Raw genomic sequence first — 57,671 nt, 5'->3', positions numbered from 1 at the left:
TCCTCATCCAGCGCTTCCCTTTCGAAAGAGACTGGTGTATAAATTTCCTGAATCGTTGCTTCATCGATACCAGCCTGCGAAGCCGCCTGTGCCACCTTCACTTGCTGCAGCTGGGACTCGATATCATCACTCACTTCGTTGGTCAGCTGCATACTATAAAAAGCAGCTTCTGGCAGATTTTGCTCCGATTGACGCAGCACGAGCAAGCCTTCATAATCTTCCTCCTCAACTGCTTGCTTTGCCGCTTCTTCTGTTCCTTCAAACAATTCAGGCTGATAACCGTCGGCAGAAGCATGCAAAGCTTCGTAAAGCTGCTCGTTCTCTGTTTCATCTATAACGGCAACAACTGGATCTTCATCGTTACCTGAAAAACGCTCTATAATGTCTGGTAAATAAAAAAGTCCGCAGATTAATAATAGAAAGATTGCACTTGTAATAATAAAGCCTTTTGCTTTTACTCTGGATAGATAGGTATGGGAAAATACAATCCAAAACTTACGCATAGGACTCCCCCGCCTTTTCAATAAAGATATCATTCAATGTAGGTTCTTCTACTTCAAACTTGCTGACAAATCCTTTATCGGTCAGCTGTTTCCATACAGTCGGCGCATCTTCTGCTGATGCAATTTGCAGCCGGCAGCCTTGCTGTGTTTCCTGGTATTTGATTACGCCTGCAGTTTCTTTTAAAAAACGCAAATCATAGTCTGCTGCAATGGTTATATTTTTCTTACGGAAAGAACGCTTGATTTCTACCAAATCACCCTCTACAACCGGTTTTCCTTGTTTCATAATACAAAGAAAACGGCATAATTCCTCTACATGCTCCATTCGATGGGAGGAAAATATAATAGAAGTTCCAGCATTCTTTAAGTCAATGACTGCTTGTTTGAGCATTTCCACATTCACAGGGTCCAGGCCAGAGAATGGCTCATCCAGTATAAGCAGCCGCGGGTTATGTAATACAGCGGATATAAATTGGATCTTCTGCTGATTTCCTTTGGACAGCTCTTCTACTTTTTTGTTTTCATACTCGGTTATGTTAAACCGTTCCAGCCATGTTTTGAGTGCTTTGACACTATCTGCTTTTGCCATGCCTCTCAGCTTAGCTAAGTAAACGAGCTGCTCTTTTACACTCAGTTTGGGATACAATCCTCTCTCTTCGGGAAGATAGCCAATCTCATCACTGTCAGCATATGTAATCTTCTTGCCACGCCAAGTTATTTCCCCATCTGTACTTTCCAATAAGTTCAGAATCATTCGGAAGGTAGTTGTTTTACCAGCTCCGTTTGATCCTAGGAAACCAAACATCTCTCCTTCTGGTATCGACAGCGTCAGCTGATCAACTGCAGTAAAACTACCAAATCTTTTTGTTACTTCTTTTAGTTGAAGCACTAACTTCACCCTTTCCTGCTTCTATCAGTAGATATACGGATAAGCCCTGGAAATGTTTCACTTTCGCACTAAAAATGACCTATGTTTTTTCCAAAATAAATTGCCATGCATTCATTCCCCACAAATTTTATAAGGATATTGTCATAAAGTTATCCAATTGTGCTAAAATTCATGTAATTGGTATATCGTGCCACAAACTTGGATAAATCTAATCCCCCAGATTTATCCTCCATACGAAAGGAGTAAACGCCTAGTGAACAGTCCAATTTAAAATTTCCCAATTCAACAAAACAACATTCCATTCAATAATTGGGGGATGAAGATGATATTGAATAAAAATTTCTCTTTCTTACTATGGGGTCAATCCATTGCTAATATTGGTGATGTATTATATATGGTTAGCGTGATAAGTTCGATTTATATGTTAACAGGTTCTGCAGCTGCATCAGCATTTGTACCATTTACCATTACTACTACTATGTTTATATCCAGTCTGTTAACACCTCTTATGGTGGGAAAGGTGAATCTTAAATGGCTGCTGACCGGATCACAGATTGGAAAAACTATTTTGCTTTTTATACTAGGTTTTCTTTTAATGGTAACCACCGCATCTAATTACTACGTCATCTTCTTACTAATAGGGCTGATTGCATTTTTGGATGGTTGCGCCAATCCGATAAGACAGACATTGATTCCGCACTATGTAAAACCAGACCAGTTAATGCAGGCAAATGGAACTGCCGAAACTGTAACACAGGCTATACAGGCAGCCATGTGGTTTGCAGGAAGTTTGTTTCTAATTGTGGTGAGTGCTCAACAGCTGGTTTGGTTCGTCGGGGCTTTGTTCATCATTTCCAGTTTCTTGCTTTGTCAGTTAGAAAGCGTTAAACACACAACAACAGCGTCTAAAGGGAAATTTGAACAAATAAAAGCAGGCTGGGTAACCTTATCTTCTACTCCAGTATTAAAAAGAATTGCTTGGATTGATTTTTTAGAAACGATTGCCGGAACCGTTTGGATAGCCGCCATTCTATATGCATTTGTCAGTGATGCACTGCATGTTGATGAAAAGTGGTGGGGATTTATCAATGGCGCATTCTTTTTAGGGTTAATCGCAGGAAGTGTATATTGCATGAAGTACGCTGCAGTGATGGAAAGAAGATTAGGAAGCTTAATTTTTACCGGTTCCTTATTAAGTGCCATCGTTACCTTACTGTTTAGCCTAAACAGTTTTCCAATCGTTTCCTTGCTGTTATCGCTTTGTGTCGGACTGTTTGGGCAAATTAAAAACATTCCGCAGCAATCTGTTATCCAAACTAGCGTTCCAAAAGAGCAGCTGTCTACGGTCTATACATCGTTAGGAGCTATTGGGACAGGAATTTTTGGAGTTGGTTCACTAGTTATGGGGTTAATGGCAGACTTGCTTGGAATTCGGGTTGTCTTCGCGATTTCCGGGATACTGCTGGCTGCAGTTAGTATAGTTGTTTTCAGAAGTAAGCATTTATTTGTGAAAAGCAAGTAAAAAAGAGTGCAGAGGAATCTATGATTCTTCTGCACTCTCTATTTTGTCAGTACTTCCTCGACGCAATTAAATCAGCCACTTGCTGTTTGTCCCCTCGATAGAGCGCATCCACAATCCTACTTCCTACTACGACACCATCACAATACTGACTAAGCTCTTTCACGTGTTCGGGTGTAGAGACTCCAAATCCGGCAAGTACCGGTGCTTTACTGATTGCCTTCAATGCTTGCAAGTGCGTGCCAATTTGATCAACAAAGCTAGCTCGCTCTCCCGTCGTGCCTGCGACTGTTACCGCGTAAAGGAAGCCTTCTGAGCGTTCGGCAAGTGCACGGATTCTTTCTGGTGTGCTCGTCAAAGCGACCAAACGAATGAGCGCGATATCATGCTTCTTCAGTGACTTCACAACAAGCCCTTCTTCTTCAAGCGGCAAATCCGGCAAAATGAGGCCGGAAATTCCTGCTGTTTCACAGGCTGATGCAAAAGCTTCTACGCCATAAGCAAAGATTGGATTCAGATACGTCATGATCACCAGAGGTACTGAGCGGTTATCTTTCTCTTTTGCGACTTCATCCAAAACAGCTTGTACAGTCGTCCCGGCTTCCAAGGCTCGGATGCCTGCAGCTTGAATGGTCGGACCGTCTGCGACAGGATCTGAAAACGGTATTCCAAGTTCAATCGCTGTTGCTCCGCTTTCTGCAAGAAAACGGATGCGTCCGTTCAGATTTTCCAAACCGCCATCACCAGCCATGATATACGGCACAAACGCTTTTTCTCCGGCTTCCTCTACCGTTTGAAATACAGTATCCAGCTTTGCTTTACTCATGCAGCTCACCTCCTGTTTCATGCGCCTCTCTAATTGTGTTCACATCTTTATCGCCGCGCCCAGACAGGCATACAACCAAAACATCATCTTTGTTCATCTTCGGCGCCAGTTTTTTGCAGTAAGCGACGGCATGCGCACTTTCCAAAGCAGGGATAATTCCTTCTGTTCTGGAAAGCAGCCGAACAGCCTCCAACGCTTCTTCATCTGTGATAGCATCATACGTAACACGTCCGGCATCTTTTAAATAACTATGTTCTGGGCCGACACCTGGGTAATCTAAACCAGCCGAGATCGAATGTGGCTCTTGTACCTGGCCGTCTTCATTTTGCAGCAGATAAGATAACGATCCATGTAAAATACCAGCTTTTCCTTCTGTAAGCGAGGCTGCGTGCATCCCGGATAATAATCCTTTACCTCCGGCTTCTATACCGTACATTTTCACATCTCGGTCCTCTACAAACGGATAAAACATACCGATGGCATTGCTTCCGCCGCCAACACAGGCAATCACTGCTTCTGGCAGCTTGCCTTCTGCTTCGATAATTTGTTTTCGTGTCTCGTCTCCAATAATACGCTGGAAGTCTCGCACAAGTTGCGGAAACGGATGCGGACCAGCCGCAGTACCAAAGATATAATGCGTATCCTCAACGTTCGCAGTCCAGTAGCGCATCGCTTCATTTACTGCATCTTTCAATGTTCCGTTGCCTTGGTCGACGGATACAACTTGGGCGCCAAGCAGCTCCATGCGGTAAACATTCAAAGCTTGGCGTCTGACATCTTCTTTTCCCATGAAAATGATGCATTCTAGTCCAAGCAAAGCACTAACGGTTGCTGTCGCCACTCCATGCTGACCAGCTCCTGTTTCCGCTACAACCTTTTTCTTCCCCATTCGCTGCGTCAGCAAAGCTTGGCCGATTGTATTGTTGATCTTATGCGCACCTGTATGGTTTAAATCTTCTCGCTTTAGATAAATTCTCGGGCCACCCAGATGCTTGGTAAGACGTTCTGCATAATAAAGTGGTGTTTCCCGTCCGACATATTGTTTTAAATAATAGCGCATTTCTTCCTGAAAACCTTCGTCCTCTTTCGCTTCTTTAAACGCTTTTTCTAGTTCCAGAATAGCTGGCATCAATGTTTCTGGTACAAAACGGCCGCCAAAGTCTCCATAGTGCCCAGTTTCTGTCGGGTATGCTTCCATGTTTTTCACTGTCCTTTCCTTGCCGCTGCAATAAATTGCTTTATTTTAAGAGAATCTTTTTGTTTGTTTGTCTCCACACCGCTGCTTACATCAACTCCAGCAGGGCTTACTTCGCTGATTGCTTGCTGTACATTGTCAGCGTGCAGCCCGCCAGCCAGGAATAGCTTCTCCCTCGGCAGCGTCTTTGAACTTGCTAGCGACCAGTCAAATGGTGTGCCATTACCGCCGCGGTAAGCTTCAGCCGGACTATCCAGCAAATAGTAATCGCAAGCATAAGCAGTGAGCCGCTTTAGGTCAGACTCTGACGAAACAGAGAAAGCTTTCATAACTGGCTTATTCAATTCTTTTACATATGCAGGTGTTTCATCCCCGTGCAGCTGAATGTAATCTAATGCAGCAGTGTCTGCAATGTTTAAGAGACTGTCGATTGGCTCGTTCACGAACACACCAACTTTTTTGACATGCGACGGCAGCTTTTTGCCAATCTGGGCTGCTTGGTCAGCCGTTACTTGTCTGGTGCTCTCGGCGAAAACAAAACCAATCATGTCAGCACCTGCTTCTGCAGCTGCCAGGCCGGCGTCAACGGACTGGATACCGCATATCTTTACAATCATCACCGCTCTGCTCCTACAGACACTTGAAGTGACTGCAATGCAGTGGCGATATCAGAAGCGCGCATAAGTGTTTCACCAACTAAAATTCCTTTTGCTCCGACTCTCGCTACACGCTCTGCATTTGCTGGTACAGCCATGCCGCTCTCACTAATCACCAGTGTGTTTGTTGTATTTATTTTCTTTATCAGCCGTTCTGTTACACCAAGATCCACCTCAAAAGTCTTAAGATTCCGATTATTGATGCCGATAATATTCGCACCAAGCGCTTGGGCTTGCTCCAGTTCTTCTTCGTTATGCACTTCTACCAGTACATCCAATTCTTTAGATTTTGCATATTGATATAAATTTTGCAAGCGGTCATTCTCAAGTGCCGCGACGATTAGCAGAATCACATCAGCACCGTAATCAGCTGCCCTGTCAATTTGTATTTCGTCTAAGATAAAGTCTTTATTTAAAACAGGCAGATCTACCGCTTCCCTCACAGCCGCTAAGTCATCCATTGTACCTTTAAAGAATGGCGTATCCGTCAATACAGACACAGCTCCTGCTCCTGCAGTTTCATAGATTCTGGCTTGGTCTGCTGGCACAACATCTGGGTTAATTACCCCTTTTGATGGAGAAGCACGCTTGATTTCAGCGATAATTTGCAGCTGTTCTTTCTGCTGAAAACGTTCGTATAAAGAGATAGGTTTACGCTGTGCCGCTGTATGTCGGTACGTTTGCTTTAGTGTTGCAACTTCCGTTCGCTTTTCCTTTAGTATTCTTTCCAAAAATGTCATGACGTCACTTCCTTTTGCTTGTAATCAATCAAGTATTGCAGCTTCGCTTTGGCTGCTCCGCTATCAATACTTTCTTGTGCCATTTTAATGCCTTTGTGAATGGAGTTTGTCTTTCCATTTGCATAGATACCGAGACCGGCGTTCAGTACAACCGTATCGCGATGGACACCTGCTTCTCCGTTCAATACGCGCAGCAAAATTTGTGCATTGTCCGCTGCATCGCCGCCCTTAATTGCCTCCAGCGGATAAACTGATAATCCAACTTCTTCAGGATGAAGTGTGAAGGCTGTCTGTTTGCCTTCTTCCAGCAGCACTAGATGATTGTCGCCTGCTAAGGAAGCTTCATCCATGTGACCTGCACCGTTTACAACGATTGCTCGCTTTCGCCCCAGCTTATGCAGCGCTTCGGCCATCATACCAAGCATATCGCGGCGGTAAATTCCGAGCAGCTGTGAATCAAGCGGCACTGGATTTGTTAGTGGGCCGATTAGATTGAAAATCGTTGGGATCCGCAGTATTTTCCGGAGCTGCATCACCTGTTTTAATCCAGGATGAACATGCGGCGCGAACAGAAATGCAATTTTATTATCTTTTAGCAAGTGTGTTGTCTCTGCTGCTGGCAAGGATAATGGCACACCGAGCTTTTCGAGAACATCGGCACTGCCGGTTCTGCTGGAGACGCTGCGGTTGCCATGCTTAGCGATGGTTATGCCGGCTCCTGCGATGACAAAAGCTGCAGTGGTGCTGATATTAAAGCTTTGCGATCCGTCTCCCCCCGTACCGCAGTTATCCATCACATCGACTGCTTGAAACGGAATGGTTTGCGCTTTCTCCCGGATGGCGGCTACCATTCCTGCTACTTCATCAGCTGTTTCTCCGCGGGTTTGCAGCATCGATAGGAATGCTCCTGCGACGGCATCTGGCATATTGCCATTCAACAATTCTCTTGATGCGTGCAATGCTTCTGCATAATTCAAGGATGCTGTATTCGTAAGCTTAGCCAATAACGGTTCCATACCTTTTCCCTTCCTTCATAAGTTCAATGTAATATTTCACAATCTCCTTACCAGCTTCGGTTCCAATTGATTCCGGATGGAACTGCAGGCCATAGACTGGATATTGGCGATGCTGGACAGCCATAATTTCCTCGTCATCTTCTGCATATGCCGTCACTTCTAATTCTTCCGGAACAGTCTGCTTATTAATGACGAGCGAATGATAACGCATGATTGGCAAGTCCTTGATAATCAGGGCTATATCATGTTCGCCTTCATAGCGCAGCGTAGATGTTTTACCATGTTTGATTTGACCTGCTCGACTGACTTCAGCTCCAAAAGCTGTTCCGATTGCCTGGTGACCAAGACAAATACCGAGAATAGGCGTCTTGCCAGCAAAGTGCTGTATTGCCTTCACGCAAATGCCTGCGTCCTCCGGTCTACCTGGTCCTGGTGACACGATGATTGCTTCTGGCTGCATGCTTTCGATGTCCTGAATGGTTAATTCATCATTGCGGACTACTGTTACCTCTTCTCCAAGCTCCGCTGTGTACTGAAATAAGTTATACGTAAAAGAATCGTAATTATCGATTAACAGAATCATGTCAAACCTACCTCCGTTAGTGATTTCGCCTTATGAAGTGTCTCGTGGTACTCTGTCTCAGGATCCGAATCATATACAAGTCCAGCACCAGCCTGCACATAAGCTTTTTTGTCTTTGACAACCATGGTCCGGATTGCCAACGCCAGATCAAGATCGCCATTCATGTTGATGTAGCCGATCGCTCCTGCATAGAGACCTCGTTTTTTCTTCTCAAATTGATTGATTAGCTGCATTGCCCGTATCTTCGGCGCTCCAGATACGGTGCCTGCCGGCAGTGCTGCTATGAGCGCATCCAATCCAGTCATTCCTTCCGCCAAGTCTCCTTGCACCTCAGATACGATGTGCATCACATGCTGATATTTTTCCACCGTCATATACTTTGTCAGTTCAATCGTACCCACTTTACATACACGTCCCAGGTCATTCCGACTCAAGTCAACGAGCATCCGATGCTCCGCCAACTCTTTTTCGTCTGCTAATAGCTCTGTTGTTAATTGCTCATCTTGTTCCGTTGTTTTGCCCCGCGGCCGTGATCCGGCAATAGGATTTGCTGTTACTATGCCCTCACTTGCTTTAATCAAGCTCTCCGGTGAAGCTCCCAGTACCGTATAGTCTTCAAAATCAAGATAAAACATATACGGAGAAGGGTTGCTCGCTCGCAGCTTTCGGTAAAAACTAAATGCATCTCCATCAAAATCTGCTGTCAGCCGCTGCGAAAGCACGATTTGAAAGACATCCCCTGCTTTGATATAAGCTTTGGCATCCTCCACCATTTTCATAAAGGCTGCCTGATCGATTTCTGGATGGAAATGGACAGCAGGTAAGCTTGCATCTGGTATATCCTGATGCGTGGTAATCTCTTTCTCCATCTCCTCCAGACGCTCTTGCAAGGCTTCTGCTGACCTATTACCAGACCCATCAACCGCCAGCAGCGTAACTTGCTCATGCTTGTGGTCGTAAACGATGATGTCTTGATAAAACATGAAATGAACTTCCGGCATGCCGATTGGGTCTGCTGGCACCTCTCCAAGTGCTTCATATTGCCGAATCGTATCATAAGCCATGTAGCCGACCGCTCCGCCATAGAAAGGAAAATCAAGCGGCAGCTGCACGCCGCTTATATGCTGCTTCAAAACTTCCAGCGGCTTTTCCTCTAACCTTTCTTCCTGCCCTTTTTCGAAAACTATTGTTTGCTGCCCAGTTCCTGTCAATTCCTTATATGGATTAGCACCAATGATGGAGTAGCGTCCTTTCCCTGTATGATGTACCGAGCTTTCCAGCAAGAACTTTTTTTGCCCATGTAATCGTTTATATATGATGACTGGTGTCAGTGTATCTCCGTTCAGCTGCTTCTTTTCAAAATTTATCGTTTGCGTAACATTCATTCTTCTCGCTCCTTTGCTTTTGGTAATAAAAAAACCGTCCCCTATGCACATGATTTGGTCATGTGCATAGGGGACGGTTCTTCACCGCGGTGCCACCTCTATTGAAAGCTTTCACTTTCCGCTCATTCGGATACGCAGCGCTTGCTTAATATCCTATCCCGGTAACGGGGGAAACCGGATTCCCCTACTTGCATTCAAGGAATCTCTCTGAAGCCCATTCCATGCTGCTGATTTGACCGGAATCCCACCATCACCGGCTCTCTGTACAAATCCTGCAGCATGTACTCCTCTTCGTCAACGATTTTGTGTATAAAAAAAGGGCAATCTCTCCAATAAAGGACGAGATTACCCGTGGTACCACCTTTGTTAGCCAGCGAACTAGCTCACTTTACTCCTTTTATCGGGGGAGATGCCGCCACAGCCTACTATCTATTTCAGCCATGGTGCTCAGAAGTCCATTCACTCATGCATCACACCGGTTCCCACCAGCCACCGGCTCTCTAAAAGTGATCACATCAGCTACTACTCTTCGTCATCGCTACCGTATCTGTTTTGCTTGGATTCATTGTAGACCCCTTGTAAACACATGTCAAGAGGTTTCTTTTCAAGCATCCTGTAAATCTGGTTTGCCGTTGTCACCAAAGACTAGCTGTTTTCGAGGCAAGCGCTGTTTTGTTTCTTTTTCAATTTGCTTAATTTGATGATGGTCACGCGGTGTTACAAACGCGACCGTCAAGCCTGTACTTCCTGCTCTGCCGGTACGTCCAATGCGGTGAATATAGCTTTCTGTATCCTCCGGCAAGTCATAGTTAAATACATGCGTGACACCTTCCACATCTAATCCGCGAGCTGCTACATCTGTTGCAACGAGGAACTGGGTTTTGTACTCACGGAAATTTTTCATTGCTCTTTCCCGTTTTGCTTGTGAAAGATCGCCATGCAACTCGTCCGATTCGAGACCTAGTCCACGCAAATAGCCATGCAGCTCAGATGCACGTCTTTTTGTTCGGCAGAAGATAATTGCGGCAAATGGCCGATACATTTGCAATAGTGTTTTAAGTGTATTGCGCTTTTCTCTATCTGACATTTCCAGCACAATCTGTTTAATTTCCTGTAATGTGACATTGTTTGTTTCGATAGTGATTTCCTTCGGGCGCTGCATTTGCGTACCTGCCAGCTGACGGATTTCTTTTGGCATCGTCGCAGAGAACAATAACGTCTGTTTTGTCTTAGGCAAAGCATTCGCTACATCTTTTACATCATGCCAAAATCCCATATGAAGCATCTGATCTGCTTCATCCAAAACAAAGGTACGAACATGCGCCAAATCAACTGTGCCGCGTCGCATGTGATCCAGAAGCCGCCCCGGAGTTGCCACAACGATATCTATTCTTCCTTCCAATCGCTTCAGCTGCTTCACAATATCTTGTCCCCCGTAAACAGCGAGGATGCCTATTTCTTCTTCTGGATGAACCAGCTTGGCAAGTTCATCGTAAATTTGAATCGCCAATTCTCTCGTCGGGCTAAGAATAAGCGCTTGTATTCCTTTACTCTGTGCATCAAGCATTTCAAGTATTGGCAGCAAGAAAGCAAGCGTCTTGCCGGTACCTGTTTGTGCTTTCGCAATCACATCTTTTCCAGCCAAAATCTCCGGTATAGCTTGCTGCTGGACAGGAGTCGGTTCTGATATCCCTGATTTATGTAACAGTTCTAATCTGCTGTCTTGTAAGTTTAAATCGCTGAAATGATTCATTCTATTCCTTCTTTCATACATTTTCCAGTATTATTATGTGAAGTTATTCTAGATGTACCCGCAAAAAGTTTGTAAGATATCAGTATACACGTAATAAGGGGGAAATTATATGCATAAATGGCTGATCGGCATCTTCGTTCTGCTGATCATTAGTTTCAGCATCATCGGTTTGCAAGATGAAGGACAAATGAAGCAAACAAATGAGACGAGAAAATCGTCAGTAAATTTAAAATAATTAGCGTTTATCCTGCACCCCAGCGGGTAAAATATAATATATAAATAAAAAACAGGCAGAGCAAACCGCCATTTGCTCTACCTGCTGCATCTATTTGTATTAGTCTAGAACCTTTACAGTTACAGATTTACGTCCCCAGCTAAGCGCTGTGCCTTTGTCAGGTACGTGTACATCAATCTTGTTACCTTTAATCGCACCGCCAGTATCGCCAGCGACTGCTTCTCCATAGCCCTCAACCCATACGCGAGATCCTAGAGGAATAACACTTGGATCTACGGCAATGACTTTAGCATCTGGATTTGCATTCAAATCAATACCAGTAGCTGTTACACCAGAACAACCATTACATTGTCCAGTATATGCTGTTGCTGATACTGTCAATTCTTTTGTAGCTTCTTGGTTTGTGCTTGCAGCTGCTGTTTCTTCTTTGGCAGGAGCTGCTTCTTGTTTAGACTCCTGTTGTGCTGGCGCTTCTTGTTTAGGCTCTGTTTCTTGTTTTGGAGCTTCTTGCTTCGGTGCTGCTTCTTGTGCTGGAGCTTCCTGTTTCGGAGCTTCCGCTTTAGCCGCTTCTTGTTTCACTGGTGCTGCCGCTGCTGTTTCGCTGCCAGTCACTGCAAGTTGCTGACCTATTACAATCAAATCGGAATTCAGGCTGTTCCATGCTTTAATGTCGCCAACCGATACGTTGAACTTCCCTGCGATCTTAGATATAGTATCGCCTTTTACTACTGTATATGAATCTGTTGTGTTTGTTGTTTCTTTATCTATATTTAACTTTTGATTAGGAAGAATTAGGTCAGAATCAAGTTGGTTAAGCTCTTTAAGCTGATCAACACTTACTTCGTATTTGTGCGCGATATCCCAAAGGGTATCCCCTGTTTGAACGTTATATTCAGCAGCTGATGCTGTTGTACTGAATGCCCCCGCGACCACTAGTCCTGTAGCTAAAGATACGACTGTTTTTTTCATACGTCGTCTACCTCCTTAAATTTCTAACAAGACTTATGCTATCACATGGGCTTAACCCAGTGGGTTACAAGAAGTTTAAGGTTATATTACAGCATCTCTTCTCCGCAATATTGATGTTACATTGTAACCTTTTCGTAATAAACGGAAGCATAACCAAGCTTTATCAGGTATTTTTGTAATAAAAACCCGCGTTTTTGACCTAAAAAATGGAATATAAAAAAGTGCATTTTTTTATTGACTAGGCTTAATTTTGTTTTTATCGCATCATTTTCTGTCGTTTTTCCAGTGTTTTTAGGACAAATGTTACAAAAGACAACTCCTAAATACCTTTATTTCCCAAATTCAAACGAAAAACAGGAGCTAATACCCCTGCTTCTCACTTTTGAACTTGCCAATTATGGTTGCAAGTTGCTTCAATTACTTCTCGTTGGCTAATATAATCCGCGATCAATTCTGTCATGTCCGTTGTAATCTCACGGACCACCGGTTTACCTTTGAACATGACATAATCTCCCCCGCCAGCTGCCCGATAATTATTCATCACTACATGATATGACTCATCTGCCGAAACAGGCTTCCCTTTTATCGACAACTCTTGAACCCTGTCTCCGATCTCTCGGCTAATATCCAATGTGTAATCGATACCTTCCCACATATCGTAATTATAATGCTGCGGTTTTGGTTCCAGAAAGGACTGGCTGACCTCAAGCTCTGCATCTTCATTTAAGGAGAAATAAGTTGCTGATAGTTCGAGTGCCTGTTTCATATCAGCGCCTGTAATCTCTATAACCTTTAATGTGTTTGGATAAATATAGTTAGAAACAATATCCCGCATCGTAATGTTTTCCGGGAAACCCGGAGAAGCATTGTGGAACAAGGCGGTACTGGATATATCTACAGCAGCTGCATCCATTTGTACTTTGTTAATAAATTCAATGAAAGCTGTCTCCTTCAATCTCGTTTCAAAAGCATCATGGATGATCATATCGCCATCAATTTTTCCGATTGGCTGATCAAGCCATTCCTGTGTTTCCTTTTCATAGGAAGAAACTAGGGTCAAAAGCCGTTCATCCGGGTCAATGTCGTTTGTAATAGGATGTATTTTTGATTCTGTTGTGACGCTTTTCTTCTTATTATGCAGCTGCTCAACATCAATGGTAACTTCACCAAGAAATGCACCAGTAGAACCTGGCTGTATCACTGTGACTCCATTTACCTTTTCCGCTAGTGTTCGATGCTGATGTCCTGTTACCAAAACATCAATTCCTTCTATAGAATGGCACATCTCATAGCCCACGTTTTCCCCAGTAAGAGATTCAGTTGGACTGCCTGTCTCCAAATCACGTTCGAAACCACCGTGATAAGCAACGACAAGTACATCCGGCTGTTCTTCGTCTCGGACTTTCTTTACCCATCTTCTTGTCGATTCCAGCACATGCTCAAAGGCCAGACCTTCAATATGATTGGGATCTTCCCAGTTTGGAATGAAATGCGTGGTAACACCAACGATAGCTAGTTTTACTCCATCTACCATTTGAATTTTGTATGGCTTTCCAAAGACAGGTTCCTTCTTTGTCTCATCCAATATGTTACCGCAAAGATACGGAAAATCAGCTGATTGGATAGCCGCCTGCAAGTAAGATATGCCGTAATTGAACTCATGATTTCCGATTACGGCAGCATCATATTGCAATTCATTCATGCAGCGGATCATTGGATTATCTTTGGGTGCCCCGTATTTTGCATGATGATATGTCAGTGGTGTTCCTTGTATCATATCGCCATTATCAAGAAGCAGAACATGTTCTTTATTCTGCCGTATCTGTTTGATTAGATTAGCCACACGTGCCAATCCAAGCGGCGCCGGTTCTCTATCACGATAGGTAGTCGGAAAGATATTACCATGTACATCACTCGTTACAAGCAAGGTAATATTTGTCGTTTTTTCGCTCATTCAGGCCATTCCTCCTGCATCGTTTTCTGAATTAAAACAGTATTTGCTATTATCTATCATAACATGCTAAATCTATCTTTACATTCTTATTACAGTAAGTTAACATAAACTGGAACAAGACGTGATATAGTTGTTCATGCAGTGCAAATTAAACAAACTTTGGGGGTATATCATGTTTAAGAAAATTGCAGGTGTTGGCGCAACTCTATTTCTAGCAGCAGGCTTGCTTAGTGCATGCGGATCGGATGATTCTAGTGCAGAAGGCAGCGGAAGCGACAGTAAAAATAACGAAGACCTAAAAGAACTTCGCGTACAATTTGTTCCTTCTCAGAACGCAGAGACTTTGGAAGCAAAAGCAGAGCCGCTTGAAGGACTTCTTAAGGAAGAGCTTGGTATTCCAGTTGATGTAAGTGTATCTACTAACTACAATACAATCGTTGAAGCAATGGCTTCTGATCAAGTAGACGTTGGTTTCCTTCCGCCTACAGCATACGCTTTGGCGCATGATAAAGGTGCAGCTGATGTCATTTTACAGTCTCAGCGTTATGGCGTTAATCCGGAAGACGGTTCTCCAACTGATGAACTAGTAGACTTTTATCTAGCACAGTTTGTCGTGAAGAAGGATTCCGACATTGAATCTCTTGAAGATCTTAAAGGTAAGAGCATCGCTGTACAGGATGTAACTTCATCTGCAGGCTATGTGTGGCCGGCTGGTGCACTTGATGACGCTGGTTTGGACATCCAGTCTGACTTGACTCCTACTATTGTTAAAGGCCACGATGCCGGTATCGTCAGCGTATTGAATGGCGATACAGATGCAGCTGTTACTTTCCAGGATGCACGTAACGTTGTTAAAGGTGACTATCCGAGCGTATTCGAAGATACAAAAGTTATTGCAACTACAGAAAAGATTCCAAATGATACAATTGCTGTTACTCCGGATATGAGTGACGAGTGGAAAGAAAAAATCACCGATGCTTTCATCAACATCGGTAAAGATCCGGAAGGTTTGGAAATCATCCGTGAAGTTTACTCACACGAAGGTTATGTAGAGTCTGAAGACAGCAACTTTGATATCGTACGTGACTATCAAAAATTCGCAGAACAATAATCCAGTTTCTTTCATAGTTTATCAATCAATCCAGCCAGCCTGAGATTTTCCTTAGACTGGCTGGGCTTTTGTCTGTATGTATATTTTTTCCGAACAGTATTCTTTATTATCTTTAACTATTAAACTACATAAAAAGGTTGGTATAGAAAGTGATAGAATTTCGCAATGTTTCGAAAACATATCCTAATGGCGTCAAAGGTTTAAAGAACATCAACTTAACTATCGAAAAAGGCGAGTTTATTGTCATTGTCGGTCTTTCTGGAGCTGGTAAGTCCACTTTGCTGCGCTCGATTAATAGATTACACGAAATCTCTGAAGGGGAAATTATGATTGATAATGCCTCCATCACCGCAGCGAAAGGTAAAAATCTGCGCATGATCAGACGAGATATCGGCATGATTTTCCAAAGTTTCAACCTTGTAAAGCGGTCTTCTGTCCTGCGGAATGTACTTTCAGGGCGCGTTGCCTACCATTCCACCTTACGAACTATTTTCGGATTATTCCCTAAACAAGATGTAAATCTAGCTCTTAATGCGTTAGATCGAGTTAACATAGCGGATAAGGCTTATACGCGTTCTGACCAGCTATCGGGTGGACAGCAGCAGCGCGTTTCCATTGCCCGCGCGTTAGCGCAAGAAGCGAAAATTATTCTTGCCGATGAACCAGTAGCCTCTCTTGATCCACTGACTACTAAACAAGTAATGGATGACCTGAAAAAAATCAATCAGGAGCTTGGCATCACCACCGTAGTTAACCTCCACTTCATTGATATTGCACGTCAGTATGCAACACGTATTATTGGATTAAATGCTGGAGAAGTCGTGTTTGATGGTCCTGTCGAAGAAGCTACTGATGAGAAATTCAGAGAGATTTACGGACAGCAGCTGGAGGAAGAACAGAAGCGCGGGATTGGAGCTGGAGCGGAATGAGCCAGAGCCAGACTCCGAAAAAGACGGTTCCGAGACCCCCCTCTAAGCTGAAGCATTACCTAACGGCAGCAATTATCCTTATTCTGCTTGTACTCAGTTATCAGCGAACAGGCTCAAGTATTATGGATTTATTCAACAACCGTGATCAGATGGGCAGCCTTATTGTCGACATGTTCCCGCCAGATTGGGCTTATTTTAAGGATATTATCGAGCCAATGCTGGAAACAATTCGCATGGCTGTCATCGGCACGACGTTCGGTGCCATTATTTCCATTCCTGTTATTCTGCTATGTGCGAATAATGTTAACCGTATCCCGTGGATTTCGTATCCAGCTCGCTTTGTACTGAACTTAATTCGTACAATTCCGGAATTGCTACTGGCGGCAATCTTTGTAGCAATTTTCGGTTTAGGTATGATTCCAGGTATTTTCGCTTTAACCATTTTCTCTGTCGGTATTATTGCCAAACTAACTTATGAATCAGTCGAAGGGATTGATAAAGGTCCATTAGAAGCGATGACTGCAGTTGGTGCTAACAAGTTTCAATGGATTGCCTTTTCTATCATTCCACAGGCCGCTGCTTATTTTGTCTCCTATGTGCTTTATACATTTGAGGTGAATATTCGAGCTGCTGCTATACTAGGTCTTGTAGGAGCCGGCGGTATTGGGCTGTATTACGACAGCAACCTTGGCTTCTTTAATTATCCGCGAGTTAATACGTTAATTATCGCAACACTTGTGGTTGTGTTAATCATTGACTTTGTGAGTAATAAACTTCGGGAGAAATTACTATGAGCCAACTTTCCACACAAACTGTCGCTAAACCAACAGGTCGCGGTAAACGCATGTTCAATCGTGTGTTAATTTTAGTTATTCTAGCTGCAATTTATATTTGGGCTTTTGCGGGTGTCGAAACGTTCGAAATCAAAGAAACTGCCGGACAGATATCAAAAGCCATTTTAAACGGAATTATCCAGCCTGACTGGGATTTTGTTCCGGGTGCCGAGGGACTGATTTACGGCCTGATCGATACACTGGCCATCTCTATTCTTGGAACGTTTATTTCGGCTGTTCTTACCATCCCGTTTGGCTTCTGGGCTGCAACTCGCCGCGATAAATCAGGATTTTTCGTTACGGGTATTGGTCGGTTTGTTCTTAGTTTCATTCGCGTTTTCCCAGAAGTTGTCCTGGCAATTATCTTCATTAAAGCTGTTGGACCAGGTTCCTTTGCAGGAGTGCTAGCTTTAGGGCTTCATTCTATTGGAATGCTTGGCAAGTTATTTGCTGAGGAAGTAGAAGCAATCGACCATGGACCAAAAGAAGCATTGATTGCTACCGGAGCTAACCGTCTTCAAGTGCTTGTCTACTCTGTTTTGCCACAAGTACTGCCTGGCTTCATTTCTTATACGCTTTATCGTTTTGAACTGAACGTCAGGGGAGCATCCATTTTAGGTATCATTGGTGCTGGTGGTATCGGTGCACCGCTTATCTTTGCACTGCAATCTCGAAACTGGCCGCGAGTCGGGGTTATCTTACTCGGTATCATTCTGCTCGTATCCTTAATTGACTTAATCTCCGGATACTTCCGGAAGAAAATCGTCTAAATAAAAACAGCGATTCTGCTCTCTCGCAGAATCGCTGTTTTTATTTCAAGATCGTTATCCGGTCACTAGCAGGAATTCTCCGCTTCGCTTTCGGCTCTTTTCCAATATACCCAACTTGCAGAAGCGCAATATTTCGCTCCCCTGGCTGAATTTGCAATAGCTCTCTCGCTTCCAGGTTTTCAAGTAAAGCATTCGTCTTCCAAATCGTTCCGATACCCTTCTCCCAAGCAAGTAAACTAAAGTTTTGTATTACCATGCTGGCAGAAGCATAATCTTCTTCCCGGAATTTCATTTGCGGATGTTCTTCTACCACCACTGCAATCCAAAGCGGTACTTCTGTAATCTTGTTCTTCAATGCTTCCGCCTTCTTTTCCTTCTCTTCCGGCGTTGCAGCAGCCTTTGCTCCTGTTTTTCCATGAAGCTCGCCAAGCTGCTTCTTCGTTTCTCCATCGATCAGGATAAAGCGCCACGGCTGTGTCATCTTATGGTTTGGAACCCATACAGCAATATCTAGTAATGCTTGAATTTCCTCAAATGAAATATTTTTACTAGTATCATAATTTGTAATTGATCTTCTGTTTTTAATCAACTGCTCTAATTGCATTTGATGTCCTCCCCTTTTTTATACCGATCTTTTAATTGAAAATCATTATCATTATCATAGCCGACTATTCAGCACTATGTCAACGCAGGGACAACTTGGAAATAATCTTACTTTTTTATGAAGTTTCCTTGATAACGCTTGAATAGCTTTCTGATTTGTGACAATATAGTTAATAACGATTCTCATTCTCATACAAAAGAGAAGACGAAAGGGGTACACCGGTAATGGGACGTTTGCAAACGGAATTACTTGAAGTAGCCTATGGAGATAAATCAATCGTAAAAGATTTGACAATAGAAATACCAAAAGGAAAAATTACAGCTTTAGTCGGAGCAAACGGTTCTGGCAAGTCTACTATACTTAAAACAATGGCGCGTGTTATGAAGCCGAAAAATGGCATGGTCCTATTGGACGGAAAAAGCATTCATAAGCAATCAACGAAGGCTGTCGCGAAACAGCTTGCGATTTTGCCGCAAAATCCTGTAGCACCAGAAGGTTTGACAGTCTCAGAACTGGTCGCTTATGGCCGCTATCCGCACCAGAAAGGCTTTGGCACACTTACTCCTTATGATAAGGAAGTAATTGCATGGGCAATTGAAGTAACTGGTATGACAGATTTTGAACAGCGTGCGGTCGATCAGCTTTCGGGCGGACAGCGTCAGCGTGCTTGGATTGCAATGGCATTGGCTCAGGAAACAGAGACGCTCTTCCTTGATGAGCCAACAACTTTCCTAGATATGGCACATCAGCTGGAAGTGCTTATGCTGCTTCAAAAACTGAACCGTGAGGAAAGTCGCACCATCGTAATGGTCGTCCACGATTTGAATCATGCTACTCGTTATGCTGACCATATGATTGCTATTAGAAAAGGCCGCGTCATTTGTGAAGGCTCCCCTGCTGATACTGTAACAGCGGACAACTTACGTGAAGTGTTTAACATTGAAGCAGATGTTATTCTTGATCCTCGTACTGGCGTTCCGCTTTGCTTGCCATATAATATTCTTGGAAGTGCTTCTCTCTCAGAGGAACATATGATGGAGAAAACACTCGCATAAGAAAACGCTTTGCAGACAGACAATCTGCAAAGCGTTTTTTTATTGCAATTCTCTCGTTGCCCGAATAAAGGCAATTGTCCCAATCCGTTCCTGTTCTGTCAATTCTGTTTGATCAACAGATAACTGTACATTCCCTGCATTAGTTATTTCTATCGTAGTATTGAAAGAACGTCCAAGTAATTCATCACACGTTGTTTCAAACAAATCTGCCAGCATTAGCAACGCTTCGAAGGATGGACGCCGATACCCAGATTCGTAGCCCGCATACGTACTTTTAGCAATACCAAGACGATCAGCAGTATACTGCAGTGACCAATTCTTTTTCTTCCTCAATTCTGATAACCTATCCAGATTCATCTTACACGTCCTCCGCTCTTTTTACTTCCTATCATTATAGCATAAAATAAACCATGCTGTACGCGAAGTGAATAATACTGCATTGCTTATCGCTTACATTTTCTCTATAATAAGATGGAAGGTACGCAATATGCGAATAACTACTTAACACTAGATAGATAGAAGAGGTGCAGGGAATGAAAAAGCTATTAATGATAACTACCGGGGGCACCATTGCGTCAGTTGAGGGCGAACACGGTCTGGCACCAGCTGTTAATGCCAATGAATTGTTGAATTATGTTTCTGATATGAACAATGGCTATACAATGGAAACACTTTCACTCATGAATTTGGACAGCACCAATATGCAGCCTGAAGATTGGGTTACAATGGCGGAAGCAGTCCAGCATCATTATGATGCGTACGATGGATTTGTCATTACCCACGGGACCGATACAATGGCTTATACAGCTGCAGCACTGTCTTATATGCTGCAAAATGCCAGCAAGCCAATTGTCATTACCGGCTCACAAATTCCGATTACCTTTCAGAAGACAGATGCCAAACGAAATATTACGGATGCTATTCGTTTTGCTTGTGAGGAGATTGGCGGCGTATATGTTGTATTTGACGGTCGCGTCATACAAGGCACAAGAGCGATTAAATTGCGCACAAAGAGCTATGATGCATTTGAGAGCATCAATTATCCATACATTGCGTTCATCCATGAAGACAGAATCGAATATAACAAAAAAATTCAATCACAAATTGATTCGTTTACCGTTGATACTTCCCTCTGTACTGATGTACTCTTATTAAGGCTATATCCGGGGCTCAAGCCCGAAGTATTTGATGTATTAGCAAACATGTACAAAGGCGTCGTAATTGAGAGCTATGGCAGCGGCGGTATTCCATTTGAAAGACGTGACCTTCTGCAGAAAATTAATGAATTGGTGGAAAAAGGTGTTGTTGTCGTTATTACAACACAGTGCTTGGAAGAAGGCGAAGACATGACGATTTACGAAGTTGGGCGCCGCATCAACCAAGAACTGATCACCCGTTCCAGTAATATGAACACAGAAGCGATTGTTCCTAAGCTCATGTGGGCGCTAGGCAGGTCCGCTGAGCCAAAGGAAGTCAAACGTATGATGGAAACACCAATAGCTGATGATATTACCATATGGCCCTCTTAAATAAATGAAAAGGAAGGTTCAGGTCATGGCAGACTTACAAGAAAATTATCGGACAGAGAAAGACTTTCTAGGAGAGAAACAAATTCAAAAAAATGCTTATTACGGCATCCAGACGCTGCGTGCGTCAGAAAACTTCCCAATTACGGGGTATCGTATCCACGAAGAAATGATTAAGGCACTTGGTATAGTAAAAAAATCTGCTGCACTTGCGAACATGGATGTAAAACGATTGTATGAAGGATTAGGAAACGCTATCGTGCAAGCAGCAGATGAAGTAATCGATGGACAGTGGCATGACCAATTCATCGTCGATCCAATCCAAGGCGGTGCTGGTACATCCATTAATATGAATGCGAATGAAGTAATCACCAACCGCGCACTCGAAATTCTTGGACATGAAAAAGGCAATTACCAGCAGTTAAGCCCGAATACACATGTAAATATGTCTCAATCAACAAATGATGTATTTCCAACAGCAATCCACATCTCAACATTGAACATGCTGGAGAAATTGCTGGAAACAATGGAATATATGCACGGTGAGTTCAAGAAAAAAGCTGCAGCATTCGATTCTGTCATCAAAATGGGCCGTACGCATTTGCAGGATGCGGTGCCGATTCGGTTAGGACAAGAATTCGAAGCATACAGCCGTGTACTGGAAAGAGATATAAAGCGTATCAAACAATCCCGCCAGCACTTATATGAAGTGAATATGGGCGCTACTGCAGTAGGTACTGGATTAAATGCAAACCCGAAATACATCGAGCGTGTAACAGAGCACTTAGCTGAAATTAGCGGACTTCCACTCGTTTCGGCAGTTCATCTTGTTGATGCTACGCAAAACACAGACGCTTATACGGAAGTTTCCGCCACGCTGAAAGTATGTATGATGAATATGTCCAAGATTGCCAATGACCTGCGTTTAATGGCTTCCGGTCCAAGAGCAGGTTTGAATGAAATCAACTTGCCAGCAAGACAGCCGGGCTCCTCTATCATGCCAGGTAAAGTAAATCCAGTTATGGCCGAAATGATTAACCAGATCGCCTTCCAAGTCATCGGGAATGATAATACAATCTGCTTAGCTTCTGAAGCAGGACAGCTGGAATTGAATGTGATGGAGCCAGTGCTTGTCTTCAACTTGCTGCAGTCAATCAGCATCATGAATAATGGCTTCCGTTCGTTCACTGATAACTGTTTGATTGGTATTGAAGCAAATGAGGATTTGATGAAAGAATATGTGGATAAAAGTGTTGGCTTGCTAACTGCAGTAAACCCGCATTTAGGTTATGAAGTTGCAGCGCGCATTGCTCGCGAAGCAATTCTTACTGGAAAATCTATCCGTGAACTTTGCTTACAATACGACGTGTTATCCGAAGAAGAGTTAGATGTTATCTTAAATCCATACGAAATGACTAAACCAGGTATTGCGGGCGAGGAACTTTTTGATAGATAATAGACAAATGCGCGTGTATTTCGATTTAAAAAATCGGAAGCACTTGCGCATGTCTTTTCCGCTTCTGATTGTAAGCGGTTAACACATCTTTGAGGAGGACTGGAAGTGAAAGAAGCAAGATTACCAACAATAACAGAGATTATTATCATACTAGGAATCTTTCTAGCACTCGTTTTGTCATTTACAGTCTATCTTGACTTGCCGATTCAACTGGCGCTTTTCATATCCTGGTTTGTCGTCATTATACTTGGCATACGTCTCGGACATGCATTCCAAGATTTGCAGAAGTCTATTATTAACGGTATATCGAATGGTCTCGAGGCTGTACTGATCCTCGTTTCGGTTGGAACGCTGATTGGGACATGGATTGCCGGCGGCGTCGTCCCTACCATCATCTATTATGGACTGGAGTTTATTCATCCGAGTATCTTTTTGCTTGCCACGCTGATTATCTGTTCGGTAATGTCCATTGCTACCGGAACTTCATGGGGTACAGCTGGTACAGCTGGTATCGCCATGATGGCAATCGGAGAAGGATTAGGTATGCCGCTGCCGCTTGTTGCGGGTGCTGTTCTTTCCGGAGCGTACTTCGGGGATAAACTGTCTCCGTTATCTGATAGTACGGTGCTGTCTTCCTCGCTCTCCAAGGTTGACGTACTCGAGCACGTTCGCGCGATGCTGTTCCTTTCTGTACCAGCTTTCGTCATTTCGGCCATTTTATTTACCGTTGCCGGATTCTTATATGGGGGCGACGATATTGACCAAGCGCGTGTTGAGTCTTTGAAAGGAGCATTACAAGACAACTTCGACATCGGAATCATCATGCTGATTCCAGCACTGTTTGTCCTCGTACTGCTTGCGCTGAAGAAGCCGTCCATGCCCGTTATCGTGGCGGGGGCACTGCTTGGTGCTATCTGGGCTTCCATATTCCAAGGTATGGACTTTCCTGCGGCTCTTCAGACAGCCTACAATGGCTTCTCGATCGAAACAGGTGTCAACTTCATTGATGGCATTCTGAATCGAGGCGGTGTATTGGGTATGCTCGATACATTAATGGTCATTGTTTTCGGTCTCGGTTTTGGCGGTTTACTTGAAAAGCTTGGCGTATTGCAAGTAATTGTTTCTACATTTGAAAGTAAGCTTGTATCTGCAGGTAACACGACTGTAGCAACCTTGATTGTTGCTTTCCTCGGGAACGTCCTTGGCTGTGCCATGTATGTTGCTTTGATACTAACTCCGAAAATGATGGAAAAAACATATGACCGGCAGCACCTTGATCGCCGCGTTCTATCTCGTAACACAGAAGTTGGCGGTACGTTAACTTCTGGGATGGTGCCTTGGACGGATAACGGTATTTATATGGCCGGCATCCTTGGCGTTTCCACATTCTCTTATTTGCCTTTCATGTGGTTAAGCTTTGTCGCAATTGCATTAGCCATTATTTATGGCTATACAGGTAAGTTCATTTGGTATACAAACGGAGAAAATGCACAGAAAAGCTAAAAAACACCTTCAAGCAATGATTGCTTGAAGGTGTTTTTCATTACCAGCGCCAAAACAGGTTCTTTACCCAGTTCCATACTTTATCAACAATTCCTTTAACCAGGTCCGCAATTGGATGGTTTGGCTGCTCATCCTCTTCTGGCTCATCAGGATCTGCTGGAGGATCTTCTGGATTGGTTGGCGGATCTGTCGGTGTATCACCGCTCACTTCCGAAATGCGGCCTTCCGCTTCATAAGCAATCGGCTCCATATTGAAACTTCTTACAAATGACACGGTCGCTTCCAAATCTTCTGGCCCCATTACCGGATTACGGCCAAGCTCACTGATTGGGCGGTATTTATCGCCTAGTGACGTGCCCATAAAGTTATTGACTGTCAGTGTATACACTTCTTCTTCATTGATAGGCGCACCGTCAGGCAGCTTGATATCGACAACCTGATTCGTTTCTCCATTCCATGTATAACTGAAACCGCTAATACTGTAATCTGGACCGTATGACGTTATTTGTGCATTTAAAATCGTTTTTAGATCTGCTCCATCAATTTCAAATGTCATAAGCGTATTATTGAATGGCTGGATATTAAACAGTTCGCCCCAAGTAATTTCACCTTCGAGCAAGTCATCTCTTATTCCGCCGCCATTCATCATAGCAAAATCACTGTTCATTGCTTCGTTCATGCCATCAGCAATCAAGTTGCCAAGTGCATTATCCCCTACTTCACCTTTGACTGCATAGCCGCCAGTCATGGTACGATCCGCCACACCTACAACTTCATTCATAATTGGCGCTACTTCTTCGGCATATTTAGCCAAGATAGATCCTACAGCCGGGTCAGGTGTATGTTCAGCTTGGTTTACCCAAACAATCTCTGCCTGCTTCGAAACGATATCTCCTGTTGTACGGTCAATTTCCAAATCGACATCAGAAAACGCTTTTCCGTATTCAGAAGCTTGAACGATCAGTTTGTTATCAACCGTTGCATTCACAACTGCATGATTATGGGCAGCAAAGATAACATCAACTTCATCATCCACTGCATTTGCCATATCAGCAGCATCACCTGTTGCACTGTCACCACTCTGGGTGGCCGGCATATGCGCCAGTACAACAATCGCTTTCACGCCTTGTGCTTTTAGTTCAGCAGTCGCTTTGTTCACCGCTTCTGTTTCATCCGTAATCGTAATATCCTGAATTCCTTCTGGCATTACCATACCGAGTGATGCTGTCGTATTGACCCCGATAAAGCCTATCTTCTCACCATCTACTTCTTGGACACTGTAAGGAGGCAGAATCGTTTCCCCACTGTCTTTATCCACACAGTTTGCACATAGTGTTGCAAAATCTGTTCCATCATAACCTGGTGTCCCATTCGGGTGCTCCCCGCCATCAATGATTCGAAGCAATTCATCTGTTCCTTCATCCAGCTCATGGTTGCCGATAGTTCCGACATCAAAGCCCATCGCTTCCATAATCTCAATTGTTGGTTCATCCTGTAACAATGCTGATACCGGTGAGCTGCCGCCGATCATGTCTCCTGCATGAACGAGCAAGCTATTCGGATTTTCTGCTTCTCGCGCTTTTATTGCCGAAGCTGTATAATCCATTCGCCCAAATGTTCCGTCTGTCACCTTATCATCATTCATATCCAATCCGTATTGCTGATCAATTTTACCGTGCAGGTCGTTCATGCCAAGCAGCTGGACAGCCAAATTATCACTTTCTGCTGGCGGTTCTGTTCCATCTGCTGATGTGAAGCCTGCCTCAATGGCATCTTGCTCTGTCCAGAAGAAAATACGTTTTTCTACCGGAACCGATTCCCATTGTTCTGGAGTTACATATTCATGCGTATCGGAATTGCCAACGTATTTATCAAGTCCGCCGCCATCATATCGTGCACGGAACTCGAACGGCAGCTCTTCTAGCGGTGATTCTGGATTCCAAATGCCTTTTTCTTGTGCTTTTGCTTGCGCGACAGCTTGCTGGAAGCTGGCATATTCATCCGGACTGCCAATTGGTGAAATGAAATACGTAACTGCAAAGCCTTCTTTCACCAATTCCAGATTCATATTTTCGCCATCAGCTGTAATAACTTGTGCTAGCAGGCGGCCGTAGTTATCAGTTGGCTCTTCGCCCACTTTAAGTGTAATTTCTTCCCCTGCTGACAGCTTAGATTTCAGGAAATTAGAAGCTGCTTTCCCGTGATCCAGCTGATTTTGATCCAATTCATTTTTGACAGAATGGAATGTTTCCGGTGTATCCGCATTTACGAAGCGGACACGGTCAGACCCCAACACAGGCTCCTGCAAACGAATCGTATCCCCATCTGTAACTGATTCTACAACAGCTTGGTACGTACCAGCTGTTTCTGGCGCTTCTGGCTGTTCTGCAGCCAACTGGAAGTCCTCAGCTTTGCGCGGCAGAATTTGATAGCTGTCATATTGACTTAGAATACCAGTAACGGTATACCACTTTCCTTCTTCCACAGTACTAGTATCTAACGCAGATTCCATTACGCGAACTGTAATAGATTCATAGTTTTCATTCAAGAACTTCATATTGTATCCGCCGCCAGCTGGGCTTTCAGGAATATCCTTGATATAGCCTGATACTTGGACAAGCTTGCCTTCAGCTGGTTCAGCTGTATCTTCAGCTTGGAGCTGACTGATTGTCATCTCTTCAGCTGCCGGCACTTCATTACTATCAGAAACAATTGTTACTCCGTCTGCTTCCGGGCTTATCTCTGTCAGCCCTTTATAGCTAGTAATTTCTCCTGTAACTTGGATGCGGTCGCCTTCTTTTATGTCAGGAAAAGCAGCGGCCTCGCTATGATAAATATTAATACCAGCTGATTCATCCTGCACAAACGTGGATAATTTACCGCCGCCGATACTTGTATTATCAGCTGTTACAATTCCTTCTATAGTTACAATTTCACCTGTTTTATTTTTCACATCGGCAATTGGCTGAACAGTACCAGCTTCCGGTTCTTCTTCTGGCTCTTCTCCCGGCTGCTCTTGACCGTGCGAACCGATTGTTTCAAATGTATCTATACCAGTTGTTTGCCACTGTTCTGACACAAAGACTGTGCTGCCTTCTGTCACACTAGCGGATCGAATCAGGCCTGTATCTTTAGCTGTATTCTGGTCATTGCCAATTTCACCGACCACGTCTAGTACATCATCATTCTGCTGCAGTGCAACAGCATCATTACCATTAAAATTAATAACACTGCCATTGGTCGAGTCTGCTTTGGCAAGCAATGCCTCACTCGCACGCGGATTAGCAATTACATATGTATCTCCCGGTGCTAATGTACCCGATAGCGTCATCTGCGCTGACGCCTCTGTATTTCCATTAAAATAACCAGCGAGTTCGAATGCGCTCAAGTCAATTGCTTCATTCGTCGGGTTATAAAGCTCTATAGCTTTGTTATACGAGCTTCCTTCGACATACTCCGATAAAATCGGTGACTTCCGAGACGCTGCTGCTTGAACATCGGTAGCAAAGCTTGGTAAAACTCCTGAAAAAATAAGTGCAGCTACTGCAAAAATAGATACTGCCTTTTTGCCCATCTACATGATTCCCCCAAAATAGTAGTAAGTTCAGCAAAATCTCCCAAACTCCGTCATCTACTATAATATCGAGAAATTCGGCTGTCTGATATAGGAGGAAAGTTTAGATTCTAGTAAAGATTCTGTAAATAGCGCTTCTGCTCTCAGACAAAAAAAAAGCAGCCAAAGCTGCTTTTAAGTAAGTGGGTAGGCATCCATATAGGCTTGCGCGGCGCGCAGGACACGGGCATCCTCAAATCTGTTCGCGGCGATCTGCATGCCGATAGGCAAACCGTTCTGAGACAAGCCAGCGGGAAGCGAAGCGGATGGAAGACCTGTTACGTTATACGCGTGCGTCATCATCCAATCTGCATCTTCCTTCACAACTTGACCGTCAATTACAGATGGTCCGAGTAAGTGATAATCAAATGCCGGTACAGCTAGCGTCGGCGAAAGCACCAAATCATAGTCTTGAAGCACAGTTTGGAGCCGGTTCCAAACCGTAGTCCGATTGCGTTCATAAGCGCGGTATTCAGAAGCCATTAACGGCTTTCCTTTTTCAATCATTTCGCGATAGGAATCGGATACCCATTCAGGATGTTCTTCAAGCAGCTTCGCACTGCCTGCTGCGGAGGCTGCATACCACATGCTGGTAAAGAATCCGTTAAACTGATGGCGATCCATGTCGAAGTTAAGGTCAACAACTTCAACCGACATTCCGAGAGTCCGCCAGTGATCGAAGGTTGCCTCGACTGCCTTTTGCACTTCCGGATCAACTGCATACATGCCGAAATCCGGTGTGTATGCAATGCGAAGACCTTCTGCTTGTTCCTCTAAATAGGAAGAACCAATATGCTTGTCCAATAACGGCAGGCTGAACGGGTCAGTTGCAGACGGTCCTTGTACCGCTTCTAAGAACATAGCACTGTCATCTGGTTTCTTGGAGAGCGGTCCGTGATTGACGAAAGGAGCACTAGATCCAAAAACATTGTTCAAATTATTATCCATTGGGATACGGCCATATGTTGGCTTAAAGCCGAAAATACCGCAAAGACTAGCAGGTATACGAATGGATCCTCCGCCATCGCTACCTTCTGCCAGCGGTACCATGCCTGCAGCTACAGCAGCAGCAGATCCGCCACTGGAGCCTCCGGCTGTTTTCGTGTAATCCCAAGGATTTACCGTAGCGCCAAACACTAAGTTATCTGTCGTCCCTTTATGGCCAAATTCAGGTGTATTCGTTTTGCCCATAATGAGTGCACCTGCCTGGCGAAGCCGCTTCACAATCGTTGCGTCTCGATCAGCGATAAAGTCTTTAGCAGCTGGTGACCCAAAAGTAGTCCGCATCCCTTTTACTGGTGTCAAATCTTTAATGCCGACTGGTATGCCATGCAGCAAACCTGTACGATCACCACGCATCACGGCTGCTTCCGCTTCCTTCGCATCAGCAAGCAAATTATCGTTCATGGTAACGAAAGCATTGATGTCTCCGTTCAATTTTTCCGTCTGCTCCATATAATAGGAAGCAACCTCAACAGGAGAGATTTCCTTATTTTTAATTGCTGTCACTAGTTCTCGTACTGATTTGCCTTCCACATCTATCGCCCCTTCATTATCTCTGCATCTACATGTATCATAACGCTAGCTTGTTTCTCATTCAACCTCAGAGAACCATTGCAGCAATCCAGCCAAGGGCGATGACTGGCAAGTTATAATGCAAGAAGGTTGGAACAACACTGTCCCAAATATGATTGTGCTGACCGTCTGCATTCAAGCCTGCAGTTGGTCCAAGTGTGGAATCTGATGCTGGAGATCCTGCATCTCCAAGCGCTCCAGCGGTTCCAACTAAAGCAATCACTGCGAGAGGACTGAATCCCAATTCGGTTGCTAATGGAACAAAAATGGTTGCGATAACAGGAATCGTTGAGAATGACGAGCCAATTCCCATCGTTACGAGAAGCCCCACTACTAGCATTAATAGTGCACCTAATGCTTGGCTGCCGTTTATAGCGTTTGCCGCACTTTCCACTAAGCCTTCGACATCGCCCGTTTCTCCAATAACATTTGCAAACCCGGAAGCTGCAATCATAACGAAACCGATAAATGCCATAAGCCGCATCCCGTTAGTCAGGATGCTATCCGCTTCCTTCCATTTCACAGTGCCTGTTACATACAAGACAACAATCCCGGCAAGTGCACCGAAGATCATGGAATCCGCCCAAATTTGAACAGACAATGCCGCAATGATAGCAAGTATGGAAAAAATCAATGTTCGCACTTTAAATTGACTGTTTTCCTTTTTCACTTCTTCTGGAACGGGCAGCTCTCTGTCTTCATAAACCCGAGGCTTTCGATAAGTAAAGAGTGCAATTAACAATCCAATTATCATACCGCATGCTGGAAAGATCATTGCTTTGGTAACTTGATTAGCAGTAACTACCAAACCGTTTGACGTGATGTTGCTTGCCACAAGCCCTTGGAATATTTCGCCGTAACCGACTGGCAAGGACATGTAAGGCGTCACGAGACCGAATGTCAGGATAGTTGCTGTTAATCGCCGGTCAATCTGCAGGTCGTTCAGAATGCTCAGCAATGGCGGAATGAGTAATGGAATAAATGCAATATGCACGGGAATCGCATTCTGGGATAAACATGCCATAAGTAAGATTAAAATTAGCACGAGTGCCCGGGAGCGTTTCTTAGAATATGCTGTTTCTTTTTTTCCGCTAATAGAAATGATGCCGCGAACCATTGCTTCTGGTAAGCCAGTACTCGCAATTGCCACAGCAAATCCGCCAAGCATCGCATAGCTAAGGGCAACTTCAGCTCCTCCGCCAACTCCGTCTGTGAAAGCAGTTAAAGTGCCATCTGTGCCAAGACCGCCGACCAAGCCGCCTGCAAGCGCACCGCATATAAGAGAAAAAACTACATTGACTCGTAATAAACTTAAAATAAGTACTAAAATAACGCCAACCACTACTGCGTTCACTTCAAATTCCTCCATCGCTTTATTATGGTAAAGTATTAAAGTACAATAACAGATAATCCAGCTTTTTGTCAATCACATTATCATTAGTTAAATAACAGAATAATGCTAATGCAGCCGCTCCGTAAATACACTCCGCTAGAGAAGAGACATAAATTATCATCAAACAAAGACTGACTAGACTTAGACAAATCAATAACATAACTTCTCCTACCATCTAGCTCATAACAGAGAATGATAAGATCAATTTCTGGTTACATACTGTACATATAAAAAAATCCGAACTAATGCGAATTCATTTTCTGAATTCTATACTTAGTTCGGATTTTGTTTGATGAAAATATCCTTGTCTAAATCGAGCTATGCTATTCTGAAATAATTACATCAATCAGCTTGAATGTTGTGACGTCGGCGAGGCCGCGGTTTGTAATTCGGATTTCTGGAATTACAGGCAGTGCGATTAGAGAGAATGTCATAATTGGGTCTGTCATGCTGCAGCCGAGTTTTTCCCATGCTTTAACTAGGTCGCTTACTTGGCTGACGACTGTTTCTAACGGCTGATCTGACATGAGACCTGCGATTGGCATTGGCAGTTCAGCTAGAATCTCACCGTCCCTTACAGCAACCAAACCGCCGCCAATTTCAGCGAGTCTGTTGGCAGCAATGGCCATATCCTCTCGGTTAACTCCCATAACAAGCAGGTTATGGCTGTCGTGCGCCACCGTTGACGCTACTGCACCTTGCTGGAACTGGAAGCCGTGCACGAACACATTCGAGATTTGGCCAGTGCCTTTATGCCGGTCAATACAAGACAAATGAATGATGTCTTGGTTTTTATCAATCTGTACTGCGCCATTTTCCACTTGCAGTGTCGCTGTCATTTTCTCTGTACGCGCACTTCCTTCAATTGCTTTGACAACATGCACGTGCACGTCACCGTCTGGGCGATCTGTTATATGAAGGAAATCATCTGCCTGCATGTCACGGGCTAGATGCACAGAGCTTCGTACTGTTTCTGGATATGTATAAGTCGGGAAGTGCTGCTGCAGTTCTCCATTTTCGTACTGCATACGACCGTCTGCTATGACAGCAGATGCTTCCATTTTGTTCAAATCTTCCACAATGAGCAGGTCTGCAAATTTACCAGCACTGATACTGCCAATATCGTTTTCCATATGGAAATACCGAGCCGAGTTGATTGTCGCCAATTGGATTGCTGTTACTGGATGAAGACCTTCTTCAATGGCGCGGCGAACAACATGATTCATATGTCCTTTTGTAATTAAAGTTTCCGGATAAACATCATCTGTCACTAATGAGATATTGCGTGTGTCTACATTATATTCCGTAATTACTTTGATTACTTCCTTCACATCGCGCCATGCGGACCCTTCTCGAATTTGCACATGCAAACCTGCGCGAAGCTTATGTAATGCGTCTTCTTTCGCAATCGTTTCGTGATCAGACGTTACACCCGCTGCGATATACGCTTCTAATGCATACGGATCTTCTGAAGGGAAATGACCGGTTACCGTTTTGTTTGCTTTCATTGTTTCAGTTATTTCGCCAAGCATCTTTGCATCGCCATGTACAACACCCGGGAAGTTCATTACTTCACCAAGACCTTGCACGTTATCCCAGCTGAGTCCTTCCTGTATATCGGCAACTGTCAGACTAGCGCCTGCATCTTCTAAATCATCCGTCGCCGGCACACAAGATGGGAACGTCGTATATACTTTCAACGGCAGCTGCTGCCCTTCCTCATGCATATAACGAACGCCTTCTGCACCAAATACATTCGCAATTTCATGCGGGTCCATGAATACAGTTGTTGTACCTTTCGCAAGCGCGGCTTTGGAAAACTCCGTAACTGATAGCATCGTGCTCTCCACGTGCATATGACCATCAATCAGACCGGGCACAAGGTAACGTCCGTTCGCTTCTACAATCTTCGTATCTGGTCCTTCATGTTCCGAAATTGCTTTTCCGACTAGCGCAATTCGGTCGTCTGAAATGACAACATCTGTATGCTCCAGCAGTTCTCCGGTAAATACATTAACAAGGACGCCATCTCGGATAATCAAATCAGCGGGACGCTTTCCTAACGCAACCTCACCTAAACGTTTTGCTGCCTCATATTGTTTCGTTCTTTTTCCCACTGTGCCTCAGCTCCTATTATCCTTATACGTTATGTCCATTACACTGCAAAAAAATCCCACGCTTTGAAACACTGCCCAAGAATGCCTCTTTTACGCATATATTTCTATCTATAAAATCATAATATGACGGTTTGCGTCAACCTGTAAAACATAAAAACCGCCCCTGGAGGCGGTTCTTGTTATTACTTCTTTTTGGTATCAAGCGGCGTTAGTTTTGCTTCTATTTTTTCTCTTTCGTCTTCCAGAAACGGCGGTAAAGCTAGTGTTTCTCCTAGTCTGTCTGGATCTTCATCCGTGGCAAATCCAGGTCCGTCTGTTGCAAGCTCGAAAAGAATACCATTTGGCTCCCTGAAATAGAGCGATTGGAAATAATAGCGATCTACTAATCCGGAATTCGGCAGATGGGCTGCATACAGAATCTTTTTCGCACGTTCCAGTTCTTCTTTATCTTTCACACGAAAAGCAACATGGTGCACACTTCCCCGTCCAGGACGCTCTTTTTGCAACGCTGGCATCACTTCCAGCATCACTTCAGCTCCTGTTCCGCCTTCCCCTACTTCGTAAATATATAAATCAGTTCCATCAGCGAGCTGGGCATTCGCTTTTTTTCGAAATCCCATCAAATCCATCAGTACACGCTCTGTCGGCTCCAGCTCTGGAACCGTCAGTTTTACTGGTCCTAAACCAATAATAGCAAACGGAGCTGGCACATCGGTTTCTTCCCATGGAATGCCTGCATGCACGCCTTTATTCTCTTGATCAGACACCAGCATAAGCCGCTGCTTTTCCGGATCTTCAAAGAAAAGCACCTGCCGTCCTTGCAATTCAACTTGCTGTGCTGCTATGTCGAATGATTCTAAACGCTCTTTCCAATAAGCAATTGCTTTATCAGAGGAAACACGCAAAGAAGTGAGCGAAATGCTGTTGTTTCCTGTATACGTTCGGCCAGCCCGATGAATTTCAAAGAACGTTAAATCTGTTCCCGGACTGCCGAGCTTGTCTGCATAAAATAAATGGTACATCGATGTGTCATCTTGGTTGACGGTTTTTTTGACAAGGCGCATTCCTAATACTTTTGTGTAGAATGCATAGTTATTCGCTGCATTGGCTGTTATGGCGGAAACGTGGTGAATACCGTGAAGTTCCATCATCTGCTTCGCCTCCTTAACGTACTTTTTATTAGTTACTTACAAAATGTAATCCATAAATTCATAAATTGCAAATACTTTCCCTGCGGTTGGTAGAATAGAGGGAACGGAGGAGAAGTGGATTTGCTGACAACACTTTATGTTGTGCGTCACGCACATAGTATTTATACACCCGATGAACGGAACAGGCCTTTATCTGAAACAGGCTATCTGGATGCCAAGCTTGTTCAGCAGGTATTAGCTGCTGAACAAGTTGAGGTCAAAATAACAAGCCCATATCGGCGAGCATGGGAAACGATCGCAGCTGATGCTAACCTGGTGATAGTGGATGAACGGCTGCGTGAACGTCAAATTGCTGACAATCCAGCGAAAAACTTTAAAGATGCCATTCAGCAATTATGGATGCAGGAAGAATTTCACTTTCCAGGCGGTGAATCAAACAAAACTGCCAGTGCAAGGGGCGTTGCTGCCTTCCAAGACATACTTGCCTCCTACCCTGGAAAACGTGTCGCTATTGGAACACACGGCAATTTGATGACGCTGGCAATGGGACATTATGATACTCAATTCCATTATACTTTTTGGAAGCAGCTGGCTATGCCTGCTGTCTGGAAGCTAACGTTCGACAGCCAGCAATACATAGGAGCAGAGCATCTCTGTATCCAAAAATAGCGGACATCATCTGTCCGCTATTTTCCATCCATATGCTATTTCGGGATAAGCAATCCCTTCAATGTCGAATTGATCTTCACCGATTTTTCGCCCGCCTAGTCCTTCATAAAAGTACTTCGCCTCATTTCCTGCAAGCATCCAGGCTACAATTCCTGTCATCCCTTCAGCCGCAAGATGTTCTTCTAATGCGCGCATCAGTTTTGTACCAACACCTTGTTTGACAGACGCTGGATCAACGTAAATGGCATATACTTCTCCATCATACTCCGGATGCAGCTTATCGCGGCATCTTCCGCCGCTGATAAATCCGGAAATGGTTCCTTCTGACTCTGCCACTAGCAGGAGCGATCCTGATGATAGTACTTTTTCAAACCGTTCTGCCCTGTCTTCAGGTTGAATAGCCGCCAAATAAGCAGCCGGCAAGATATCTTTATATGCATACTGCCAACTCCGTGCGCTGATTTCTCCAATACGGCGGCAATCAGCTAGACATGCTTTTCGAATAGATACGGTCATCCTTTTCGCTCCTTTTTACGCTAGTACGGTTGGCTGGAAATCAATTAAAAGAATAGAACGTACGCCTGGCCGGTCTGCTTCGCCTTTTTGGATAGGGCTGACGTAATGGCTTACTGCCTCATCATGAACACCATACGATTCTAATGGCCGATGAATCTCGAAGCTTTCATGGAACTGTTTTTCATCCGCATCCTTCGGCAGTTTTCCTGCACAAGCAGGCGTTGCGATAATGTTCAGACCGCCAATAACGTTATCCCGCTTCATCAGATGTGCAAATGTGAATGGCTCACCATCCTGGTGAATAAGGTTAGGAGATGATACACCTTCCTGCCCGTCTTCTGTCACTTCCAGTTTCACGAAATGAATACCAGCATGAACTGGCAATATCAAGTCTTCCTGACGCCAAAAGGTTTCTTTATAATCATGCATGATGATCTTCTGCAGTAATTTATTTTCCAAAATGTGATCCGGAAGGGATGGAAATTCTCTGTAAGAGTCCACATATTCAGGGTTGAAGCGGCCTTGGAAATACTGTGCCATACTGCCATTTTCCCGCTCAATACCCGGCAGCCATTCCATACGCTCATCTTTATCAAAGATGATTGCCCGTGAATAGCGGCGGTAGCGGTTCAATTCGGGTGCATAGCTATCTGTCGGCAATGTATCAAAGACAGCTTGCAGCTCAGCTAAGTCTTTCTCCAATCCGTCATAAGCAAGCTCTTTCTGTAAATCATATCGGCTGTAGCCTTGTTCTTTTAACGCGTGCATGCATAAACCTCCACAAATCTAGAATCTTTCTCTATCATAATACATGCAAAGGGAAAGAAACATGTTTTCGTTTGCGATTTTATGACAATTACGTCAGGAGTGGTGTTTCATGAAGAAGAAATCCAAAGCAGAATTTGAGAAACTATACCAGACTGCAGCTGTCATGTATGCGCAGCTGCGCGCCGGAGATGTACTGTACAGCTCCATTGGTCCCTCAACTTTCTTTTTCAGCCATGCTGGAATAGTCGGACAAGATGGCAATATATACCACGCACATCCATCAGGAGGTATAGCAGAATCTCTGCCTGCTTATTTGTCGCGGCATCGTTACGGCGGAACGCTTACACTTCTCCGCCCAAAAACTGACCCAGCAGAAGCAGCCGCATGGGCAGCGCAGCATATCGGGTCTATGAAAGGCTATCGATTTAACCGGACATTAGCAGATACAAATTGGAATTATTGCACGAAGTTCGTTTGGCAAGCTTTCTCTTCCGGCTGCGGTATTGATTTGAGCGCCGCCACAGTAAAGCTATCTAAACGCTGGATATTTCCCCGCCATATTAAGCGGTCTTCTCACTTTAACCCCATTGCTAAATTCTCTCTCGAGTACCGACTCTAGTCACAATTTTCTGGTAAAATAAGATGGATCGTATTGAAGGGGGAATGAACATGCATTTTGAACAGAAATTAGAAAAATACGCGGAATTATTGCTGCATATCGGCTTACGTGTGAAAGAAGGACAAGATTTAATGATTTCGGCAGATTTGTCCGCTGCACCATTTACGAAAGTTGTTGCACAAAAAGCATATGAAGCTGGTATGCGCGATGTCGTTGTCGATTACCAGGATGACAATATAACAAAAGCAAAAATCAGCTATGCGAAAGAGGAAGATCTTGATTTCTTCACTCCTTTCCGCGGCCGCGTTTATGAAGAGCTGGCAGCAGCTGATACAGCATTTTTGGAAATCAAAACACCAAACCCTTCTCTGTTTGATGGGATTGATCCTACCAGAGTTGCTCGTTATACAAAAGCGGTAGGCGCTGCCAGACAAGGGTACCAAGCTTACAAAACAAATGGACGTATTAACTGGCTGATTGCTTCTGTTCCGACAGTAGAATGGGCCGAATCTGTTTTTCCTGACTTAACCGGTCAAGCAGCTGTTGATAAGTTATGGGACAGCATTTTCTTCACTACTCGCTCTGATCAGGAAAATACAGTAGAGCTTTGGGAACAGCATGTAACAGAAATGAAAAAGAATGCGGATCACCTTAATGCAAGAGATTACCGAAAACTGCACTATACAGGTCCAGGAACGGACTTAACAATCGAGCTGCACCCGGAAGCAATGTGGACATGTGCGGAGTTTAAAAAAGAAGACGGCAGTACATACATCCCGAATCTTCCTACTGAAGAAGTATTTACTATTCCTGTAAAGGATGGCGTAAACGGGACGATCAGCAGTACAAAGCCTTTGAATTATGGCGGTACGTTGTTGGAGAACTTCTCTCTTACTTTCGAAAAAGGGAAAGTAGTAGACTTCACTGCCGAGAAGGGCTATGAAACATTAAAGAATTTACTGGATACAGATGATGGAGCAAGATTCCTGGGCGAGGTCGCACTTGTCCCGCACCAATCCCCTATCTCCCAGTCAGGCATTGTCTTTAACAACACGTTATTTGATGAAAATGCTTCCTGTCACTTAGCGCTTGGACAAGCTATCGGATTTTGCGTGAAGGATGCACAAAACAAGTCAAAAGAAGAATTAGCGGCAATGGGCTTTAACTACAGCTTAACGCATGTTGATTTCATGGTTGGTTCTGGTGAACTTTCAATTACTGGCGAAACACCAGACGGTAAAGTGGAACCAATCTTTGATAACGGCAACTGGGCTTTTTAACATAAAGAAAAGGAGCAGCAAATTCGCTGCTCCTTTTCTTTATGTACGGCATATCGCAATTACTTCTCGATAATACTCGAGCTGGTGCGGGCATAACGCATCGCGTGTTACATCAATTCGCTGACGCGGGGCTCCAGCTACAATTTCTGCTTCCACCTTCGTATGTTCTCCTTCAATCAAGCTCTCCAAGTCATTCACTCGCATCCGAATAATTTGTACAACTTCATCATTTAGCAGAATTACCGGCAGCTCCTCCAGATAGTAGAAGAATTGGTGACAAAATTCCCTATCTATTAAGTTTGCAGCGAATAGTTCCTCTTGGATAACACCCTTATAAAACAAATCGCTCTCTTCAAGTGTGACCCCTAACTCTTCTTGTACTTCACGCAGGCCGCCGGTTACAGGCGTTTCGCCACTTTCCAAATGACCTGCTGCGGTAATGTCGTATTTCCCGGGAAATTCGCTTTTATTGAAGGCGCGCTGCTGTAGATAAATGTATAGATCTGTACCATCATGTTCGACGAACCAGCAATGAAACGTTTCATGCCAATCTCCGTCCCGATGCACGTCTTGCCTTTCCTTCACGCCTATCTCTCGGTGCTGGTTATCAAAAATCGTCAATAGCTCCATGTTAGGCCCCCATACTCTACTCTTACTCTTCATCTTTAATGTAAGCGACTGCCTGCGCGTTGTCTACACACACATTCCCAATTAAATGGAGTTTTCGCGCATTTCCTCCACCAGCGGTATCACGTCGTTTGCAAAACGTTCCATCTCCCGCAGCTGAGGCGAAAATTGCAGCAATAGCAAACTAACACCTGCATGTTCATAAGCAAGAATCCGCTGTGCGATTTGCATTGGTGTTCCAACTAGATTAGGACGCAGCCCCCTTGCAGCAACAGCATCATCACTGATGATACTTTTTTGCGCTAATTCTTCCGCTGTTACATATGCTTCGTAGTCGACGCCGGTAATGCGTTCCCATTCTTGATAGGCCTCTTCCTCTGTCTCACGGCAGATGACATAAGCAGTCATACCAAACTCGGTAAAAGGCTGCTTGCCAGCAGCTTCCCGGCGAATTTGCATGTCGGCGACCATACTGGCTGTTTCCTGTACCGTACCGCCTTTCATCACGTAAGCATCACATGTTTCCGCAATTGTCTGCCGCAAATAGTCGCTCTCTCCGCCAGCATACAAAGGCGATATTTCTTTTTTGTTCGCAGCGGGGAGATAATCGATATGCTGGACTTGATAATATAATCCATCATACGTGTAACTTCCCGCTGTCCAGACACCACGCAGTACTTCAAAGAATTCCTCAGTCTGCAAATAAAATTCCTCAGTTCCGGCTACATCTCCAGCTTCTCGCTTTTGTTCTTCTTCCCGAAGAAAAGATACAACCGCGAGTGAAAAACGACTGTTGCTAATCTGATCAATCATCACCGCCTGCTTGGCAGCTTCCACTGGCTGATCAATACTCGGCCGGACTGCTGCCATGATATGCAGTTTATTTGTTGCCTCTGCTACAGCACTAGCTGTTTCCCAAAAATCCAGCTGCTGATCTGCATTCTTCCCTTGGTATAGGTAGGTATCAGGAAGAAATACAGCATCAAAACCACTGCGCTCTGCCATGCGCGCTGTTTTCTTCACACATAACAAGCTAAGAGATGCCTCATCCTCCACATGCCGCAGCCAGCTGTTTGTTACTGGCTGCCAATACGCATACTTCATGTCTATTACTCCTTTTGCACATAGGAAATCCTACCGAACGACACATCGATTCTACTAAAAAAGCTTCTTCGATAAGAAGAAGCTCGTTACTTGCAGCCGTCGTTATCTTATCACGCAGCTTAAATAAAGCTGCAGGTCGTAGCACCTTCCTGCAGGACTGCCCTCCTGCAGTGGGTTGCCGGGCTTCATCGGGCCTTTCCCTCCGCCACTCGTTATAAGATTTCTTATGAATTGTCTCTACTACTATACCAGAATTACAGCAGCTGATTCAAACAGAAAAACCCCGCTGCTGGTAAGTCTCCATTAAAAGCTGAAAGCCATCCTGCCTGGCTTGCTCATCATAAACGGGACTTGTCAGCATGAATTCCACTTCGCTGCCGTAATATTCCTGCAGCTCCTCCAGCTGTTGAAGCACTTCAGCCGGGGTGCCAATGACCATTGTTGCTCTGTTGTCTTGCAGCCGTTCTTTTTCAAAAGGAGATAATTTGTACGCTGCAGCTGTGTCAGGACGCAGCATCCCTTTAACAGGTCTTCCCTGTTCTTGCAAAAGCGATGCCACTTCATGACTTTTGGCTAATGCTTCTGCTTGTTCATGCGTCGCAGCACAGAATAAAAACAAGCTGATTAACGCTTGCGGCTTCCCTGCTTCCTGCCGGAAAGATTGTCGGTACATATCCATCACCGCTGCATCTTTTTCTCCGCGGATAAACTGCGCATAAGCAAATCCCATGCCGTGATAAGCAGCAAGACCAGCACTGCCAGCACTGCCGCCCAACAGCCAGACAGCAGGTGCTGTCTTAATGTCTGGCATTGCTTTTAATTCTCCAAAGCGATGCTTTTCCTCATTCCTTATATTCAAGTAATGAAGCAAATCACGTATCTGGCGGTCATACCAATCCCCCGGTACGATCTTATGCTCCTGCAGTGCTCGTTTAGCTGCTGGCATGCCGCCTGGAGCACGTCCAATTCCGATGTCAATTCTTCCTGGATGAAGCGCCTCAAGCAATCTTGCATTTTCTGCTACTTTATAGGCACTATAGTGCGACAGCATGACACCCCCGGATCCGATTCTTATTCGTGATGTTCTGTTTGCCAGATGCGCCATCATGACTTCAGGACTGCTATGCCCTAAGCTTGCGCCATGATGTTCTGATACCCAGAAGCGCTCGTACCCAAGCTGATCAGCCAGCTCTGCTAAACGAACTGTCTCCTGCAGTGCTTCAGCCGCATTGCCGTCTTCTTTAAGACGAGATTGATCCAATATACTAAGCTTCATATCCTTCACTCCCTGTATCTATCATAGCCGGTGCGAAAGACTTTTAAAAACATTCCGTTTTTCTGTATGCTAGTAACGTCAGTACAATAAGGGAGGCTGGTTTCGTGATCGGATTTATTGGATTAGGAATTATGGGAGAAAATATGGCAGCTAATCTGCTCGAAAAAGGAGAGCAATTAGTTGTTTATAACCGAACAAAAGCAAAACCACAACATCTGTTAGATAATGGTGCTGTCTGGGCCGATTCACCTCAAAAAGTGGGCGAACAGGCTGATATCGTATTCACGATGCTCACTGATCCAAGCGCTGTGAAAGCTGTTGTCCTCGGAGAAGAAGGGCTGTTCAGCGGAATGAAGGAAGATAGTTTATGGGTTGATGTTAGTACCGTGAAGCCAGCATTCACGAAGGAAATGGCCGCAGCAGCTAAGAAACATCAAATTCGTTTCGTCGATGCACCTGTTTCCGGTTCAAAAGCACCTGCACAGCAAGGAAAACTGCACTTTCTTGTTGGCGGTGATGCACAAGATGTAATACAAATTACACCTTTGCTTGAGAAAATGGGACAAAGCATTCAGCACATGGGGGAAAACGGGAACGGTTCCGCGACAAAATTAGCAGTAAATATGCTGCTTGTACAGTCTCTCACTGGCTTATCGGAAGCCATAAGCTTTGGGGAAGCAGTCGGTCTCCATGCCGAGCACTTGATGGACGTGCTGCTGGATCTTCCAGTAACAAGTGATATTCAAGCAGGAAAACGAGACACCATTCTGCAGCAGAACTTTGACCCGCAATTCCCGCTCGAGCATGCTTACAAAGATTTGCAGCAAATCTCTGAAACAGCTTATGAAGCAGGAGCTCCTCTGCCGATGACAAATAGTGTGAAGGAATTGTATGCTCTTGCGAAAAAGAATGGCTACGGCAAAAAAGATGTTGCAGCTGTATACGCGCTATTGGCACGTGATTAACATAAAATGATGCATAAAAAAGATAAAGGATCCGATTTTTTCGGATTCTTTTTTGATTCTCAATTATTTTTTGTAATTAACATTGGCATACTACCGGGAATTAAGGGGTACGGAAACAAAGATACTTATTTCGTGTGAGGTATTTTTTTTCATATTTTCACTACATTAGAATTATTTTAAAATGTTTAATTTAATAAGTTTTTTTAATCAAATAGAAATATATCTCTACTTAGCTGAATCCTTTTATATCAATATTTTTGTGCTAATATAATATATGCAATTAATAATTTACTTTACTAAAGGGGTCTTCGTTATGGCTGATTCATCTAACAAACCAAAACGGGAAGTCAAATGGATTCCGCTCCTAGTTACAGTTTTAATCGGAGTAATTCTTTGGTTCATTCCCTCACCTGATGGTGTTAAAGAAGAAGCTTGGCATTTATTGGCTATTTTTGTAGCAACCATCATCGGATTGATTATCAAGCCAATGCCGATGGGAAGTGTCGCCATCTTATCTTTAACAGCTATCGTATTGACACGCACACTTGGATTAGAGGAAGCACTTAGCGGATTTCAAAACAGCACAATTTGGCTGATTGTTATCGCATTCTTCATCTCGAGAGGTTTTATCAAGACTGGCCTTGGTTCTAGGATTGCGTATCTATTTGTCCGCTTATTCGGTAAAAAGACATTAGGATTGTCTTATTCCTTAATCGGAAGTGATTTAATTCTTTCGCCAGCGATGCCATCGAACACAGCACGTGCAGGCGGGATTATCTTTCCAATCATCCAATCTTTATCGAATTCTTACGGTTCCAGAAGCGGAGACGGTACGGAACGCAAAATTGGGGCTTTCCTGACTACAGCGTCTTATCAAGGTAATGGAATCACTTCCGCGATGTTCCTAACAGCAATGGCAGCAAACCCGCTGGCAGCGAGTGCTGCAGAGAGTGTCACTGGACAATCCATTTCCTGGGGCAGCTGGATTCTTGCTTCTATTGTTCCTGGTATTATTAGCTTGATTGTCATTCCATTTGTCATTTTCAAGCTGTACCCGCCTGAAATCAAAGAAACACCAAAAGCAACCGAAATGGCTACAGAGAAACTGCAAAGCATGGGAAAACTGAAGCGTTCTGAGTGGTTCATGATTGCTGTATTCTTCTTGCTGCTCATCCTTTGGATTTTCGGCGGAAGCTTTGGTATTGGCTCAACAACTGCCGCATTTATCGGCTTAGTTGTTCTCTTGCTGACAGAAGTGCTGACTTGGTCTGACATCAAGCAAGAGCAAGGCGCTTGGGACACACTTGTCTGGTTCGCTGTTCTTGTTATGATGGCAAATTACTTAAATGAACTCGGATTAGTACCATGGTTCAGTGATATTATGAGTGATGTCGTGAGTACGCTGTCCTGGCCGGTAGCATTGCTATGTCTGGCAATCGTATATTTCTACTCGCACTACTTCTTTGCTAGTAATACTGCACATGTGAGTGCGATGTATGCTGCCTTTCTGTCCGTTGTTGTAGCGGCTGGCGCACCGCCGTTATTGTCAGCTCTCTTATTAGCATTCTTCAGTAACTTGTTCGGATGTTTGACACATTACGGCAGCGGTCCTGCTCCAGTATTCTTCGGTGCAGGCTTTGTCTCCCAGCAAAAATGGTGGGGACTCGGTTTCATCATCTCCATTATCCATTTGATTGTCTGGATCGGCATTGGCGGCGTCTGGTGGAAAATCATTGGTCTATGGTAAAGCAAAAAACAGGAATCCTGCTCGGATTCCTGTTTTTTATAGGCTTTTATACGTTGTTTCTGCTGCTGTCTCAATAAATGGACTTAAGTTACCATTGCTGTACATATGCAATTCGTGCATCGCACGTGTGCATGCTGTATACAGCAGTGTGCGCTCTGATTCATGACCGTATGCCATATCCGATACATCATATAAAATAACGGCATCAAATTCAATTCCTTTAGCTAAATAAGCAGGAATGACAGAGAGCCCTTTTTTGTATTGGGACGTCGTTTCTGTTATTAAATCTGCTTCCATTTCTTCTTTAATCCAGTCATAAGCTGCTCTGCTTTCTTTGCTCGTCTTAGCGATTACTGCAATCGTTTCGTAACCAGCTGCTTGCAAAGCTCGGATTCTCTCTGAAATCATGCTGCGTCGTTCGGATTCATCTTTCACTTTCGCTACTGTCGGCAAATCGCCATCACGGTTGAACGGCTGGATATGCTTTGCATGTTCCAACAGCTCTTTCGTAAAGTCGACGATCTGTCTTGTGGACCGGTAGCTTCTCCATAGCTCAATCCGATGACTGTCAGCAGTATTACCAGACAGCACATTTTCGCCAGTAAGAGAATGCGCTTGAATCGCTTGGTTGATATCTCCCAGCAACGTCATCCGTGCATTAGGAAATGCCTGCTGCAAGTAAGCAAACTGGAAGGCAGAATAATCCTGCGCTTCATCAATCAATACATAACGAATGGTTTTATCGGAACGATCTCCCAGCACCTTGTCACGGAAGTAAACAAATGGCGTTACATCTTCCCAGCTCATATACTTCTGCATGAGGTTCTGTTTGGTCGCTTCGATTAATGCAGGCCATGAAGCCGGCATCTCTGGCCGTCTTTCTGCAGTAAGCATTCGCAAATACGATTTCTTCACATTAATAAAGGCATGCTTCAGGACTTTTTCAATCAGCGGGCGAAGCTTTCGTTCCACAACCCACTTTCTGAGAATCTCTTCTTCTTGCTTATTCTCTTCAAAGTCACTTGTTTCGGAGCGGTCTTTTTTCTGCAGCTCTGAGAAAGCCTCCACATAGTCTTCTTTCTCCATCAGCTCGACTTCTTCCCGCACCCAATCTTTTCGTGTTTCCCAATCTCCCCATGCTCGAAGCTTCTCAACAATCCATGCCGCTGTCAGTTCCGTTCGATTAGCAAGGGGCAGCGTATTGGAAAGGCCGTAGAAATGCGACTGAATTTCTTGCTTGCTCACGATGCGCTGTTTACGGAAGCTGACATCCTTGAAAATGAGACCGGCACGCTTGAACTCTTCTAGTTTGTCATCAATATAGTTCTTGAAATCAAGACTCGCTTTATATTGAATTCCTGCCAGCCGCTTCTCTTTTTCTCCGCCAGAAGCAAGCAGCATATATTCCATCTGTTCAAACGGTGTCTCAATCGTTTCTTTTCCTTTTAGCTGCCCGTGCATATGCGCATAAAAAGTTGCTTGCTTCATATTATCCTCGCCAAGCTCTGGGAGAACATTGGACACATAGCTGTTGAACAGCGGGTTAGGCGAAAGTAAAACTATATTCTCTGCCGTAATACGATCGCGATAATGGTACAGCAAATAAGCAACCCGCTGAAGCGCGGCCGATGTTTTTCCGCTTCCAGCCGCTCCTTGTACGATCAAATTGGCCGCTGATTCGTTCCGGATGATTTGATTCTGCTCCTTCTGGATGGTCGCAACGATGCTTTTCATTTCCGTGCTGGCATTGCCGCCTAGTACATATTGAAGCAGACTGTCGCCAATCGTTACACCCGTATCAAACAGCGCCACAAGCTTGCCATTTCGGATAATGAACTGGCGCTTTAGTGTAACTTCTCCTTCAATCGTGCCTTCAATTGTTTCATAGAAAGCATCTCCTGGTGAAAAATCATAATACATACTGGAAATCGGTGCACGCCAATCATAAATGAGAAAATCTTCTTCCTTCTCATCCATTAAACTAGCCAGCCCTACATAAATTTCCTCCTCATGATCTGCACCATTTTCACGGAAATCAATTCGGCCGAAATAAGGATTACGCTGCAAGCGGTCAAGTGTCTTCACTTCATTGTGAATCTGCTGATGCGTTCGTTCTCGTTCTCCTAACAGCTCCGCTTGCTGTTTTAAGCTGGCCTGCGTCTCATTCACATCATCCGGCTCATCTAAGTTGACCGTTACGTCTTCCCAAAAATTCTTCCGAAGATCAATAACCTTCTCTCGAAGACCTTGAATAAGTCCTGCTGTTTTTTCTCTTTTTGCTTCTATTGTCTCTTGGACACGGGCAACACGGGCTTGTTCACCCTGCAAATCTTTTTCCTCTTCTGACATACCGACGTCCCTCCAAAACAATTGACATTTATATATAAATAATGTATAATTTTATATGGTTTGCTAAATTATGTTATATAGCAGAACATCCTTTATTTTACCATGTTCATTGTCCCCCTGCAATTCTTCCCTATCCCGCCTGTTTCCAAGCTATCTCATTGCATATCCTTTCTATCCTTGTATATAATTAGTTAGGGTATCGAAATATTAACGCGAAAGAAGTGTTATCCATCTAATGACGGACGAACAGCTCGCAAAACGCAACCTGTTTATCATGTGGTTCGCCAACTTTTTCATTTCGGCGAGCCTAAGTATGATTATGCCATTTCTATCTTTATATATTTCATCTTTCGGCACTTTATCAGAACGAGAAGTGCAAAGCTGGTCCGGCATCATTTTTGGCGTGACTTTTGTTACTGCCTTTATCTGCTCTCCATTTTGGGGAAAGCTAGGTGACCGTTACGGCCGGAAATTGATTTTAATTATAACTTCCTTCGGCATGGGGATCTCGATTCTCCTGCTTGGTTTCACCGAAAATGTATGGCAGCTGTTTATGCTGCGATTGTTTATGGGAATTTTCACTGGTTTTATCGGGATATCCCAAGCGTTTATCTCGACACAAACACCAAGTCACATCGCTGGACGTGTGCTCGGCACCTTACAGACTGGAAGCATTACCGGCATGCTTTTCGGCCCTCTGCTTGGCGGAATTCTTGCTGACAGCATCGGGTTCCACGGTACATTCTTCCTTGTTTCGTTAAGCGTTTTCACTTCTGCGCTGTTAGTAACATGCGGGACAAAAGAATATCTCGTTAAGATCCAAAAAGGTGAAAAATCACATTATACCTCCAAAGAAGTGCTGGCGCATATTTTACGAGATCCAATTTTGTTAGTCGTTCTGATTTTAAGTTCCTTAATTCAGATTGCTAACTTCAGTGTGCAGCCTATCCTATCTCTTTATGTACAAGAACTGCACGGACCAGAAAACATCGCCTTTTATTCTGGAATTGCCTTTTCTGCTGCCGGGCTGGGCAACTTGCTGATGACGAGAACGTGGGGTAAACTGGGCGACCGCATTGGTTATGTTAAGATACTGATTGGCCTCATCTTCGCTGCCGGAATTGTCTATATTCCGGGCGCCCTGGTGAATTCGGTATGGGAACTTGCTGTAATACGGCTGTTTCTAGGCATGGCAATTGGCGGAATCATCCCGCTGCGCGTAGCTTACATCCGCCAAGCTGCTCCTATCAGCATGCAAGGGGAAGTGCTCGGCTACAATAACAGCTTACGCTTCCTCGGGAATTTTATCGGTCCCATCATGGGCGGCATAATGGCTGGTTATTTCGGCTTCTCCGCCGTCTTCTATATGACAAGTGCATTGCTTATTATATGCGGTGTCACATTGCTCACGGCACATATCAAGAACGGCCGCAGCAGCACACGAGCTCACTCGATTTAAAAAGGATTGCCGATTTATTTCGGCAATCCTTTTTGATTACATATTAAAGCTGCGCACAGCTACTGCTTCGATTTCTACGTTGGCACCTTTCGGCAGCTTAGAAATTTCTACTGTTGCACGTGCCGGATAAGGCTCGGATAGATGACGTCCGTACACTTCATTTACAGCAGCAAAGTCATCCAGAGATGTCAGGAAGATGGTTGTTTTAACAACTTGGTCAAATGATAAACCAGCTTCATCCAAAATAGCAGTCAAGTTTTTCATTACCTGCTCTGTCTGCTCTGTAATTGACTCCGCCATCTCTCCTGTTTCCGGGTTCAAAGGAATTTGTCCGGAAATATATACCGTACCAGCAGTTTCAATCGCTTGTGAATATGGTCCGATTGCCTGTGGTGCTTTATCTGTTTGAATGATATTACGCATATGTCTCTCTCCTAATTAAAATAGATTTTTAAAGAAATCCCCAATAGACTTGAAGAAATCCTTCACGCCCTGCCAAAAACCATCATTGTTGGCAACTTCGTCAATCTTACCTTGAATCGTGCTAGCGATATCCTCCAATTGGTTTTTAACGCTATCAAAGTCAATATCCAACTGACGCATTTTATCAAACAGATCTATCAACAGTTGTCTGTCTTCTTCACTTAAACTAATCTCCAGCTTACTCAGCTGATCGGATACGATCTGCTCCACTTCTTCCCGTGTGGCAGGGTTTTGTTCGGCAATATCCTGTTTAATATCTGTCATGAGCTGGGTTACTTTTTCATTATCCAGCCCTTCTTGCTGCGCTAGATCTGTCGTCAGATCCAATTCATCATTGGCAACTTCTGTCCGCTCCGGATCCAAGTTGCCATCTGCTGTGTCATACGCTTTGTATATACCTGTCAGCGCTGAATGGCCGCTCACCTTCACTGGAGATGCAACTTCTACTGTTGCATTTTCAATTCCTGCAGTAAGCAGAGCATTTTTGTACATGTCCACAGTTACTTCTGTAATATTATCTGGTGTCACAATTTCTATTTCCAGACCATGTCCTTCATCTTCTCTCGTAATCATTGCGGAAGAATACATTCTGGAATTGGCATCTCCATTTATGTACTTCACGATATCATCTGCTGTAACTGCAATTTCCTCTACATTATTTGTATTTGTTACGCCAAGATCTTCTCTAACTTGCTGTTTTTGTGCATCTGACAGCGAATCTCCAACAACGACAATCGGCAAGCCGAATTTTTCATTAATACTATCCGTGTTCTTTCCAGTATTTGCGGATACAACATCGGAAAAGGCAAAGCTAAGCACCAGGGCAAATGCAACACAAGCCGCCATGCATTTTGTTAACCAACTCATGGAAAATATTCCACCTTTTCTTCAAAATGGTCTTGCTTTCTCATTATAAACTTTTCATGAAATAAATAAAGCTATATCTTAGACCGCCAAAAAAGACAATATAAAAAAGCTGCACTATTGTGATGCAGCTTTCCACTAAGAACGTTTCTGAACAGATCCGTCTTTTTTATGAATGATTGTCTCTGTTCCTTTATTATCGGCAATCTCTTTTGCTCGGTTGATTGCATCCTGTTTGTTATCAAATACCTTTGAAGGTCGTTTCGCATCTTTTGCCTGCACTGCCCAGCCGCCATCGTGCGGTACAACTTCTTCGGCGTTATCCATTAAATCTGGGTTACTGTGAGAAGCATCATCATCTCGTTCGGTTGGATCACCATTTTTCATAAAGTCTTTCACTTCTTTTTCCGAAGCATTGTCATGCCACTCTTTCGCCTGACTAGTAGCAATCGGAATTGCTCTGCCTTCCTCATAGCCTTCGTCCAGCATCGCGTTCGCAATGTCAATTGCTTTCTTTTTGACTGGTTTGTCCAAGTTTTTCAGTGAAGCAGGATAGTCGTCCATTGTCCAAGGCATGCTAAAAACTCCTTTGCTTGTTTTCGTATATGTATTATTCCCTATCTTCCTCTGGTAAAACACCGGAAGCAAAAGAGTTGTATATAGGAATGTCCCGCTTTACAATTGCTCTATTACCAAAAAGGAGATGATGCCCTATGGCAGCAAATGAAGAAATACAATTAGCCAAACGACCGGAAGGCATGCCAACAGAGGAGAATTTCCGCTTTGTCGAAACAGAAGTCCCGGAACTTGAAGAAGGACAGGTGCTAGTTAAGAGTATTTATATTAGTGTAGATCCTTATATGCGCGGCAGAATGAGCGATGCAAAATCCTATGTTGCTCCTTATGAAGTAGATGCTCCGATTTCCGGAGGCGTTGTCGGACAAGTAACAGAATCACAATCTGATAAATTCCAAAAAGGCGACTATGTGCTAGGCAATCTGCCTTGGGCGCGCTACAGCGCAGTAAATGCAGAAACACTGCAAAAGGTCGATCCTGAGCTCGGACCAGTTTCCACTGCATTAGGAGTGCTCGGCATGCCTGGTCTTACCGCTTATTTCGGCCTAACAGATATCGGTGAACCGAAGTCTGGTGAAACAGTCGTTGTTTCCGGTGCTGCCGGTGCAGTTGGCTCCACCGTTGTACAAATCGCCAAAATTCTCGGCGCACGCGTTGTCGGCATTGCCGGGTCACCAAAGAAACTCGATTACGTGAAAAACACATTAGGCGCTGATGAAGTAATCAACTACAAAGAAGAAGATGTAGCAAAAGCATTAGAGAAAGCCTGCCCAGATGGCGTAGACGTTTACTTCGACAACGTCGGCGGCCCTGTATCTGACGCAGTGTATCCATTATTGAATGCCCATGCCCGCATCCCGCTCTGCGGCAGCATCTCTTCTTACAATAAAAAAGAAGACCAAGGCCCGCGCATTCACGGCTACCTTGTAAAATCTAAAGCTAAAATGCAAGGCTTTATCGTAGCTGACTATAGCGAACGCTTCACTGAAGGTAAAAAACAGCTGTCTGAATGGTTCAAACAAGACAAGCTAACCTTCGAAGAAAACGTTGTAGACGGTTTTGAAAACGTACCAGATGCATTTCTTGGATTGTTCAAAGGTGAGAATTTAGGGAAGCAATTGGTGAAAGTAGCGGAAGCGGAATAACAAAAAAGCTAGTGATGCCGATTGGCTCACTAGCTTTTTTCTAATTATCTATTATCCACTTTCTCCGGATACAAATCATGATTCATCATACGATGATCTGCCATTTGCTCATACTTCGTGCCTGGACGGCCGTAGTTGACGTATGGATCGATGGAGATTCCGCCGCGTGGTGTGAACTTGCCCCATACTTCGATGTAGCGCGGGTTCATTAGTTCTTTCAGGTCGTTCAAGATGATGTTGATGCAATCTTCGTGAAAATCACCGTGGTTGCGGAAGCTGAATAGATACAGCTTCAATGATTTACTTTCGACCATCTTTTCATCTGGAATGTAGCTGATATACACGGTACCAAAATCGGGCTGGTTCGTGATTGGGCACAGTGTTGTGAATTCCGGACAATTGAATTTCACGAAATAATCGCGGTATACGTGTTTATTATCAAAGGTTTCAAGAACCTCAGGTTTATAATCGAAATCGTAGACATTGTTTTGGTTGCCTAGCAATGTTACGTCTTCCATTTCTTCTGGATTTCTTCCTGCCATTGTATTTCCTCCTTGCTGTTGCTATATTGCACAAGCGTTTTTTATTATAAAGGATTTTCTCCGTTTTGTCTCATGAAGGTCGTCACGTCTTGTTCTGTCGGCATGCCAGCTTGTGCTCCAGGTGTTTCGATTTGCAAAGCAGCTGCCGCATTTGCGTAGCGACAAGCGTCAGCCAGCTGACTGCCAGAAGCCAGTCTTACAGCGAGCGCAGCGTTAAATGTATCACCAGCTCCCGTTGTATCAATTGCTTCGGCAGGATAAGCAGCTATGGTTCCTCCGCTATAGACAACGCCTTTCTCTCCCTTTGTAATCACAAGCTTGTCGGGAAATTCCTGAAGCGCCTTGTTTGTATCTTCAAACAAGATAGCAGCTTCTGATTCATTTGGTGTGATGTAGCTTGCTTGCTGAATAATTGCCTCAGGCAGCGCTTGAGCTGGTGCAGGATTCAGTATGTAAGGGACTTTCACTTCCTGACAATATGCAGCGACGGCGGCAACTGTTTCTATTGGGATTTCTAGCTGGATGAGGACAATATCACTCGATTCGATAACATCCTTTTTTTCCTTAATAGACGCTGGTGTTAACTGAAAGTTTGCCCCCGGGATCACAGTGATGCTGTTGTCTCCCTCTACCACTTGGATAACAGCGACTCCAGAAGATGCTGCCGCTCTGCCAATATGGTTTGTACGAACATTTTCCTGCTCCAGGACGTGTACCAATTCATCGCCGAAAGCATCTTGTCCGACCATCCCAATCAAGCTGACATCTGCCCCAAGCCGTGCGGCTGCAACAGCTTGATTGGCTCCTTTGCCCCCTGGAAAGGTTTCAAAACGCTCGCCGAGTATCGTTTCACCAGCTGCCGGCCGTTTCGCTGCTGTTGCCGTCAAATCCATATTCAAACTCCCGATTACTGTAAGTTTCGGCTTTTTCAGCATAGCTAGTCCCCCTTTAGAAGATGATCGTTTTATTGCCGAACACGATCACACGGTCATCCACATGCCATTTCATTGCCCGCATCAGCACACTGCGCTCTACTAGACGGCCTACGCGTTTTAAGTCTGCTGCTTTATCTTTATGATTGACCCGATGAATATCCTGTTCAATGATTGGTCCTTCGTCCAAATCAGATGTGACATAGTGACTTGTCGCTCCGATCAGCTTAACCCCCCGCTCAAATGCGCGTTCATATGGTTTAGCACCAATGAAGGCCGGCAGGAAGCTATGGTGGATGTTGATGATTTTATTTTTATAGTTTTCCAGGAAAGCCGGCGTTAATATCTGCATATATCTTGCTAAGATTACCGTATCAATTTGATACTGTTTCAACACAGAAAGCTGCTGGCGCTCTGCTTCCTGGCGAATATCTTTATTAGCCGGAATATGGTGAAACGGTATACCGTACGCTTCCGCTAGATCACGGGCATCTTCATGATTGCTGACAATCACCGCCAGATCCGCCATCAGATTGCCGCTTTGGTATTCCCAAAGAATCTCCTGTAAGCAATGCAGTTCTTTCGAAACGAAAACCGCCAATTTTTTTAAATCGCGAACGCGCACAAGCTGCCAATCCATTTGAAAATGTGCTGCGATAGATTGAAAGTCTTCCTCCAGCTGATGGGTATCACTTTCTCGCTGACATTCAAATTCTATGCGCAAGAAAAAGCTGCCGCCGTCTGGATCGGTTGTATATTGGTTGGACTCCATAATATTTGCTTTTTGCTTATAAAGAAATTCGGATACTGCAGCCACAATCCCCGGCTGATCGGGACAAGAAATGACAATTCGATATCTGTTTTCATTTTGCTGCTGAAATGCTTTGATTTTTTCAAGAAAATGCACGGCCATGATTATCCTCCTAATATACTTTCCTATATCTTAATTCTTTTATCTTAACGATTGTACCCTATTTCCACAACAGGGATGAGAAACAAAAAAATACGATTCCAACTGACCGGAATCGTATGTATTGTGTGAGCTGCTAACTCTTTTATACAATAGTAATTTGCTTGAGTGTCTCCAGACAGAATTCAATTTCTGCTTTGCTCGTATTAAGAGGAGGAAGAATTCGCAGCACATGCTCACCAGCTACAAGTACGAGTAACCCGAGCTCTCGCGCTTGATGAACGAGTTCAATTGCCTTCCCACTTGTTCCAAGGCCGAGCAGCAAGCCTTTTCCGCGTACATCCGTAAAAGCAGAAGACTGCGTAACAAGCGTTTGCAGTTCTTCCCGGAAATAATCGGCTATCTCCTGCACTTCTGCCAGGAATTCTGTATGGGCGATTACATCAAGCGTTGCTTTTCCAGCTGCTGCGGCTACTGGATTGCCGCCGAAAGTACTGCCGTGGCTGCCGGCCTCAAAAGCGGCCGCTGCCTTTTCCGTTGCCAGCATAGCGCCAATCGGAATACCAGAACCAAGCCCCTTTGCTGTTGTCATCACATCCGGCTGGACACCATATTGCTCATATGCGTAAAGTGTGCCTGTTCGGCCGACACCTGTTTGCACTTCATCCAGCATAAGCAAGACATCGTGCTCTTTACAAAGACGTTCTACTTCTTTCACCCAAGCAGGATCAGCTGGAATCACACCACCTTCTCCTTGCACAAGCTCCAGCAGCACACCACATGTATTTGGTCCAATCAATTCTTCCAATGCTTGGTTATCATTATATGGAAGATAGCGAAAACCTTTTGCAAGCGGTGCAAAATGCTTTTGAATTTTTTCCTGTCCAGTTGCAGCGAGTGTCGCTAACGTTCGGCCGTGGAAAGACTGGCTAAACGTGACCACTTCATAAGCTGACGTTGCTTTCACCTTTTGCGCATAGCTTCGGGCTAGTTTTATTGCTGCTTCGTTCGCTTCTGCTCCGCTATTTGCGAAAAATACTTGATCAGCGAATGTGTTCGCGGTAAGCAGATTTGCCAGCTGCTCTTGAATAGGAATATGGTATAAATTCGAACAATGCCATAACGTATCGAGCTGTTCTTTAACAGCCCCTTTAACAGAAGCTGGTGCATGACCTAGATTACATGTAGCAATACCAGCTGTGTAGTCCAAATATTGCTTTCCGTTTTCGTCCCAAACATAACTGCCTTCCCCTTTCGTAATGGAAATAGGAAATCGGCTGTACGTTGGCATGACCGATGACACTGCTGCATTCGTTTCAGACATGGTAAGCCTCCTCTGATAAAGTAATAGTCGTTCCTTCGACATTTCCATCTACAAGCTGAAGCAAGCTATTTTCAGCTAGCCCATTGACGATCGTAACTTTTTCCGCACCTTGTTTGAGTGCTTCTAAAGCTGCTTGGACTTTCGGAATCATGCCGTCTTTAATCAAACCTTGCTGAATCATCTGCTTTAATTCATCATCGGTTACATTGGTCAGCATTTGCTTCTCACCGTCAACTTGACGATAAATGCCTGGTATATCACTGATAAAGCATAATTCTGCTTGAAGCGCCCGTGCAATAGCAGATGCTGCCAGGTCAGCGTTTATATTGAACCTCGCATCATCTTCTCCGCCAGCAAGCGGTGAAATGACAGGAATATTATCTTGTTCAACAATCTGCTCAATCAGCGCGGTGTTCACTTTTGTTACCGTTCCTACCAGCCCAAGCTTTGCTGCATTGGCTACAGGCTCTGCATAAAGCAGCTTTCCGTCAAGTCCGCTGATTCCGTACGCGCTCGTTCTGGACATCAGTTTCCGGACGAGAAATTTATTCATCGCTCCGCTTAATGCCATCTCCACCACATCAAGCACTTCTTCCGTTGTGACACGGAGCCCATCTATAAATTCTGCTTTTACTCCCGTTTGCTGCAGCAGTTCATTGATCAGCTTCCCGCCTCCATGCACAATGATCGGTTTCCAGTCTCCTTGCTTTTGAATCGCAGCGATATTGTCATAAAAATTGTCCGGCAGTTTATCAATGATGCTGCCGCCGCATTTAATAATTAAGAATTTCATCAGACAGCCCCCTCACGTCCGGTAGGAAGCATTAATTTTGACGTAGTCATAAGATAAATCACAGCCCCAGGCAGTTGCTTCTTCGGATCCTTCCTGCAGATCAATCGTGATTACTACTGTTTGCTGCTTCAATTGTTTACTAGCCGATTGCTCATCAAATGCAGCTGGTTTCCCTGCTTGGACAACCTGCACGTCACCTAGCCAAACAGAAATATTATTCGGGTTAAACGTTGCGCCGCTGTTTCCAGCAGCCATGATGATTCTGCCCCAGTTTGGATCCGCCCCATAAATGGCTGTTTTTACAAGACTAGAAGCAACGATTGTCTTCCCGATCGCACCAGCTTCCTCTGCCGTTGCTGCATGCTGTACACGCACTTCCACAAGCTTCGTTGCCCCTTCCCCGTCGCGGGCAATCTTTTTCGCTAGCTCTTGTGACACATAATGGAACGCTGCATAAAACTTCTCCCAATCCGCGTGGCCTGGATGCAGCTCCTTATTGCCGGCTTTTCCGTTTGCAAGCACAAGTACCATATCATTGGTGCTCGTATCTCCATCTATCGTGATCATATTATAAGACTGATCGGTCGATTGCTTAAGCAGCTGCTCCAGCACATCAGCAGGGATGGCGGCATCTGTCGTAACAAAGGCAAGCATCGTTGCCATGTTCGGATGGATCATCCCTGAACCTTTCGCTGCGCCGCCGATTGTAACTGGCACGCCATCAATAGAGACTGTGACAGCAACCTGCTTTGTGCATGTGTCTGTTGTCAAAATGGCGTGGGCGAAATCATCCGCCTGACCTTGCAGCTCTATTGAATGAATACCATCAATCACTTTATCCATCGGCAGCTGGACACCGATTAAACCTGTTGATGCTACCGCTGCATACGCTGTCGGAATCCCAAGCTGATCAGCAAATGTCTGACGCATAGTATAAGCATTTATCAGCCCTTCTTCTCCCGTACAGGCATTGGCGTTCGCGCTGTTGACAACAATTCCTTGCAGCTTCCCTTCTTGACGAATGCTTTCTTCCGTCACAAGAAGCGGTGCAGCACGAAAGCTATTTAATGTATACACACCAGCAGCAGATGCCGGTACTTCCGAGTAGATCCAGCCAAGGTCCAGTTTATTTCCTTTTCGTAAACCGATAGCAGCTCCGCCAGCCTGGAAGCCGCCAGGACTGCTGACATTTCCATCTTCTAAGATTGTATATGCCGCCTGTTTTGTCTTTATCATTTCATTCTCTCCTTTATGGATAAACCGGCAGCGTCCATAAACCTGCTGTCTGCTCCCAGCCCTGCATCATATTCATATTTTGAATGGCTTGCCCTGCTGCTCCCTTAACCAAATTATCGATAACAGATACGATCGTCAGTCTATTCGTGCGTTCGTCCAAGTGAAGCCCTATATCACAGAAATTACTAGCTGCCACTTCCTTCGTTGCCGGCCACTCGCCTAATGACCTAAGGCGAACAAATGGATGAGTTTCATAATAATTTTCATATGATTCCAATAATTCTGATGCTGTTTTATCGGTTGTAAGGTCCGCATACATCGTTGCCATAATGCCGCGCGTCATTGGAACGAGCTGTGTAGTAAGGCTGACTGGATGCTGAGAACCTGATATGCCAGCTAACGCTTGTTCAATCTCAGGAATATGTTTGTGGGAACCTAGCTTATACGCTTTTATATTTTCGTTTATTTCGCTGTAGTGCGAAATGGCTGTTGGTGTCTTGCCAGCTCCGGAGAGTCCTGATTTGGCATCAATAATAATGGAGGCTGGGTTAATGAGCCCGTTATGTACTGCTGGCAGCAGTCCAAGAAGCGTTGCTGTCGGATAACAGCCGGGATTTGCGACGAAATCAGCCTTGCTAATCTGCTCCGCGTTCAGCTCTGGAAGTCCATATACAGCTTTCTCTAATAGTTCTTCTGAAGCTGCATCCTGCTGATACCATTCTTTATAAACAGCAGCTTCCTTTAATCGAAAGTCACCTGCTAAGTCGACACAGCGAATTCCTGCTTCTGTAAGTCTAGGGAGCAGATCTCTGCTTACACCCGGCGGAGCTGCAAAAAATGCAAAGTCCACCTGCTCACTTAATGCTTTAACATCAAAGGTTTCTAAGCTTCCGGTTATAAACCCATCTGTATGCGGATAAAAGTCCGTCAATGATTTTCCCGCACTGGAATGGGAGATAATTGTTTTTACTTCTGCATATGGATGTATATGCAAGAAACGCAGCAATTCTACCGCTCCATAACCTGTACCGCCAATTATTGCTACTTTCAAGACTGCATCCTCCTCTGAACAAGTTCGAATTGATTAGTAATTATACTTTAGTATGTATTTTTATTCAATAGTTCTGAATAAAGAAATTATAGTTCAGCATGATTTTGCACTTCTTGACTCAACTTATAATACTATGTACAATTAGTGTATTGTTTTCATCACGGACTAACACAATTAAATGATGTAACAACGGTAGAAGTTAAGAGAAGTGTCCCTATTGTCTAAAAAACTATGGAGGAGGTTCTTGCATGACACCGCTTATATGGTTCTTATATGTCATCGTCCCGGTACTAGGAATGCTAGCCGCATTCATTCAAGCAAGCCGCATGAAAGAGGAAGGGGAAGATAACGAATGATTGCCACGTTTATCATTTACTTGGCTGCGGTATTCATTATTGGATACACCGCTGAAAAATTTATATCAAAAGGGGAAGAAGGATTTTATCTAGGAGACCGGAATTTCGGAGCCTTTTCTACCGCTATTAGTGCAGGAGCGACTGACTCCAGCGGATGGATATTCATCGGAGCTGCCGGCCAAGCATATCTTGCGGGTATCTCCACTATGTGGATGCTGCCA

The 57,671-nt window shown here is 44.3% G+C and carries 53 protein-coding genes, 1 riboswitch and 2 other annotated features (2 of these 56 cut by a window edge); of the genes, 18 read left to right on the top strand and 35 right to left on the bottom strand.

From position 1 onward, the window contains the following. Window positions 1-503 carry the beginning of an ABC transporter permease gene (locus CRO17_RS02780; protein WP_097039035.1) on the bottom strand. It extends 757 nt beyond the left edge of the window, so the window shows 503 of its 1,260 coding nt (coding positions 1-503); its start codon is at window positions 501-503; the stop codon falls past the left edge of the window. Beyond that, the gene (locus CRO17_RS02775; RefSeq protein WP_097039033.1) at window positions 496-1,392 is read right to left on the bottom strand and encodes an ABC transporter ATP-binding protein; all 897 of its coding nucleotides are present in this window, start codon (window positions 1,390-1,392) and stop codon (window positions 496-498) included. Before CRO17_RS02775 ends, CRO17_RS02780 begins: the two co-directional genes overlap by 8 nt. 322 nt (window positions 1,393-1,714) lie before the next feature. On the opposite strand from CRO17_RS02775, the gene CRO17_RS02770 reads away from it, so the two are divergent. Further along, a complete protein-coding gene (locus CRO17_RS02770; protein WP_097039032.1) occupies window positions 1,715-2,914 on the top strand; it encodes an MFS transporter in 1,200 nt (399 codons plus the stop codon). A gap of 46 nt (window positions 2,915-2,960) precedes the next feature. Here the strand turns inward: CRO17_RS02770 and trpA are convergent, their stop codons facing one another. The 8 genes from trpA to CRO17_RS02735 form a co-directional block, all read right to left on the bottom strand. Next, window positions 2,961-3,737, bottom strand: coding sequence for a tryptophan synthase subunit alpha (trpA, locus tag CRO17_RS02765; RefSeq protein ID WP_097039030.1), 777 nt, complete (start codon window positions 3,735-3,737; stop codon window positions 2,961-2,963). Further along, on the bottom strand, window positions 3,730-4,935 hold the full coding sequence (gene trpB, locus CRO17_RS02760; protein ID WP_097040052.1) for a tryptophan synthase subunit beta: 1,206 nt from the start codon (window positions 4,933-4,935) through the stop codon (window positions 3,730-3,732). Before trpB ends, trpA begins: the two co-directional genes overlap by 8 nt. Before the next feature lie 5 nt (window positions 4,936-4,940). Then, window positions 4,941-5,549: a phosphoribosylanthranilate isomerase gene (locus CRO17_RS17680; RefSeq protein WP_245864564.1), complete on the bottom strand. Its 609-nt coding sequence runs from the start codon at window positions 5,547-5,549 to the stop codon at window positions 4,941-4,943. Next, window positions 5,549-6,328, bottom strand: coding sequence for an indole-3-glycerol phosphate synthase TrpC (gene trpC / locus CRO17_RS17675; protein ID WP_245864562.1), 780 nt, complete (start codon window positions 6,326-6,328; stop codon window positions 5,549-5,551). Before trpC ends, CRO17_RS17680 begins: the two co-directional genes overlap by 1 nt. Beyond that, entirely contained in the window at window positions 6,325-7,344 is a 1,020-nt protein-coding gene (gene trpD, locus CRO17_RS02750; RefSeq protein ID WP_097039028.1) for an anthranilate phosphoribosyltransferase, read from the bottom strand. The genes trpC and trpD overlap by 4 nt, the downstream gene beginning before the upstream one ends. Then, window positions 7,325-7,927: an aminodeoxychorismate/anthranilate synthase component II gene (locus tag CRO17_RS02745; protein ID WP_097039026.1), complete on the bottom strand. Its 603-nt coding sequence runs from the start codon at window positions 7,925-7,927 to the stop codon at window positions 7,325-7,327. Before CRO17_RS02745 ends, trpD begins: the two co-directional genes overlap by 20 nt. Next, a complete protein-coding gene (trpE, locus tag CRO17_RS02740) occupies window positions 7,924-9,312 on the bottom strand; it encodes an anthranilate synthase component I (protein WP_245864561.1) in 1,389 nt (462 codons plus the stop codon). Before trpE ends, CRO17_RS02745 begins: the two co-directional genes overlap by 4 nt. 66 nt (window positions 9,313-9,378) lie before the next feature. Further along, window positions 9,379-9,619 (bottom strand) — a binding site (T-box leader). A gap of 25 nt (window positions 9,620-9,644) precedes the next feature. Beyond that, window positions 9,645-9,857, bottom strand: a binding site (T-box leader). A gap of 59 nt (window positions 9,858-9,916) precedes the next feature. After that, window positions 9,917-11,065: a DEAD/DEAH box helicase gene (locus tag CRO17_RS02735; RefSeq protein ID WP_097039024.1), complete on the bottom strand. Its 1,149-nt coding sequence runs from the start codon at window positions 11,063-11,065 to the stop codon at window positions 9,917-9,919. Window positions 11,066-11,174: 109 nt separating this feature from the next. Here CRO17_RS02735 and CRO17_RS17840 point away from each other — a divergent pair, with 109 nt between their 5' ends. Further along, a complete protein-coding gene (locus CRO17_RS17840) occupies window positions 11,175-11,300 on the top strand; it encodes a hypothetical protein (RefSeq protein WP_281253792.1) in 126 nt (41 codons plus the stop codon). Between the two features lie 99 nt (window positions 11,301-11,399). Here the strand turns inward: CRO17_RS17840 and CRO17_RS02730 are convergent, their stop codons facing one another. After that, the gene (locus CRO17_RS02730) at window positions 11,400-12,269 is read right to left on the bottom strand and encodes a 3D domain-containing protein (protein WP_097039021.1); all 870 of its coding nucleotides are present in this window, start codon (window positions 12,267-12,269) and stop codon (window positions 11,400-11,402) included. A 376-nt stretch (window positions 12,270-12,645) separates the two neighbouring features. Beyond that, complete coding sequence (locus tag CRO17_RS02725) at window positions 12,646-14,223, bottom strand: bifunctional metallophosphatase/5'-nucleotidase (protein WP_097039019.1); 1,578 nt, start codon at window positions 14,221-14,223, stop codon at window positions 12,646-12,648. A 172-nt stretch (window positions 14,224-14,395) separates the two neighbouring features. Here CRO17_RS02725 and CRO17_RS02720 point away from each other — a divergent pair, with 172 nt between their 5' ends. The 4 genes from CRO17_RS02720 to phnE (CRO17_RS02705) all read left to right on the top strand — a co-directional run bounded on the left by CRO17_RS02720 (window position 14,396) and on the right by phnE (CRO17_RS02705) (window position 17,866). After that, entirely contained in the window at window positions 14,396-15,334 is a 939-nt protein-coding gene (locus CRO17_RS02720; protein WP_097039017.1) for a phosphate/phosphite/phosphonate ABC transporter substrate-binding protein, read from the top strand. Window positions 15,335-15,483: 149 nt separating this feature from the next. Further along, window positions 15,484-16,263 carry a phosphonate ABC transporter ATP-binding protein gene (gene phnC, locus CRO17_RS02715; RefSeq protein ID WP_097039015.1) on the top strand — a complete coding sequence of 260 codons (780 nt, stop codon included), beginning with the start codon at window positions 15,484-15,486 and terminating at the stop codon, window positions 16,261-16,263. Beyond that, window positions 16,260-17,057 (top strand): phosphonate ABC transporter, permease protein PhnE, encoded by a 798-nt coding sequence (gene phnE / locus CRO17_RS02710; RefSeq protein ID WP_097039013.1) that lies wholly within the window; start codon window positions 16,260-16,262, stop codon window positions 17,055-17,057. Before phnC ends, phnE (CRO17_RS02710) begins: the two co-directional genes overlap by 4 nt. Beyond that, the gene (gene phnE / locus CRO17_RS02705; RefSeq protein WP_097039011.1) at window positions 17,054-17,866 is read left to right on the top strand and encodes a phosphonate ABC transporter, permease protein PhnE; all 813 of its coding nucleotides are present in this window, start codon (window positions 17,054-17,056) and stop codon (window positions 17,864-17,866) included. The genes phnE (CRO17_RS02710) and phnE (CRO17_RS02705) overlap by 4 nt, the downstream gene beginning before the upstream one ends. Window positions 17,867-17,906: 40 nt before the next feature. Here the strand turns inward: phnE (CRO17_RS02705) and CRO17_RS02700 are convergent, their stop codons facing one another. Then, a complete protein-coding gene (locus CRO17_RS02700) occupies window positions 17,907-18,470 on the bottom strand; it encodes a nitroreductase family protein (protein ID WP_097039009.1) in 564 nt (187 codons plus the stop codon). Between the two features lie 224 nt (window positions 18,471-18,694). Here CRO17_RS02700 and CRO17_RS02695 point away from each other — a divergent pair, with 224 nt between their 5' ends. After that, window positions 18,695-19,525 (top strand): ABC transporter ATP-binding protein, encoded by an 831-nt coding sequence (locus CRO17_RS02695; protein ID WP_097039007.1) that lies wholly within the window; start codon window positions 18,695-18,697, stop codon window positions 19,523-19,525. A gap of 39 nt (window positions 19,526-19,564) precedes the next feature. Here CRO17_RS02695 and CRO17_RS02690 read toward each other — a convergent pair whose 3' ends face one another. Continuing rightward, the gene (locus CRO17_RS02690) at window positions 19,565-19,882 is read right to left on the bottom strand and encodes a helix-turn-helix domain-containing protein (RefSeq protein ID WP_097039006.1); all 318 of its coding nucleotides are present in this window, start codon (window positions 19,880-19,882) and stop codon (window positions 19,565-19,567) included. A 176-nt stretch (window positions 19,883-20,058) separates the two neighbouring features. Between CRO17_RS02690 and CRO17_RS02685 the strand changes: the two genes are divergently transcribed. The 3 genes from CRO17_RS02685 (at window position 20,059) to nhaC (ending at window position 24,010) form a co-directional block, all read left to right on the top strand. Beyond that, window positions 20,059-21,054: an asparaginase gene (locus CRO17_RS02685; protein WP_097039003.1), complete on the top strand. Its 996-nt coding sequence runs from the start codon at window positions 20,059-20,061 to the stop codon at window positions 21,052-21,054. A 25-nt stretch (window positions 21,055-21,079) separates the two neighbouring features. Next, window positions 21,080-22,507 carry an aspartate ammonia-lyase gene (gene aspA / locus CRO17_RS02680; RefSeq protein ID WP_097039001.1) on the top strand — a complete coding sequence of 476 codons (1,428 nt, stop codon included), beginning with the start codon at window positions 21,080-21,082 and terminating at the stop codon, window positions 22,505-22,507. A gap of 105 nt (window positions 22,508-22,612) precedes the next feature. Continuing rightward, complete coding sequence (gene nhaC, locus CRO17_RS02675) at window positions 22,613-24,010, top strand: Na+/H+ antiporter NhaC (protein ID WP_097038999.1); 1,398 nt, start codon at window positions 22,613-22,615, stop codon at window positions 24,008-24,010. A gap of 40 nt (window positions 24,011-24,050) precedes the next feature. Here the strand turns inward: nhaC and CRO17_RS02670 are convergent, their stop codons facing one another. The 5 genes from CRO17_RS02670 to CRO17_RS02650 all read right to left on the bottom strand — a co-directional run bounded on the left by CRO17_RS02670 (window position 24,051) and on the right by CRO17_RS02650 (window position 33,856). Next, window positions 24,051-27,584, bottom strand: a complete 3,534-nt coding sequence (locus CRO17_RS02670; RefSeq protein WP_097038997.1) for a 5'-nucleotidase C-terminal domain-containing protein — start codon at window positions 27,582-27,584, stop codon at window positions 24,051-24,053. Window positions 27,585-27,758: 174 nt separating this feature from the next. After that, entirely contained in the window at window positions 27,759-29,159 is a 1,401-nt protein-coding gene (locus tag CRO17_RS02665; protein WP_097038995.1) for an amidase, read from the bottom strand. Window positions 29,160-29,226: 67 nt separating this feature from the next. Next, window positions 29,227-30,552, bottom strand: a complete 1,326-nt coding sequence (locus CRO17_RS02660) for a Na+/H+ antiporter family protein (protein WP_097038993.1) — start codon at window positions 30,550-30,552, stop codon at window positions 29,227-29,229. 362 nt (window positions 30,553-30,914) lie between these two features. Beyond that, the gene (gene ade, locus CRO17_RS02655; RefSeq protein WP_097038991.1) at window positions 30,915-32,708 is read right to left on the bottom strand and encodes an adenine deaminase; all 1,794 of its coding nucleotides are present in this window, start codon (window positions 32,706-32,708) and stop codon (window positions 30,915-30,917) included. Between the two features lie 182 nt (window positions 32,709-32,890). Further along, window positions 32,891-33,856 (bottom strand): ring-cleaving dioxygenase, encoded by a 966-nt coding sequence (locus CRO17_RS02650; RefSeq protein WP_097040048.1) that lies wholly within the window; start codon window positions 33,854-33,856, stop codon window positions 32,891-32,893. Window positions 33,857-33,979: 123 nt separating this feature from the next. On the opposite strand from CRO17_RS02650, the gene CRO17_RS02645 reads away from it, so the two are divergent. Further along, window positions 33,980-34,528 (top strand): histidine phosphatase family protein, encoded by a 549-nt coding sequence (locus CRO17_RS02645; RefSeq protein ID WP_097038989.1) that lies wholly within the window; start codon window positions 33,980-33,982, stop codon window positions 34,526-34,528. 6 nt (window positions 34,529-34,534) lie between these two features. Here CRO17_RS02645 and CRO17_RS02640 read toward each other — a convergent pair whose 3' ends face one another. Further along, the gene (locus CRO17_RS02640) at window positions 34,535-35,044 is read right to left on the bottom strand and encodes a GNAT family N-acetyltransferase (RefSeq protein ID WP_097038988.1); all 510 of its coding nucleotides are present in this window, start codon (window positions 35,042-35,044) and stop codon (window positions 34,535-34,537) included. A gap of 15 nt (window positions 35,045-35,059) precedes the next feature. Continuing rightward, a complete protein-coding gene (locus CRO17_RS02635; RefSeq protein ID WP_097038986.1) occupies window positions 35,060-35,812 on the bottom strand; it encodes a 2OG-Fe dioxygenase family protein in 753 nt (250 codons plus the stop codon). Between the two features lie 109 nt (window positions 35,813-35,921). On the opposite strand from CRO17_RS02635, the gene CRO17_RS02630 reads away from it, so the two are divergent. Together CRO17_RS02630 and CRO17_RS02625 are read left to right on the top strand one after the other, a co-directional pair. Continuing rightward, window positions 35,922-36,431, top strand: coding sequence for a YiiX/YebB-like N1pC/P60 family cysteine hydrolase (locus CRO17_RS02630; RefSeq protein WP_097038984.1), 510 nt, complete (start codon window positions 35,922-35,924; stop codon window positions 36,429-36,431). A gap of 50 nt (window positions 36,432-36,481) precedes the next feature. After that, complete coding sequence (locus CRO17_RS02625) at window positions 36,482-37,711, top strand: aminopeptidase (protein ID WP_143595983.1); 1,230 nt, start codon at window positions 36,482-36,484, stop codon at window positions 37,709-37,711. Between the two features lie 39 nt (window positions 37,712-37,750). On the opposite strand, the gene CRO17_RS02620 is transcribed toward CRO17_RS02625, so the two are convergent. The 3 genes from CRO17_RS02620 to CRO17_RS02610 all read right to left on the bottom strand — a co-directional run bounded on the left by CRO17_RS02620 (window position 37,751) and on the right by CRO17_RS02610 (window position 40,718). After that, complete coding sequence (locus CRO17_RS02620; protein WP_179636779.1) at window positions 37,751-38,341, bottom strand: NUDIX hydrolase; 591 nt, start codon at window positions 38,339-38,341, stop codon at window positions 37,751-37,753. An 81-nt stretch (window positions 38,342-38,422) separates the two neighbouring features. Next, the gene (locus CRO17_RS02615) at window positions 38,423-39,442 is read right to left on the bottom strand and encodes an LLM class flavin-dependent oxidoreductase (protein WP_097038979.1); all 1,020 of its coding nucleotides are present in this window, start codon (window positions 39,440-39,442) and stop codon (window positions 38,423-38,425) included. A gap of 104 nt (window positions 39,443-39,546) precedes the next feature. Beyond that, window positions 39,547-39,663, bottom strand: a riboswitch (SAM riboswitch). A gap of 47 nt (window positions 39,664-39,710) precedes the next feature. Further along, window positions 39,711-40,718: an LLM class flavin-dependent oxidoreductase gene (locus tag CRO17_RS02610; RefSeq protein WP_097038977.1), complete on the bottom strand. Its 1,008-nt coding sequence runs from the start codon at window positions 40,716-40,718 to the stop codon at window positions 39,711-39,713. A 104-nt stretch (window positions 40,719-40,822) separates the two neighbouring features. On the opposite strand from CRO17_RS02610, the gene CRO17_RS02605 reads away from it, so the two are divergent. Both CRO17_RS02605 and CRO17_RS02600 read left to right on the top strand, forming a co-directional pair. Then, on the top strand, window positions 40,823-41,683 hold the full coding sequence (locus CRO17_RS02605; RefSeq protein WP_097038975.1) for an NAD(P)-dependent oxidoreductase: 861 nt from the start codon (window positions 40,823-40,825) through the stop codon (window positions 41,681-41,683). 313 nt (window positions 41,684-41,996) lie between these two features. Continuing rightward, window positions 41,997-43,430 (top strand): anion permease, encoded by a 1,434-nt coding sequence (locus CRO17_RS02600; protein ID WP_097038973.1) that lies wholly within the window; start codon window positions 41,997-41,999, stop codon window positions 43,428-43,430. Between the two features lie 36 nt (window positions 43,431-43,466). Here CRO17_RS02600 and helD read toward each other — a convergent pair whose 3' ends face one another. Next, window positions 43,467-45,779, bottom strand: coding sequence for an RNA polymerase recycling motor HelD (gene helD / locus CRO17_RS02595; RefSeq protein ID WP_097038971.1), 2,313 nt, complete (start codon window positions 45,777-45,779; stop codon window positions 43,467-43,469). A 235-nt stretch (window positions 45,780-46,014) separates the two neighbouring features. Between helD and CRO17_RS02590 the strand changes: the two genes are divergently transcribed. Continuing rightward, the gene (locus CRO17_RS02590) at window positions 46,015-47,238 is read left to right on the top strand and encodes an MFS transporter (RefSeq protein ID WP_097038969.1); all 1,224 of its coding nucleotides are present in this window, start codon (window positions 46,015-46,017) and stop codon (window positions 47,236-47,238) included. Between the two features lie 36 nt (window positions 47,239-47,274). Here the strand turns inward: CRO17_RS02590 and CRO17_RS02585 are convergent, their stop codons facing one another. The 3 genes from CRO17_RS02585 to CRO17_RS02575 form a co-directional block, all read right to left on the bottom strand. Then, window positions 47,275-47,661, bottom strand: a complete 387-nt coding sequence (locus CRO17_RS02585) for a RidA family protein (RefSeq protein ID WP_097038967.1) — start codon at window positions 47,659-47,661, stop codon at window positions 47,275-47,277. Between the two features lie 15 nt (window positions 47,662-47,676). Continuing rightward, window positions 47,677-48,588, bottom strand: a complete 912-nt coding sequence (locus tag CRO17_RS02580) for a DUF1002 domain-containing protein (protein ID WP_245864560.1) — start codon at window positions 48,586-48,588, stop codon at window positions 47,677-47,679. A 135-nt stretch (window positions 48,589-48,723) separates the two neighbouring features. After that, on the bottom strand, window positions 48,724-49,161 hold the full coding sequence (locus tag CRO17_RS02575; protein WP_097038966.1) for a DUF2188 domain-containing protein: 438 nt from the start codon (window positions 49,159-49,161) through the stop codon (window positions 48,724-48,726). A gap of 137 nt (window positions 49,162-49,298) precedes the next feature. Here CRO17_RS02575 and CRO17_RS02570 point away from each other — a divergent pair, with 137 nt between their 5' ends. Continuing rightward, window positions 49,299-50,306 (top strand): NADP-dependent oxidoreductase, encoded by a 1,008-nt coding sequence (locus CRO17_RS02570; RefSeq protein ID WP_097038964.1) that lies wholly within the window; start codon window positions 49,299-49,301, stop codon window positions 50,304-50,306. Between the two features lie 44 nt (window positions 50,307-50,350). On the opposite strand, the gene queF is transcribed toward CRO17_RS02570, so the two are convergent. The 7 genes from queF to argC form a co-directional block, all read right to left on the bottom strand. Next, window positions 50,351-50,848 carry a preQ(1) synthase gene (gene queF / locus CRO17_RS02565; RefSeq protein ID WP_097038962.1) on the bottom strand — a complete coding sequence of 166 codons (498 nt, stop codon included), beginning with the start codon at window positions 50,846-50,848 and terminating at the stop codon, window positions 50,351-50,353. 44 nt (window positions 50,849-50,892) lie between these two features. Further along, window positions 50,893-51,783 (bottom strand): ribokinase, encoded by an 891-nt coding sequence (rbsK, locus tag CRO17_RS02560; protein WP_097038960.1) that lies wholly within the window; start codon window positions 51,781-51,783, stop codon window positions 50,893-50,895. A 13-nt stretch (window positions 51,784-51,796) separates the two neighbouring features. Continuing rightward, entirely contained in the window at window positions 51,797-52,693 is an 897-nt protein-coding gene (gene purU, locus CRO17_RS02555) for a formyltetrahydrofolate deformylase (protein WP_097038958.1), read from the bottom strand. Between the two features lie 142 nt (window positions 52,694-52,835). Then, window positions 52,836-54,014 carry an acetylornithine transaminase gene (locus CRO17_RS02550; protein ID WP_097038956.1) on the bottom strand — a complete coding sequence of 393 codons (1,179 nt, stop codon included), beginning with the start codon at window positions 54,012-54,014 and terminating at the stop codon, window positions 52,836-52,838. Beyond that, the gene (gene argB / locus CRO17_RS02545) at window positions 54,007-54,807 is read right to left on the bottom strand and encodes an acetylglutamate kinase (RefSeq protein WP_097038954.1); all 801 of its coding nucleotides are present in this window, start codon (window positions 54,805-54,807) and stop codon (window positions 54,007-54,009) included. The genes CRO17_RS02550 and argB overlap by 8 nt, the downstream gene beginning before the upstream one ends. Window positions 54,808-54,819: 12 nt before the next feature. Further along, entirely contained in the window at window positions 54,820-56,043 is a 1,224-nt protein-coding gene (argJ, locus tag CRO17_RS02540; RefSeq protein ID WP_097038953.1) for a bifunctional glutamate N-acetyltransferase/amino-acid acetyltransferase ArgJ, read from the bottom strand. 13 nt (window positions 56,044-56,056) lie between these two features. After that, on the bottom strand, window positions 56,057-57,094 hold the full coding sequence (gene argC, locus CRO17_RS02535; RefSeq protein ID WP_097038951.1) for an N-acetyl-gamma-glutamyl-phosphate reductase: 1,038 nt from the start codon (window positions 57,092-57,094) through the stop codon (window positions 56,057-56,059). Window positions 57,095-57,446: 352 nt separating this feature from the next. Here argC and CRO17_RS02530 point away from each other — a divergent pair, with 352 nt between their 5' ends. Beyond that, window positions 57,447-57,671 carry the start of a sodium/proline symporter gene (locus CRO17_RS02530; protein WP_097038950.1) on the top strand. Its footprint extends 1,218 nt past the window's final position, so only the first 225 of its 1,443 coding nucleotides appear in the window; it begins with the start codon at window positions 57,447-57,449; the stop codon falls past the right edge of the window.

The sequence above is a fragment of the Terribacillus aidingensis genome, from assembly GCF_900215625.1.
Classification (GTDB): Bacteria; Bacillota; Bacilli; order Bacillales; family Amphibacillaceae; genus Terribacillus; species Terribacillus aidingensis.
This window is presented reverse-complemented; position numbering and strand designations above follow the sequence as displayed.

What these genes read in the sequence shown, in the direction of transcription:
- CRO17_RS02770 (WP_097039032.1), top strand. Translation starts at nt 1,715, where the DNA reads ATGATATTGAATAAAAATTTCTCTTTCTTACTATGGGGTCAATCCATT.
- trpA (WP_097039030.1), bottom strand. Translation starts at nt 3,737, where the DNA reads ATGAGTAAAGCAAAGCTGGATACTGTATTTCAAACGGTAGAGGAAGCC.
- trpB (WP_097040052.1), bottom strand. Translation starts at nt 4,935, where the DNA reads ATGGAAGCATACCCGACAGAAACTGGGCACTATGGAGACTTTGGCGGC.
- CRO17_RS17680 (WP_245864564.1), bottom strand. Translation starts at nt 5,549, where the DNA reads ATGATTGTAAAGATATGCGGTATCCAGTCCGTTGACGCCGGCCTGGCA.
- trpC (WP_245864562.1), bottom strand. Translation starts at nt 6,328, where the DNA reads ATGACATTTTTGGAAAGAATACTAAAGGAAAAGCGAACGGAAGTTGCA.
- trpD (WP_097039028.1), bottom strand. Translation starts at nt 7,344, where the DNA reads ATGGAACCGTTATTGGCTAAGCTTACGAATACAGCATCCTTGAATTAT.
- CRO17_RS02745 (WP_097039026.1), bottom strand. Translation starts at nt 7,927, where the DNA reads ATGATTCTGTTAATCGATAATTACGATTCTTTTACGTATAACTTATTT.
- trpE (WP_245864561.1), bottom strand. Translation starts at nt 9,312, where the DNA reads ATGAATGTTACGCAAACGATAAATTTTGAAAAGAAGCAGCTGAACGGA.
- CRO17_RS02735 (WP_097039024.1), bottom strand. Translation starts at nt 11,065, where the DNA reads ATGAATCATTTCAGCGATTTAAACTTACAAGACAGCAGATTAGAACTG.
- CRO17_RS17840 (WP_281253792.1), top strand. Translation starts at nt 11,175, where the DNA reads ATGCATAAATGGCTGATCGGCATCTTCGTTCTGCTGATCATTAGTTTC.
- CRO17_RS02730 (WP_097039021.1), bottom strand. Translation starts at nt 12,269, where the DNA reads ATGAAAAAAACAGTCGTATCTTTAGCTACAGGACTAGTGGTCGCGGGG.
- CRO17_RS02725 (WP_097039019.1), bottom strand. Translation starts at nt 14,223, where the DNA reads ATGAGCGAAAAAACGACAAATATTACCTTGCTTGTAACGAGTGATGTA.
- CRO17_RS02720 (WP_097039017.1), top strand. Translation starts at nt 14,396, where the DNA reads ATGTTTAAGAAAATTGCAGGTGTTGGCGCAACTCTATTTCTAGCAGCA.
- phnE (WP_097039013.1), top strand. Translation starts at nt 16,260, where the DNA reads ATGAGCCAGAGCCAGACTCCGAAAAAGACGGTTCCGAGACCCCCCTCT.
- phnE (WP_097039011.1), top strand. Translation starts at nt 17,054, where the DNA reads ATGAGCCAACTTTCCACACAAACTGTCGCTAAACCAACAGGTCGCGGT.
- CRO17_RS02700 (WP_097039009.1), bottom strand. Translation starts at nt 18,470, where the DNA reads ATGCAATTAGAGCAGTTGATTAAAAACAGAAGATCAATTACAAATTAT.
- CRO17_RS02695 (WP_097039007.1), top strand. Translation starts at nt 18,695, where the DNA reads ATGGGACGTTTGCAAACGGAATTACTTGAAGTAGCCTATGGAGATAAA.
- CRO17_RS02690 (WP_097039006.1), bottom strand. Translation starts at nt 19,882, where the DNA reads ATGAATCTGGATAGGTTATCAGAATTGAGGAAGAAAAAGAATTGGTCA.
- CRO17_RS02685 (WP_097039003.1), top strand. Translation starts at nt 20,059, where the DNA reads ATGAAAAAGCTATTAATGATAACTACCGGGGGCACCATTGCGTCAGTT.
- aspA (WP_097039001.1), top strand. Translation starts at nt 21,080, where the DNA reads ATGGCAGACTTACAAGAAAATTATCGGACAGAGAAAGACTTTCTAGGA.
- CRO17_RS02670 (WP_097038997.1), bottom strand. Translation starts at nt 27,584, where the DNA reads ATGGGCAAAAAGGCAGTATCTATTTTTGCAGTAGCTGCACTTATTTTT.
- CRO17_RS02650 (WP_097040048.1), bottom strand. Translation starts at nt 33,856, where the DNA reads ATGGAACTTCACGGTATTCACCACGTTTCCGCCATAACAGCCAATGCA.
- CRO17_RS02640 (WP_097038988.1), bottom strand. Translation starts at nt 35,044, where the DNA reads ATGACCGTATCTATTCGAAAAGCATGTCTAGCTGATTGCCGCCGTATT.
- CRO17_RS02635 (WP_097038986.1), bottom strand. Translation starts at nt 35,812, where the DNA reads ATGCACGCGTTAAAAGAACAAGGCTACAGCCGATATGATTTACAGAAA.
- CRO17_RS02630 (WP_097038984.1), top strand. Translation starts at nt 35,922, where the DNA reads ATGAAGAAGAAATCCAAAGCAGAATTTGAGAAACTATACCAGACTGCA.
- CRO17_RS02625 (WP_143595983.1), top strand. Translation starts at nt 36,482, where the DNA reads ATGCATTTTGAACAGAAATTAGAAAAATACGCGGAATTATTGCTGCAT.
- CRO17_RS02620 (WP_179636779.1), bottom strand. Translation starts at nt 38,341, where the DNA reads ATGGAGCTATTGACGATTTTTGATAACCAGCACCGAGAGATAGGCGTG.
- CRO17_RS02615 (WP_097038979.1), bottom strand. Translation starts at nt 39,442, where the DNA reads ATGAAGTATGCGTATTGGCAGCCAGTAACAAACAGCTGGCTGCGGCAT.
- CRO17_RS02610 (WP_097038977.1), bottom strand. Translation starts at nt 40,718, where the DNA reads ATGAAGCTTAGTATATTGGATCAATCTCGTCTTAAAGAAGACGGCAAT.
- CRO17_RS02600 (WP_097038973.1), top strand. Translation starts at nt 41,997, where the DNA reads ATGGCTGATTCATCTAACAAACCAAAACGGGAAGTCAAATGGATTCCG.
- helD (WP_097038971.1), bottom strand. Translation starts at nt 45,779, where the DNA reads ATGTCAGAAGAGGAAAAAGATTTGCAGGGTGAACAAGCCCGTGTTGCC.
- CRO17_RS02590 (WP_097038969.1), top strand. Translation starts at nt 46,015, where the DNA reads ATGACGGACGAACAGCTCGCAAAACGCAACCTGTTTATCATGTGGTTC.
- CRO17_RS02585 (WP_097038967.1), bottom strand. Translation starts at nt 47,661, where the DNA reads ATGCGTAATATCATTCAAACAGATAAAGCACCACAGGCAATCGGACCA.
- CRO17_RS02580 (WP_245864560.1), bottom strand. Translation starts at nt 48,588, where the DNA reads ATGAGTTGGTTAACAAAATGCATGGCGGCTTGTGTTGCATTTGCCCTG.
- CRO17_RS02575 (WP_097038966.1), bottom strand. Translation starts at nt 49,161, where the DNA reads ATGCCTTGGACAATGGACGACTATCCTGCTTCACTGAAAAACTTGGAC.
- CRO17_RS02570 (WP_097038964.1), top strand. Translation starts at nt 49,299, where the DNA reads ATGGCAGCAAATGAAGAAATACAATTAGCCAAACGACCGGAAGGCATG.
- queF (WP_097038962.1), bottom strand. Translation starts at nt 50,848, where the DNA reads ATGGCAGGAAGAAATCCAGAAGAAATGGAAGACGTAACATTGCTAGGC.
- rbsK (WP_097038960.1), bottom strand. Translation starts at nt 51,783, where the DNA reads ATGCTGAAAAAGCCGAAACTTACAGTAATCGGGAGTTTGAATATGGAT.
- purU (WP_097038958.1), bottom strand. Translation starts at nt 52,693, where the DNA reads ATGGCCGTGCATTTTCTTGAAAAAATCAAAGCATTTCAGCAGCAAAAT.
- CRO17_RS02550 (WP_097038956.1), bottom strand. Translation starts at nt 54,014, where the DNA reads ATGTCTGAAACGAATGCAGCAGTGTCATCGGTCATGCCAACGTACAGC.
- argB (WP_097038954.1), bottom strand. Translation starts at nt 54,807, where the DNA reads ATGAAATTCTTAATTATTAAATGCGGCGGCAGCATCATTGATAAACTG.
- argJ (WP_097038953.1), bottom strand. Translation starts at nt 56,043, where the DNA reads ATGATAAAGACAAAACAGGCGGCATATACAATCTTAGAAGATGGAAAT.